The following is a 56,133-nucleotide window of genomic DNA, read 5'->3' on the forward strand; positions in this document are numbered from 1 at the left end:
TCATTCCGGAGGTCACTCCCGGCTTTGTTGGCAACAATCGTTGTTAGCAAGACCTTTGCCAAATATGGTGAAGGTCTTTTATTGTTTTCTTACCTTCACCAGGGCAGGTGAAGGTTTTTTTATTATATTTTCGGTTGCGCTAAAGCCGTTCCGTAGTATATAGCCCGAAAAAGCTCCCATAGGAAGATTTGAGTCACATAAAAAGGGAATATGTGCCCGGAAAAGTGCGAACGTGAGGATTTAGGTCACATAAAAAGGAAATATGTGCCCGAAAAAGCGCCGGTAGGAAGATTTGGGTCACATAAAAAGGGAATATGTTCCCGGAAAAGCGCCCACAGGAAGATTTGGGTCACATAAAAAGGGTATATGTGCCCGAAAAAGTGCCCACAGGAAGATTTGGGTCACATAAAAAGGGAATATGTGCCCAAAAAAGCGCCGGCAGGAAGATTTGGGTCACATAAAAAGGGAATATGTTCCCGGAAAAGTGCCCACAGGAAGATTTGGGTCACATAAAGAGAGAATATGTGTCTGAAAAAGTGCCCAGGAAGAATTAGGGGAAAAATATTTGATAATGGCACCTTTTTAGAAACGACACAGAAGCATTTGCGAACTGTTAACATAAATTGAAATATCGGAGTGTAACGCTATTGAAGTGAACATCTTATACAGATGAATGGTAATAAAAGTGAATTGACCATAATAGGGTCCACGCACGATGAATCTAAAAAAGTTAACGTTATGGAGGAACAGCATGTTATTAAGAAAGTATATGTCACTGCTAGGAGTAGGCTCCGCCCAGATCGACCTTATTTTAAAGAAGGATGTTCTGACCCCAGGAGATTCTGTGCATGGGAAGTTTTTGATCAAGGGCGGGACGGTTGCACAGGAACTGCAGCAAATTGAATGTATTCTTGTCATGGTTGATTTAAAGACAGAACAGGAAGAGACACTGGATAAGGTCTTAATCGATGTAGAGACAAGGATTCAGCCTGACGGGGATGATGTGGTTCCATTTACTTTCCAGCTTCCGACTGATGTTCCCCCCTCCAACAAGCATATTTCTTATCACTTTAAAACAAAGCTTGTATTCAAGCAGGGAATAGAAAGCTGGGATGAAGACATGATTAAGGTCGTGAAAAAATGAACTGAGACGCGGAGATTAAGTGGGATTAAGTATATTAAGTATATTAAGAAAGGGGCAGGGAGCATGAACCAATACGAACATCTGGCAAAAAGTGTTGTTTATTCAGTACGGGGATCAAAAATGGTTTTGGTTCATAAAGACCCAAGACTTAAGCTGATTGGAGAGGGCAGAAGTGCTTTCGCGTTCCTGATTAAAGGCACGGATTTGGTTTTGAAAGTTTTCTTTCCACAGTTTTGCAAGATTGCCGCAGAAGAGGCAGCAGTATATCAGCAGCTTGCAGGAAGCAGGTTTTTCCCTAAGCTTCATGAATCAGGAAGTAATTATCTGGTTATCGACTTTGTCCGTGGGTTGACGCTCTATCAATGTCTGGTAAATGGAATACCGATTTCTCCGGGTCATATTGAGGAAGTCGATCATGCCCTTAATCTGGCCAGGGGAAAAGGTCTCAACCCGTCCGACATCCATCTGAGGAACATCCTCATCACACCTGAAAATGACATCAAGCTTATTGACGTGGCAAGATTTCGGCAGACGAAGGAATGCTCTCAATGGAAGGACTTAAAGACGGCCTTTTATAAATTTTATCGCCATGAGCGATTTCCTAAAAAGTTGCCTGAACCAGCAATGGATTTAATTGCATTTTTCTATAAAAAAGGATTGCTTCCAACTATTAACTAATAATGGCAGCAATCCTTTTTATAAAACTACATAAAATAACTATAGTGAGAACAGCACCAGGTTCAAAAACTTGTCCTGTATTCCTATCCTGCGTTATGATGGTTTATAACAGTGTAATTTGGAATATTTGAATTTGGATATATAGATGATTATTGTCATAGAACACATGGAGGAATCGTTATGACCAAGGAACTGCAAGCCTTAGGAGAAGCCATTATTAGCAGGAAGAATCAAATCGCAAAGTCTGTACATGAAGACAGATATTCTGACAGGGTCTTAACTGAAGCACAGAAATATGACTTTGGTAAAATTGAACAGCAAATTCTTGAAGTCAGGGCAAATTTTGTTGGACTGTTCGGGGAAGCTTTAATTGAGCATGAAGAACCGAAGATCGTGTTCGAAAAACTTACAAACTGGGGAAAAGAAACCGGTGAATATATTTATAAGCTAGGTGCCTCTCTTGATGAAGCATTAAAAGATACCACCTATTATCGTGAACATATTTGGAAAGTAATTAGGGAAGAAGCAAAGGATATGCCTGCTTCTGTCTTCTTTGATGTATTGGATGTTATTGACCCATTGATGGATCATGCGATTTACAGCTTCAGCCTGACATTTGTTGAAGCACATCAACAGAGTCTTGAAAATGCCAAAACGGCTTTGCTTGAGCTTTCAGTACCAGTTGTTCCTTTAATGCCTGGAGTCGGTGTCCTGCCTCTTGTAGGTAATGTTGATACAGAAAGAGCTCAGCTATTGATGGAAGAGACACTGGATCAGGCAGTAAAATTAAAGCTGACCCACCTAATCTTTGATGTCTCCGGCGTCATGATTGTAGACACCATGGTTGCCGATCAGCTGTTTAAAGTCATCAGTGCCCTTTCACTTGTTGGCGTAAAAACCATCATGACCGGCATTCGTCCAGAGGTTGCCCATACAATGGTGACGCTTGGACTGAACCTGGAAGGAATCATGGTGAAGTCAAATCTTCATCAGGCTTTCAAGGAAATCCAGCACTTACAGAATGCATAATGAATGAAAAGCTGCCTCAGCAGCTTTTTTTGTTTGATCAGATAAGAAGGATTATCCTCATCAAAAAGAGAAAATGAAAGTAGCCTGGAGAAAAAGTGTGACTGGGGGAACAGAATATGGCAGAGATTATTTATCGTGATGTGGAAGAAAGAGATATACCAGAGTTATTCGACCTTATGACTCAATACATAGTTGATTTTTACAAGAAGCCGTCTCCCGATGAAAAAGAACTGAAAAACCTGATCCAACACCTTTTGGAGCATCCTGAAGCTGGTTTGCAGTTTGTGGCTGAAAAAGAAGGGCAGCTGCTGGGGTTTGCCACTTTGTATTTTACCTTCAGCACTTTGCAAGTTAAACGCGCAGCCATCCTGAATGACTTGTTTATCAAAGGATCTGCCAGAGGAGAGAAAGTGGGAGAGCAGCTTTTTAAAAAATGCCTGTCCTTTATAAGGGAAAATGACTTTGCCTATATGACATGGGAAACGGCTAAAGATAACGTTGCTGCCCAGGGGCTGTACAATAAAATGGGCGGGAAGCAGTCTGACTGGCTTGTTTATGAAATAGAATAAGAAATAGCTGTTGAGCAAGACATGCTTTTCCGAGTCGTATTTCGTGTATTTTACTAGATTAACACCTATACTATAGTGTGAAATAATCAACAGGAGGGATTCAGGTTGCAAATTGAAATGTGGACTGACTTTGCTTGACCATTCTGCTATATTGGCAAAAGGCGTCTGGATGACGCTATTAAACAGATTGACCACCCGATTGAAGTAACTTACCGCTGCTTCGAGCTTGATCCGAACATGGAGCGGGATATAGATTATAACATGTATGAGGCGCTCGCAAAAAAATATGGAATGAGCATTGCCCAGGCAAAAGCGAGCACGCAGAATATGGTGCAGATGGCCAAAGAATCACGCCTTGAATATAATATCGATACACTGATTTTGACCAATACATTCGATGCCCATCGTTTGACGATGTTCGCGAAAAAGCATGGATTAATGGCTGAGATGACGGAAAGGCTGTTGCGTGCCTACTTTACGGATTCTAAGCATATTGGTGACCATGAAACATTGGCGGACTTAGCAGTGGAGGTCGGACTGAATCGCGAAGCTGTAGAGAAAATGCTCGCAAGCAATGAAATGGCCGAAGAAGTACGTGCTGATGAAAGTACTGGCCAGCAGTATGGAATCACAGGTGTGCCATTCTTCCTGATCAACAAGAAATATGCAATCACTGGCGCTCAACCTACTGAGGTCATCGTCCAGTCATTGAAAAAAGTCATTGCTGAGAGTGAAATCACTGTCTTGAACAATGATGATGGAATGATTTGCGACGACGATGGTTGTGAAATTCCAAAGAAATAGTCAAAAAAGAACTAGTCTCAGATGGCTAGTTCTTTTTTGTTCCTAAATAAATTCGACAATTTCTTCGATTGGCAGTCTAGTCGTCTTATGTCCAGGTGCTGCTGCCTTGCCCAGGGCGATCAGCAGGGATGGCATATAACGATCTTCAATGTTGAACTTTTCGATGAATTGCTGCCTGTTGAAGCCACCCATTGGAACAGTATCATATCCACGGGCTTTTGCAATCAGCATAAGCTGCATTGATACAAGACCGGCATCAAAGGATGCGATGTTTTCTCTCATGTCAACAGGAACAGAAGGGTATAATTTGTTAGAGTTCTCAATCATTATGCCCATTGTTGCTTCGTCCATATAACCAGCTTCGAAAGAACTGCGGTACACTTGTTCACTATTACGATACATTTCCCTGTCACCAAGAACAGCAATGACTGCCGATGCAGTTTCCACCTGTTCCTGATTATTGGCGATTGCCCTTAATTCCTTTTTGACAGCCTCGTCCTGGATTACGAGGAACTTCCATGGCTGCAGATTACTTGAAGAAGGAGCCAGAGCAGCTTCTTTTAAAATGTCTAATAACTCTTCGCGGGAAATTTTAAAATTCGGATCATATTTTCTGACTGACCGGCGTTCACGGATTACCGTGGATAGGCTTGTCTCGGTTGAGTTCATATTGATTCCTCCAAAGATGTAGTAGGTTACTATTTGTAAGCAGTATATAGATTACTCCTGGAATGAGTAGACGTCAAATATACTGTTTCAATTTGAGTATCAAAAACTGATCTTTTGGGTGAATCGAGCAGCTGAACTGACCGGATAACGAATAACTTATTTCATTCTTTCTAATACCAGGTCGTGCCATTCTTTTGTTTGCCTCGGATCCTTGCTGTTGATGAATATCTTTTCTTCATCTGCTTCAATGTATAGATATGGCGGTGAATCTTTGTGGATAAATAACAGACTGCTGCCGTAATGTTTTACTTTGAATTGGCCCTTTGCTAAAGTCGCCAGTCCGAAGCCATTTTGTTTCCATGTCACTTCAGGCATTTGATCTAAAAGTTCAACTTTCTGTACTTCAGAGAAGTTCCACTTTCCGCCGTACATCCCTGTGATTTCAAAAGAGTCGGTATGCTCCGTCAGCTCGAAATCCTGATATCCAACATAAAACAGTCCTGTCAAAAGACCGAGTGTGGCAACTGTAATAGCAGAGCTGATGATATAGCTTCGTTTTCTTTTTTCCTGGATTTCATACCTGGATAGATAAATCAGACCGCCAAGCAGAAAGATAAGCATGAAACCGAACTGAACATCGATAGAGTAGTTGAAAGATGTAAAACTCAAAGGAAGCAACATCGTCATTCCAGCGGCAGTCATTAGCATAAGCTTGCCGACTCTTTGTGGATACCCATTGCTGATTAATTGCTGCTGCTCATCCTTCTGCTTGCCATTAAAGTTTGATATCAGCCAATACCACTCTTTTTTCACGATCGCCCAGCCGAAAAAAAGGAATAAAAGAATCAAAAAAAGCTGGATCCCTATTAAAAACAAACCAATCCCTCCCCATGAAGCTCTTTGACAATTTTACGGATTACATGAATAACAAGTTTCATATATATCATTAAAAAGGAAAAAGTATCAGTTTTGTTGAATTAAAAGTGGAAAAACAAAACATAAGCTTGTGGGGAGTGTATGAAATGAAGATATTAAAGGATTGGACAGCATTTGAAAAAAGCTGGCTGTTGATCTTTACAGCGGTCAACATCTATCTGTTTTTCGCCTGGAAGGATTCGCTTCTGGGGCTGATTTCTTCGATTACGGGGATGCTGTGCGTTGTGCTTGTGGCGAAAGGGAAGATAACAAACTATTATTTCGGTATTATCCAGACTTCTACATATGCTTATATTTCCTATACATATGGCCTATATGGAGAGGCAATGCTGAACGGCCTGTTCTATTTCCCGGTACAGTTTATTGGAATCTATATGTGGAAAAAGAATCAAATCAAAGACATTGAGAGCGTCAAAGGGGAGGATATCCCTGTCCAACGCCTTACAAAGGAGGGATGGATCAAGCTTATTGCCGTCATCGCAGTTTCAATAGTCGCTTATGGCTTCTTCCTGAAATACCTTGGAGGCAAGAGCGTCTGGATCGACTCGGCCACAAATATACTGTCGGTCTCCGCACAAATTTTGATGCTGAAGCGTTTTGCTGAGCAGTGGGCCCTGTGGATTTCCGTCAATGTCCTGTCCATCATCCTCTGGATTGGAGCATTAGTATCAACAGGGGGCAATGACATTTCAATGCTCGTCATGTGGTCCGCATTCCTGGTGAACTCTATCTATGGTTATATTAACTGGACGAAAATGTCTAAGGATCAGAATTTGAGGGCTGCAGCATGATGATTGGCAAAGTAGGGATGTATGGGGGCAAATTTATCCCAGTACATCTTGGGCACGTCTACGCAATGATTAAAGCAAGTACAATGGTTGATGAACTTCATGTCATTGTTTCCTATGATACTGAGTATGAGAAAAATGTCCTTTTCAAGGATGCCAGAATTCCTTATATTCCTTTTAGACAACGTATCAGATGGTGGAAGCAGTTGACGAAGGACCTGGCGCATGTCCATGTCCATGCCATTGAAGAAATACAGACAGGACAATTTTCTGATTGGGAAAAAGGGGCGGATGCAATCAAGCAAGCGATTGGAAAAGAAATTGATGTTGTGTTCAGTTCCGAACCTCGTTACAGCGAATACTTTGATGTTCTATATCCAAAAGCAGAGCATATTGTGATTGATGCCGCCCGCGAGAAGTATCCGGTTTCGGCGACAGCGATCAGACAGGATGGGGCCCTGAAGCACTGGGAGTTGCTTCCTCAGCCGGTCAGGACTTTCTTTGTAAAAAAGGTAGTCATTGTCGGAACAGAGAGCTGTGGAAAATCCACACTTGTCCGGAATCTTGCTGCCCTGTACAATACAGCGTTTGTTGAGGAAACAGGCCGTACGTACTACGAAAGACTTGGAGATTGCGAAACAATTACCCAGCCAGCAGATTTTCCCGAAATCGCCATTGAACATAAATACCATGAAAAGCAACAGCTGGAAAGTGCGAATAAAGTATTATTTATTGATACAGAAGCCGTGGTCACCCAATATTTTTCCCTGCTGTATGTAAACGAGCATCAGCCTGTATTGGACACGCTTGCCAGCATCCAAAACTATGATTTATGGCTGTTCCTCGAACCTGATGTTGAGTGGGTTGATGATGGAACCAGAAGCTTCGGTGAACAAGCTGTCAGGGAAGCCAATAACGAAGCTTTGAAAAAGATGCTGGATGAGCGTGGGGTAGCTTATGAGACAATCAGAGGGAGCTATGAAAAAAGATTGCGAAAAGCGATTAAGCTCGTGGATCAGCTTTTATCAAATTCGTGAAGGCATAATAGTTCATAAACAGGCATCAACCTCGCACGGTTGATGCCTGTTTTTTTATTGTGGTCATGACGGACAGAAATACGAGATTGGAAGTGGGAATTGTCCATCATCATCCCGATGATGGACAGAAAAGCGAGGTCAGAGGTGAAAATTGTCCGTCATAGGCTCGATGACGGACAGAAACACGGTTCTGAAAGAGAAAATTGTCCGTCATACCCTCGATGACGGACAGAAATGCGATTTTGAAAGAGAAAATTGTCCGTCATAACCCCGATGACGGACAGAAATGCGGTTTTGGAAGAGAAAATTGTCCATCATAACCCCGCTGATGGACAGAAATGCGGTTTTGGAAGAGAAAATTGTCCATCATAACCCCGCTGATGGACAGAAACACGGTTTTGGAAGAGAAAATTGTCCATCATAATAAAAATGACAAAACTTCCTAATATATTAAAAGAATCCTAAATGAAAAGGAAGCTGCCTGACTTCTGCAGGCAGCTTTGGATAAAAGTTGACTAGCTTATACTCTGTTCATGATCGGCGACGGCTCTTAAATTACGTGACCTTATGAAGAAGGCTGCCGTCATGGATATGGCTAATATGCCAAAAATCACGCTCATTTTTTGAAGCCCTACTGCGTCAAGCAGGAATCCTGTTAAGAGCAGGACAACCTGGAAGAAGACCCGGTCCATCATGTTCCGGAACGAGAAGAAGCGGCCATGGAAATCTTTCGGTACCCTTGTCTGGAAGATCGTTGCTGCAGTCGGGAAGAAGCAGCCAACGGAAAAACCAAACATCAGGAAGGCGACGATCGTCAGTACTGGCTGATCGGCAAAATACAGCATCAACTGGGATAAGCCGATCAGCATCGAGCTGGAAAACAGGATTTTATAAGGTGAGAACTTATGGCTGATCCGTTTGATCAGAAATGCTCCGGTCATGAAGGCGAGACCTTCTGCCGTATAGATCCAGCCTTTGATTGCCGAGCTCTCCTGAAGTTCACTAATATTGATGACGACCAGGTTGAAGCCTCCGAGAAATATGAGCGGAATCAAGGTAAGGATCAAGGTCATCATGACGATCGGCAATTTTAAGATAACAGGGAAGACATCCTTGAATCCCTGTTTATGGTTATCTGTAGCAGCAATGATTGTCTTCTTTTCTTCGAATTGTAAAAACCATGTGAGACCAAACAGGACAAGATAGGCAGCCATCGACAGGAGATAAACGGCATTCAATGGAATGGCCACCAGAAGGATTCCAGCCGCTGCAGTCCCGATGATGCGTGATAATGTGGAAACATTCATATGGACACCGTTCAACTGAAGTAAGTCCTTTTCATCGACAACAAGGGGAATCGCCGCCTGGAGTGCTGGAAAATAAAATGCAGCGGATACTTGAAGCAATACAAGGAAGACGAGCATCCACCATACTGATCCAGTTTGAATGGCTATCAGCATGAAAGCGACACTGATCACCCGAACGAACCCTGAAATCAGCATGACTGTCTTTTTGCTGTATTGATCCGTCAATCTTCCAGCAAGTGGTCCTACGGCAATGCCAGCAAGTAAACCGGCTGCCAGCAGCAGCGATTTTAAAAAGTCAGAAGGAATCTTCTCCTGCATAAACTCGAGGTTTCCAATAATACCAAGCCACAACCCTAATCCGGCAATAAACTCACCAGTCAATAAAATCCAAACATTCTTATTTCTCCACATATAGTTTGTGCCTCTCGGTTTCTCATGAATTTTTTATATACTCAATTATCGGGTATTTGCAAAACTTCGTAAAGCTAAATATTTTTATATATGCTTTTAAACGATTCACTGGACCAAAAAGATACGAAAATAAGAAATATATACCACTCCATTTAATGTTTTCCATTCTTTTGGACGAGTTTTCCATTCCGGAAATAGGGAACTTTCATAAGGAATAGAAAATGGGGAGGTGAGTGGGAAACTGCATCGGCAGGCATATTGCCTATAATAACAGAACGGGAGTGGAGAATTTGAAGAAGTACATAAAGAGCTTGGCAGCGGCAGCAGTCATTTTAGCGGTCCTGGGTTTCGGACAGCCTGAAACAAAGGCTTCTGGAATCAAAATGGGATCGGCAGGATCAGAGGTTACATATGTTCAATCCGTTTTAAAGAAGCTAGGATATTTTAATGACCAAACAACCGGTTATTTTGGTCCCATTACTACCGAAGCAGTCAAGGCGTTTCAGAGGGATTTTGGGCTGGAAGCAACCGGAGGGATGGGACCGCGGACAACCCAATTGATCAATGATATTGATATGATGGCTCATGTCGTGAACGGTGAGTCAAGAGGAGAGAGCTACCAGGGGCAGGTAGCAGTTGCAGCAGTCATTTTAAACAGGGTGGAATCGAAGGATTTTCCGAATACAGTTTATGACGTCATCTTCCAGAGGAATGCGTTTACCGCGGTGTATGATGGGCAGTATCAGCTTCAGCCGAATTACATAGCTTACCATGCCGTGAAGGATGCATTGCTTGGCTGGGACCCTTCCTATGGCTCTGTTTATTACTACAATCCTAGCTTGGCAACAGATCAATGGATTTTTACAAGAACAGTCACAAAACAGATTGGCAATCACAACTTCGCATACTGAACTGAAAGCACCGGTTTATAGAAAAACCGGTGCTTTTATGCATCTAGCGGTAAAAAAAGGCACAAACTAGCTTCTGAGAAACTATGTTAGGAAGGGACAGCAAATCGTGCTGTTCTAGTATCAAACTAGGAGGTACCGACATGACCAAAAAGGAAGTTCAGTTCAAACAAAGCTATGAATCAGACGGGAAAATGGAAAAAAAGAAAAATGAAGCAAAGAAAAATGACAAAAGTGCCAACTTCTTTAACGTAACACCGGCCAGCGAATAGAAGTCAAAAGGAGCAGTGAGATGGAAGAAGAACAGATCGAAACCGCTACAGAAGAAGATTTGCCTGTAATTGGCGAAATGTTTGCCGATTGCAAGGAATATCTTGAATCAAGAGGCATTTTGCAATGGGATGAGAAATACCCAAACCATGAGTATTTTGAGAATGCGATGGAGGGGGAAGAGCTGTTCGTTATGAAAAAAGAGGAGGCCACCATTGGAGTGATGGTGCTCGACGAGTGGCAGGCTCCTGAATGGGAGAACGCCGACTGGACAGATACAGATGGGAAGCCTCTTGTTCTACATTCGTTTTGTATCGACCCTGCCGCACAGGGCGGAGGATTTGGAAGCAGGATGCTCCAATTTGCCGAGGATTTTGCCAGAGACCATGGATATGCTGCACTCCGGCTTGATACGTACTCCGGTAACAAAGGGGCAGTCGGATTTTATGATAAAAGAAACTATAAGCAGACTGGTACCGTCAAGATGGAAGGCAAGCCGGAGGGGCATGAACTATATGTTTGTTTTGAAAAGCTGTTTTAATAATAATCGAAACCCTGCCTTCGGAAAAAAGAAGCCAGGGTTCCTTTCTTTTTTATAATTTTACCATGACCTCAGTGCCATCATGCAACCTTGCATCAACTAGCAAAGTTCCTTTATGCTTGCCCAGTTCGCGGATAAGTTCATTCATCAGCTGTCTGTTTAGTAAAGTAGTGAATAGTACGGCGGGAACTTGGTTATGTTGAAGATCCTGATTTGCCCATTTATGCATCTGGCTTTGGAATCTTTTAGATGCAAGAATCGAACTGGCAGCTTTTAAGATTGTGTACGGGACAGGGAGGGAAAATGCGATTTTATCTGTTTTGATTTTGATTTTCATCATATGTTTTACTCAATGACGACTTTAACTGTATCGCCATTTGCCGATTGGATGTCGACGATGTTCCCATCCAGTTCATTTTCAATGGCATCGATCAGCATATTGATGTCAAGGTCTTTCACGTATTGCTGGGATTGAGGGATTCCCGCAGCGATGCTGTACCCGGTTTTGAGAAGCGCCTTTACCAACTTGATCGGTACATTGACGTTCACATTGTCATTCTCCTTGGACACAATACGGATTTTTAGCGTTTTGTCTAAGTATTTACTTTGTTTCTGAGGTAAGACAGAAGTTTCCTTCTCCTTTAGTACGGCAATCAGCTGGGCACCTTTTTCTGAATCAATTTTTCCATCTTGGACCATCGTTAAAATTTTTGAAATTTCTTCACTCATCAAAAATTCCCCCTATTCACCTTTTAAAAGTTTGATTGCATCCTCAGGTGAAATTTCACCCTTCTCCAGCATTGCTACAATTTTCTTTTCATCCAGCTCATTTTTCTTTTGCGTGTCGTATCCAAGTGCAGTGATAATATCGTTCAGCTTTCCCCGGACAGTCGGATAAGAGATTCCAAGTTCTTTTTCTACTTCTTTAATATTTCCGCGGGATACAAGGAAGATCTCGATGAACTGTAGCTGTTCCTTTGTTAAAGAAGCAAGCTTCGAAAGTTCGAATTCATTTTCAATCGTCGTATCACAATGATTGCATTGCAGCTTGGTAATTTTAAGAGTTTGGCTGCAAACCGGACAATTTGTTAAGACAGGATATGCCATGATTGCCTCCTTCCATCGGTATTTAAGTATATTTTATGTATTGAAATTAAAAATGTAAATATTTATTTAAAAAATAATTAAATATTTTAAGTTAAAAATTAAAAATTTAAAGAAAAACAAAAAACCCATCCATGTAGGACAGGTTTTTTAGGTTAGTTTCGCGGATCTATATAATCTGGATAATCAGTAATAATGCCATCTACCTTCATATCAATCAGGAACTGTGCCGCTTCAGGGCTTCGTACCGTCCAGGATTGAATTTCCATCCCGAGACTATGCACCTTTTCGACAAGCTCTTTAGAAACCAGGCCATAGCTTGGATTGAAGAAATCAGCGTAAGTTGCGAATTCCTCAAGGGCAGCGTCAGTTGCATGAAGTTTTGAAGAGGTTAAGACACCAATCGGAACTTTTGGAAGCAGTGCGTCCATCTTTTTCATTGATTCAAAGTTGAAGGATTGGACAATGATTTTGTCATTCTGCGGCTTGTCCAAATTTCTTTCCTTCAATTCCTGTGCTACAGCCTCTTCGATTTCCGGATATAGCTCAGGTGACTTCAACTCTATCAAAATACCGATTTTCCCATGATAGCGGTCAAGCACTTCTTCAAAGGTAGGGATTTTTTCACCGGCGAATTGCTCGCCTTTGAAGCTTCCTGCATCAAGGCTGCGCAGCTCTTCTAAAGTCAGTTGACCAACTTTCCCAGAACCATCTGTTGTCCGATCAACAGTGGTGTCGTGGATCACGACCAATTCCCCATCCTTACTGCGCTGGACATCAAGTTCGATGTAATCTGCTTTCATTTCAAGCCCTTTGTCAAATGCAGCGATTGTATTCTCGGGGGCATAACCTGCAGCCCCGCGGTGGGCGACAGTATCAAACTGTCTGAGCTCTCCTGTGGTAGGTTCCGCAGCAAAGGCCTGTTGAAAAGGACTCAGCATGAGGGTTAAGGCAAATCCGGTTCCGATTAATGTTTTCTTCATTTCTCCATCTCCTCAGCATGTTTTATGTAACAATGTCAGATTAACGGAGAAGTATTAAGACGCTATTTCAAGACTGTTTAAAGAGAGTAATGGAATTATGAAAATTTTTAGGAACATTTTCTCAGGTTTGTTTACAATCGTTATTTGCAGAAGGATTAAACATATCTTTTATAGGAATAGGAGATGTGCAACAGCCAATATTCACTTTAAATGTGAATATTGGCTGTTCGCTTTAATTATATTTGCTTGATATTTCTATAAGCTTATCCTTATATTTTGTGATGTCAGAAACTTTATCAATATTAACAGTAGTTCTTTCATCATCATTGAATTGAATATATTTGTTAGCAGAATTAAATCCCAACCTACATACCCATTTTCTTATACTGTTATCCAGTAAAATATTAAAATAGCTCAGATTATCTCTATATGATATCCTTTCTTCAGCTATTGTATCTTTAATTAGTATCTTTACAATAGCAAAACCTTCAATTTCTTCTTCAGTAGTGGCTACTTGGGGCTCATCCTTAATTTTTATCGTTTCAGAGGTCGCTGATGCTTCCTTTTGAGCATCCACTTCTGAATTAGTCGTTTTTAATGCTGCATTCAGCTTGTCGTTAACAAGTTCATTTATAAATTGTTTAAATGCCTTTTTAATGATTGGTTCAAATTTCTCAAGAGTATTTTTGGTTTTAACCCCCTCATAAATTTGACTGATCATAAATTTAACAAATTCTTCAGTTGGAGTTTCTACTTGGTCGTTTAAGTAACCTTTAAGTTTATTGAGATATTTTAATTCAGAAGCTGTTGTAAAAATATTTTCTAGGTCAAAGCTGTTTTTCTTAAATTTAGCTAATTCTATAAGTGCACTATCTTTTAAATCCAAAATATTGAATTCGAAAAATGGGGAAGTGTCCATTTTATTCTGTTCTTCTAAATCTGTATAGAATCTATAAATAATTCCATTTGTTAAAATAGCAAATTTTGCAGAAGTAGTACCGAAATACCTAAATAATTGAGAATCGTGTTTTTGGAGTTTTTCATTTATCGACTTGGCTTCTATTAAAATTACAGGCTTGCCTTCATTCATGATGGCATAATCCACTTTTTCCCCTTTTTTTATTCCTACGTCCGCAACGAACTCAGGCGTAAATTCTTCTGGATTAAAGATATCGTACCCTAATATTTGAAAAAAGGGCATGATAATTGAAGTTTTAGTAGCTTCTTCAGTTACTACAGTGGTTTGTAATTTTGTTACCCGATTAGATAGAGTCTTAATTTGTTCAATGAAATTATCCATACATTATCCTCCTTAATATAATAAAGAAAGCGCTTACTTAATATTTTAATGTTATCATATATTTTTGTAAAATACTGTGAATTTATTGTAGCCTACACTTATATAAATATTTAAGATTCCGTTAAAGTCTTAATATTCTGGTAGAATAATATAAAAGTGTTTGTTAAAATCGAAAATTCCTAAAGAAGGTAGTGACCATTCATGAAAATTTTAATCTCGGGCTTTGAGCCTTTTGGAAAGATGAATATCAATCCTACTGAAAAATTACTTTCGGAAGCTGAGAAGTTTTCGATAGGGAATGTGGAAATCGAAACGATTTTGCTGCCGGTCAATTATGACGAGTGTGCGGAAGAACTGATCAATAAAATTGAAGAAATCCAGCCGGATGTAGTAATTTCCTGCGGACTGGCTGCAGGCAGGACGGCAATAACTCCTGAGCGGATTGGAATCAATATTAAGGATACCGGTTCAGGAGATCCTTATCCGGATAATAGAGGCAATATTCCAACGGACGAGGCGATTGATGAGCAAGGGCCGGATGGCTTATTCTCTACATTGCCTAACCGTTTAATCGAAAAGAACCTGAAGGAGCTGCATATCCCGGCGTCAATTTCAAACAGTGCGGGTACATTCATCTGCAATAACACATTGTATGCGGTTTTGAACCATATCCGTAAAAATAACCTGGCTATCAAGGCAGGTTTTATCCATTTTCCTGCATCGACAGAAATGTCTGCCCGCAATCCTTCTTTGCCCTCCTTGCCCCAGGAAGTGATGACTCAGGCATTGAAGGTGATTATCGATACATGTGCTTCATCATAACAAATCATGAATTTTAAGGAGGAAAAGATGCGTTTTGAGATCTCGCCGCTGGGTGACTCGGCGGTCCGTATTTCTTTTGGAGATACAATAGATGAAAAGATAAACAAAGAGATAACTGTTTTTTTAAACAAGCTGGAACAGGCGAGGGTCAAGGGCATTATTGAATGCGTTCCTGCCTACACGACATTAACGATTTATTATGAACCCGATGTCATTCCCTACGAGACTCTAATCAATCAACTTAAAACCCTCAATCATATTCCGGGAACATCCCGGCAAAACAAGCAGCTGGTCTATGAAATACCGGTCTTTTACGGGGGAGAATATGGTGAGGATTTAGGATATGTCGCAGAGTATCATGGTTTAGGGGAGCAGGAAGTCATCGATCTTCATGCTAATAGAGAATATCTCATCTATATGATGGGGTTCATGCCTGGGTTCCCTTATCTTGGAGGGCTTCCGGAAAACCTGGCTGTCCCGAGACTGGAAAAGCCGAGGCAAAGTGTGAAACCGGGAGCTGTCGGAATTGGCGGGAACCAGACGGGGATTTACCCTGCAAACGTTCCTTCCGGTTGGAGGATTATCGGCACAACACCTGTTAATTTATTTTCGCCGAAAAAGAAAGAGCCGTTCTTGTTGAGTTCAGGACATTACATAAAATTTGTGCCAATTAATGTGGAGCAATTTATAAGTATAAAAAGAATGGGTGACGGCTACCGGGTCAAGACGTATGAAAAGAGGTGAGGAAAGTGGTATCGGTTGACCTTAATTGTGACTTAGGGGAAAGCTACGGTGTATTTAAAATTGGCAATGACAGCGAAGTGCTGAAGCATATCACTTCGGCGAACATCGCTTGCGGCTACCATGCAGGAGACCATAATGTCATGATGGATACGGTAAAAATGGCAAAAGCACACGGAGTGAAAATCGGTGCCCATCCTGGCTTTCCGGACCTGCATGGGTTCGGCCGAAGAGAAATCAAGATGAGCGCCAGGGAAATATACAATCTGACCATCTATCAAATTGGCGCGCTCACAGCCGCTGCAAAGGCTTGCGATACAAGCATCGTCCATGTGAAACCGCATGGAGCCCTTTACAATCTGGCTGCAAAGGATCTTGCAGCTGCCGAAGCGATTGCCCGTGCTGTGGCAGATGTTGATTCCAATTTGGTATTATTCGGTCTTGCCGGGAGCTTCCTTGTTAAGGCGGGCAAGGAGACAGGACTGCAGGTGGCTCAAGAGGTGTTTGCGGACCGTACATATCAGCCTGATGGGAAGTTGACACCGCGTTCGCAGGCTAATGCCATGATTGATGACGCTAGGCTGGTGATGGAAAGGGTCATTCGAATGGTGAAGGAAGGTAAAGTCGCGGCAGTTGATGGTTCAGACATTGACATCCAGGCCGACACCATCTGCATCCATGGAGACGAGCCGCAGGCCCTTGACTTTGCAGTGAAATTGAGAGAAACATTGTTATCCGAAGGCATCGAAGTCGGCAGGAGCTGGGATGCAAAATGACAGTACCTCTTTTTAAAATAATCAAACCAGGTTTGCAGACAACAGTCCAGGACCTGGGAAGGACAGGTTATCAACAATATGGCATCAGTCCATCAGGAGCGATGGACACTTACTCTTTAAGAATGGCCAATTTGCTTGTCGGGAACCCGCCAGGTGAGGCAGGGCTGGAGGCAACGATGCTCGGTCCCGGTCTTGAAGCTCTGGGTGATGTGTCGATCGCCATTTGTGGCGGTGACTTGCAGCCTAAGGTGGAAAACAAAGAAGTACCGATGTGGAAAAATTTCGTTCTTAAAAAAGGAGAAACGTTGACATTTGGAAATGTGAAGAGCGGTGCGAGGGCATATATTGGTGTAGCTGGAGGAATAGATGTACCGCTCGTGCTGGGCAGCAAGTCAACTTTTATCAATGGCCGGCTCGGCGGATTTCAAGGCCGCGCCCTGGAAGCAGGAGATCTATTATATGGAACTCCATTTGTCAGGCGAAATCGGTTTTTACATAAAGATTTAATTCCTTCATATCGAAAACAACTGGAAATACGAGTGATTCTTGGGCCCCATCTTGATAAATTCCCTCAAAAAACCCTGAATCAATTTTTAGACAGCGAGTATACAATTTCAAGCCAATCCAATAGGATGGGATACCGGCTTGAGGGGGCGAGGCTGGAGACAATGGCCGGCTCCGATATTATTTCCGATGCCATCCCGCTCGGAGGCATACAGGTGCCGTCTAACGGACAGCCAATTATCCTTCTATCAGAACGGCAGACGACCGGGGGCTATGCCCGGATTGCCACTGTTATTTCTGTTGATATTCCGCTTCTCGCCCAGTCATTGCCGAGGACAAAAATCCGCTTCAAAGAAATCACGATTGAAGAAGCGCAAAAAGAATACCAGAAGCAGAAAAGACTGTTTAAGTTTTTATTTACTAATTGAATATCCAATCGCATGACCTTGCTCCTTTTGGACGCAGGTCTTTTTTAGTATAAAAAAATTCTCCACCGGAAATAACTGATAAAATCAGGATTCACGGGGAGAGAAGCAATATGTATCTATTATTGGTCATAGCAGTCTGGATTTTTTTCGCTTATAAATTTATTGATTGGTCCCAATGGAAGAAGCAGTATTCGACCATTCTTTTTTTCATGATGATCAATCTGCTCTACAATACACTTTATTATAATCACACTTTATGGGCTTTCCGCGGAATCACCGCTGAGTGGCTGAACCATTCGATTATCAATATGGCTTTCACGTTTTTCATCTGTCCGGTCGGATTGATGATCTATCTTCAGAGATTTCCGTCAACAAGAAGAAACCAGTTCATCTATTTGGGAACCTGGGTGGTCTTTTACTCCATTATAGAAGCATTATTCGCCCATAAAGGGATGTTCGTGTACGACAATGGCTGGAACAGCTGGCATAATATTTGGCTCAACCTGATTTTATTTGTTTTCATATGGGTTCATTACCGAAAACCAGTAATCGCATGGATTCTTTCCATACCAATTGCCGTGATCTTCTACTTATTATTTCCGTTCCCGCTGGACAGCCTAAAGTAAAAGAGGTGGATGAGTTTGTTGATCCAGAATGTATTGTCTGTACCGGTATTTCTCCTTTTACTCTTTTTGACCTATATCTCCATGTGGATTTATATCCGCAGGCATGAGGTCAGGAATGGGGATAGGGAATAAACAGCATGAATAAAGTGATTGCCCAAAGCCCGCAAAAAGGAAATCAGGTAGACAAAAACACGGTGGAAAGGATCCACCGTGTTTTTAGATTCCAATTTCTTCTGTCGTTTCAACAAATTGTTCCTTAGGTTTCTTTTTCTTAACGAAAATCAAGGTATAGGCAAGCATGAGCCCAACGAGAAAGATAACCGAGAATCCGTATATGAAGTGGTAGCTCGTGTAGGAAGCAAGCAGGCCAAGCCCGGCCGACCCGAGAGCCATTCCCAGATCCATCGAGGAAAAGTACATCGCATTTGCGGTGCCCTGTTTCTCCTTTGTTACTGCGCTTACCGCAATTGCCTGAAGTGTAGGTGCTACCGTCCCGTATGCAGTACCGTAAAAAACGGCCGCGACTAAAAGGGTAAAAGTATTTTGAGTGACCGCTAAAAGTGTCAATCCGATGATCCCTGAAGCGACTGCAGGGTAGATGATGAATTTATGCCCGTATTTATCGTACATTCTTCCTGATACCGGCCTGATGATAACCATCACAATCGTCAGGACAAGGAAGAACAGGGAGATGGTTGCCCCGAGGTTAGCCTCTTTTCCTAATTCCCGCAGGAAGCTTACGACTCCGCCAAGCGTAATCGAGAAGAAAGCTGTCAGGATCGCCGGCGTAAAGGCGTCTTTGTCAAAGGCATGCTCACGGAAATTGATCTTCTGTGGCTTAGCTGGTACAGGTTTTCGAGGGCTTTTTACAAAGATATTCAAGACAATGATCAGCAGTGTCAATCCGACTGAAATCGCAATCAGCATATTAAAAGAAAATACCTGGAGAAGGGCAAGTGCCAACATTGGCCCAAGGCTAGTCCCGACACTTGTTGCCATCCCATAATAGCCGATTCCTTCACCGAGACGGTGGGCAGGGATGATATTGGTTGCCATAGTCGAAAAGATTGTCGTAATGATCCCAAAACCAACTCCATGGAAAACTCTTAAAAGAAGCAATAATGCGACTGAATCCTGGCCGAAGCTCAAGGCAACAGTAACGGCTATCAGCCCGAGAGAAATAAGGCTCAACTTCTTGTAATCCATCTTCTGCATCAAGGAAGCGACAAAAAAACGGGTGACGATGGCGGCGACCATGAATACCGTTGTCATCAAACCGCCCTGCGCCGGATTGTTTTTAATGTCGGTAATAAAAGCAGGGAAGCCCGCAGTCAAAAGCTGCAGGCATATAAAAAATAAAAAAGCCATCAAAAGAATGGCCATAAACTGTGCTGTCCACAACTTGGATGTAGTGTTCATCATATTCCTTCTTTCTGATTGTTTTCCTCCAGAAGTCCAGCAATATTGTCTTCCAGTTCGGATAAAACTTCCTTGAAAATATCAAGATTGGCTGCATCAATACCATGGGTGATTTTCACGTAGATTTCCTCAATATAAGGAGTCACTTCCTCCACAAGCTTTGTGCCCTTTGGAGTGATTTCCACCAGAAACGAACGCCGGTCCTGGGGATTAGGGACCCTTTCAACATTTTCCTGTTTTACAAGGAGATCAAGGATTTTCGTCAGGGTTGCCTGGTCCTTGTCTGACCTGATCGATAATTCTTTTTGTGAAATCTTATCAGACTCATTCAGTGTGCGCAGGACACTCCACTGTTCAGTCGTAATATGGTAAGCCTTCAGATGATGATTGATGATTCGTGTCAGCTTCTTGCTTAACCGAACCGAAGCTGAGCCGATTGCTTTATCCAAAGTCATGTTCATGAGCGTGACCTCCTCAATTACCTTATATCATTTTAGCACGATAAATATTTTGTGTAAATATAATTTGTATACAAACTATATTTGTGTAAAAAAAACCTGGCAATTAAGCCAGGTGCCTTGATTCAATCAATAACTCTTGCCACATCATTGCCGCAGTTTTTGCATTTTCCTTCGAGTATAACTGTATTGTTGAAATCCTTGATCACATATTTCTCGATTTGAACAGGACCCCGGCAATTTCCGCAAAAAACATTCCTGACAAGCATCTGCCGGCTTTCCTGAGGGATAGCCAGCCATTTTTTATTGGCTGAAAAAGAGAGTGTCCCGTTTGTTGGCTGTGGACTGCTGGCATCTCCTTTAACCAGTCCCTGGATCACCTCCTGGATTCTTTCAGGTACCGGTTTATAGGTCTCCAGCTCCAGCCATTCAATCAGAATTTCGATCAATTCCTTGTCCTTTCTCTCCAAAATGAGATCGAGTAGGTCCATCTTCAGTTCTGGATCCTGATTGAGGATGACCTGAACATACTCATATTTTCCGTACTCAGCAGCGAGGGCAAGATCCGTATAAAGAACTTCCGTAAGTTCATCCTTAATAAGGCCCCAGCCTTTGTCTGTGTAAATAAGAAGGGAGAGCTTTTCATCAGCTGAAAGGTAGCCGTTTGACATCACCCATTCTACCTTTTCCATGATCTGCTTTTGTTTTATGTCTGCAAAGGCTCCGTAAAAAGTCGAGAGATGGAGGTCTGCTGTATAGATCCTTCTATCTTTTGATCCTGCGAGGATCTTGCCCAGCAGGCCTTTCCCTCCGTACATAATAATTTCGTTTGCAGCGAGCAAAATAATCTTCAGTTCGTCCTGGCTTACCGGGTTTGTCGTATTCATGACTATAAATAGCTCCTAACTTATAAAACGTTGATATAAGTTATTACAACACACATAAGGAATCCACGCCAGTACGCATCATTCTAATTATTTATTGCATTCTAAAATTTTAGAACGTAAAATAAAGTTAGAACATATGAATATTATGGAAGGTGAATCGAATGGATTATATTAAGAAAACGATGGATGTGAATTTAGAACAGCAAAAATTAATCTCGAGTCCGTTACGAGTTAAAATCATTTATTTGCTTGCGACGAAGGCAATGACGGCAAAGCAGGTTGCCGATGAACTTGGTAAAACTGCAGGCAGTATACATTACCATATCCAGCAGCTATACAATGGCGGCATTTTAGAACTGGAAGAGACGAAAGAAAACAGAGGGATCATAGAGAAATACTACCGGTCAAAAGCAACCCATTTCAACCTGAACGACGATCAAGGCCAGCCGGAAACTGAAAAGGTTGTAAGACAAGGGACATATATCTCTTTAACGGAGGAAGACATGAAGGAGCTTCAGGCTGATATCGATCAATTATTTTTAAAATACGTGAAAAAATCAGCAAAGAAAAGTGAGCAGAATAAAATTTCGTATGAAATCAATATCTCTTTAAAAAGGACGCTTGAGGAGGAGAATTAATTGGAAGGTGCAATCAAGAAAAATCTTGTGCTATTTCTGATCGGGAAGGTGACCTCTGTGCTTGGATCATCAATCTATGCTTTTGCCATTGGATTGTATATCCTTGCTGAAACAGGTTCCAGCCTCAATTTTGCTGTCACGCTCGTGCTCAGCATGCTGCCGCGAATCCTGCTCGCCCCGGTTGCGGGTACATTAAGCGACCGCATGGACCGAAAGAAAATCATCATTTTCTCGAACTTTGCGAGTTCTTTCTGGCTTGCCATCATATTGATGTCCTTCCTGTTTTTCAGTCAGGAAATTTGGATTTTATATGTGGCAACCACTGGATTGAGCATCATCAGCACCTTTTATTCCATAGCCGTTACTTCTTCGATCTACAACATGGTGGGACCTGACCACCTGCAGAAAGCAATGTCTCTGAACCAGGCAGCCATTTCCCTTTCTGCTATTTTGGGACCGGTCCTTGGCGGAGTATTCTTTGGCATCATCCAAATTCACCTCTTCATGGCATTGAATATACTTACCTATCTCATCGCAGCTTTCGCTAGCATCCTCATAGAATACAATCTATTTTCAAAGAAAACACAGGATAAAAAAACAACCCGCATGGCAGAAGACCTGAAACAGGGGATTTCTTATATTAAAGCCCAGCCGTTTCTGCTCCACCTGGTGATCCTGAGTGTTTGGCTGAATTTTTGGTTCGCCATCTTTCCGGTGGCCATGCCGTATTTGGTTTTAACAGTCAGAGGAATGTCATCGGTCCAACTTGGCTTCATTGAAGGTGCATTTTCAGTCGGGATGATGATCATGGCGCTCATCCTGTCGGGACGAAAAGAAATCAGAAAAAAGGAATTCTCCATCATAGGAGGCATGCTTATTTTATCAGCTGTATTGATACTGATTGGTCTTCCGGCAGTTCCGGGCTTCGTGGGACTGTCAAATCCATTGATCTTCGGATATCTTGTAAGCATGGTCCTTGTCCTGTCCGCGTCGATTATGTTCATCAATACGCCAGTAAGCGTCCTTCTGCAAAAGAACACACCAGACGAGTACCGCGGGAGGGTCATGGCCCTTCTGGAAACTGGTTCAAGCGCGATGACTCCTGCAGGATTTATCCTGTTTGGGTTCCTGCTAGAAAAATTGCCCGTATGGCTGCTGCTGGCCGTGTGTGGATTCAGCCTGTTTGCAGTGGTCTTTTACCTTTACCGTGAAAAAATGTTCCTCAAGCTTCTGAGGGAAGAAGACAAGGCAGGTACAGCATCTATTTAATAACAGCCGATAAAAAAAGGATGAGCGATATGAGCTCATCCTTTTACCATTGCTTTGGTTCGTAATTCAAATCGCTGAAAAGCTGCTGTTTCTCCTTTTTGGTCAAGTCGCGCCATTGCCCGATCTGCAGGCTGCCGAGATGGATATTCATGATCCGGATGCGCTGGAGTCTGAGGACTTCGTAGCCAAGAGTTTCACACATGCGGCGAATCTGCCTGTTCAATCCTTGTGTAAGGATGATATTGAATTCGTATTTCGAAAGCTGGACGACCTTTGCAGGCAATGTTTTCGTCCCAAGAATCCTGACGCCTTCAGACATCGCCTTGATAAATTCGGGAGTGATTGGCTTGTCCACGGATACGATATACTCTTTCTCATGCTTGTTCTCAGCCCTGAGAATTTCATTGACGATATCTCCGTCGTTCGTGAGCAGGATCAGGCCTTCTGAATCCTTATCAAGCCGCCCGATGTTAAAAATCCTTAGCGGATGATTGACAAGATCGATGATATTCCCCTTTACTTGTTTTTCCGTCGTACTTGTGATGCCGACTGGTTTATTCAAGGCAATATAAACATAGTTCTGCGACATCCTGATTTCTTCGCCATTGAGCTTGATGACATCGCCAGGCTCAACCTGGCTGCCGATTTTTGCAACCTTGCCGTTGATTGTCACGCGTCCTTCCTCAATGAGGCGGTCAGCGCCGCGTCTTGACGTTTTTCCTGATTCGCTGATGAATTTATTGATACGCAGGTTAATCCCACCCTTAAATATTTGAAGTATACAATTAAGAATATGCCACTGTGTGTTTAATTTCAAGCCTTGTCTAGCCCTGGCATTTTAAATATGTTACTACCTAACTGTAAAGGTAATTGATTAAACACGACTTAATTGGTCTAAATAAGTAAGGAAGAAGTCGGCAGCTAAGGAGTTGGAGAGTTTGTTGAGAAAAATGGCTTTAAGGATAAGGGAAAGTATGTGGCTGAGACCAGTCATTTATAGTGTGCTCGCATTTCTGCTCGCATTGATTGTGATCTATGTTGACCACAACGGACTGTCTCAGGAAGTTGTTCCATCATTCATGCTTACTAGTGTCGACCTTGCCCAAACGATTTTGGGTACGCTTTCCGGGGCACTTTTAACGATGACGACGATTACGTTTTCAACAATCATGGTTGTATTGACTACATACTCATCACAATTTTCTCCGCGAACGCTGAATAATTTCGTTGAGGATCCGTTGACAATGCGGGTACTTGGAATCTTCATGGGAGGATTTGTGTACTCGGTCCTATCTTTGCTCTTCATGAGTGAAAACTGGTATGAAAGTGAAGTAATTTCCGCATCGATTGGAGTGGTAATCGCATTTATCTGCCTTGGTGTTTTCGCCTATTTCATTCATAATGTGGCTACGTCCATCCAGGTAAGTACACTGATCCGTGAAATCACCGAGGGAAGTATGAAGGTCATCAAAAGGCAGGAAGAGATTTTAGAAAGCAAGTTTACGAACGTGATTGATGACAGGAAAGATGCGAATTTCACCTATGAATGCGTCAGGGATGTAAAGTGCAGGGGATATGGCTATGTACAGCTGACAGACTATAACGGGCTTTTGAAATATGCATCCCAGCATAAGATCGGGGTTGAGGCAAATTTTTTGAATGGGGATTTTCTTACCGATGACAGTATTGCGTTCCGGGTCCATCATAGTGGTGAACTGGATGAGGATATAAATGGAGTGCTGAATCAGTACTTGAAGCTTGGGAAGGAACGTTCATCGATTCAGGACCCGGAATTCGCCCTGCAGAAAATTGTCGAGGTGGCATTAAGGGCTATATCACCTGCGGTCAATGACCCTAATACAGCAAGAGTCTGTATCTCGTATCTGGGAATGGCGTTGTCCCATCTATGCCGGATTCGTTCGAATGGCCGTTATATCGCCTATTATGACGAAGAGATGCAGCCAAGAATCATTGGGAAACAAAAAAGGACGATGGACATCTTATATTTATCCTTTTATCAAATCATCCATTATGGCAGCGAGGATTTTTCAATTCTAATAGCTCTGATCGAAGCTTATCTGTTAATCGGAAGATCAGCTGATGATTCATTGAAGAAAAGCATCTGGGAGCTTTATATTTACAATATGGAAAAATTCAATAAAGACGAACTCAAGGGATTGGACCAACTTTATTTGAATGAGAAGAAACAAGAACTTTCAACTGTATTGGGTATAGCGCTTTAGGATGGAAGCAGGCTTTTTCAAATGGAACAGCAAGAATTTCTGTTGCGGCAGTGTGTCTTTTTATAAAAGGCCAGGAATAACGAAGCTTTAAACAGGGATGCTAATGAAAAAAGGAGTGCCTGAAGTGAATAGAATGACGATGGCAGCCGTGTTGGTTTTTTCATTATTTTTACCCGCTGCAGCACAAGCCCAGGGAAGTGCAGAATGTGAAAAGCTGAAAAAAGTTTTCAATACAGACGTTGAAACAGTAGATGGCGTTTGCAAGGTGGAAATCATCCGTAAAAATATTAAAAAAGCGACGTTTATGGATAAAAAATTGTCTATGGAAATGATGGAACTTGCCTTCCATTTCAGTTTTGAAAATGTTGATGGGCAAACAGCCGTGATGGGAGAACTTGCTTTGCTCCAGGATGAAGTAAACCCGGTTCTCGATGAATTGACAAATGGCAAGCTTGAAATCTCAGCTTTGCACAACCATATGCTCTTTGAGAAACCGAGAATCATGTATCTTCATTTTCAGGGAATGGGCGATATGGACCAGCAGGCGGCGGCCATCAAGGCAGCAATCGAAAAAACAAGCAGGTAATAGATGACAGCGGAAAAGTAATTTTCCGCTGTTTTTTTTCGGGAAGATACAAATAATAACTAGGATGTTTAGCAATTAGCATATTAGGTAAAATCTTTCGTATATCGAAAAAGGAGGTACATAATACATGGATGAAAATTATAAACCGTTATTCGATTCGTTTTTATTTCCAAATGGAGTCAGCTTGAAGAATAGACTTGTCATGGCGCCGATGACAAATTTCTCATCCAATGATGATGGAACCGTGACAGACGCAGAGGTAAAGTATTATGCCCGCCGCTCAAAGGGAGTCAGCATGGTAGTGACGGCATGTACATACGTGACCAGGGATGGGAAAGGCTTCAAAGGTGAGTTTGGCGCAGATACAGATGAGATGATTCCAAGTCTGCGCAAGCTGGCTTCAGCCATAAAGGCGGAAGGCGCAAAAGCGGTTCTGCAAATATTCCATGGAGGCCGCGAATGTCCGCCAGAACTTGTTCCGGATGGAGACATCGTCAGCGCAAGTGCCGTTCAAACAGAGCGGAACAGTGCGAAAGCACCGCGTGAATTGACAGGAAATGAAATTGAGAAGATCATATCTGCTTTTGGTGAGACAACTCGCCGCGCCATTCAGGCAGGCTTTGATGGAGTCGAAATCCATGGAGCCAATGGCTATCTGATCCAGCAATTCTTTTCCCCTCATTCAAACAGGCGCGAAGATCAATGGGGTGGCTCACTGGAAAAAAGGATGGCCTTTCCGCTGGCGGTTATTGATGAGGTGATAAAAGTAACAGCTGAGCATGCCAGGGAACCGTTCATCGTCGGATACAGATTCTCGCCGGAAGAGCCGGAGGAGCCTGGTATCACAATGGCAGACACCCTTGAGTTGATCGATGCACTCGCAGCAAAAAATCTCGATTACCTGCACGTATCATTGAATGATTTCTGGTCCAAACCGAGGAGAGGTGTGGATGATGACCGTTCACGGATGGAAATCATTCACGAACGAGTCAGTAATAAAGTACCTGTCATTGGTGTGGGATCACTATACAGTGCTGAGGATGTGATTAAGGCATTCGAAACAGGAGTACCGCTGCTCGCGCTTGGCCGTGAACTGATCATTGATCCGGATTGGGTAGAAAAGGTCGAAACCGGCCGTGAAAATGAAATTGAAATGAAGCTTGATACAGGTGCGCAGTCACGCCTCGTCGTACCGGATCCATTATGGCAGGCAATCGTCAATACACCAGGCTGGTTTCCAGGTGTACAATAATAAATTGCTCAAAAAAGAACCAAAGCTGCTGTGCTTTGGTTCTTTTTTGAGTGAATTTTGTTTGATTGGCGGAGTTCACAATTTTATTGGCGATGTTCACAACTTTATTGGCGAACTGGAAGTTCCCAATGATTTTTTCCAGTTGCTTTGCCATAAAAGTGTAAGATATATCACCGTTGGCGGCAGCGAAACTCTTTATAATGTATCAGTGTAAGGGCTTACATATTAATGATCTGGATACATTCAGCATATAGGCACAGCTTTGCCAGGTCCGATTACGGGAGGGGATGTTTGTGTTGCTAACGGAAGAACAGAAAATGGTGCTCGATCTTTTTGAAGAAATGAAGGAACACGGCCATGAACAGGTGATTTTCAATTATGACAAAGCCACCGGTCTGAAATCGATTGTGGCGATCCACGATACAACTCTTGGTCCTGCACTGGGCGGCTGCCGGATGTGGGATTATGAGTCGACCGATGAAGCACTGCGGGATGTATTGCGCCTTTCCAAAGGGATGACCTATAAATGCGGAGTTTCAGGAGTGACATACGGGGGCGGAAAGGCTGTCATCATCGGCGATCCCAAGTCTGAAAAATCGGATGAACTTTTCCAGGCTTTTGGCTCTTTTATCGAAACATTGAAAGGGCGCTTTTACACAGGGACAGATGTAGGAACTGTCGGCATAGATTTCGTGTCCGCAGCAAAGCAAACCTCCTATCTGGTCGGGCTGCCGGAAGAATATGGAGGCAGCGGCAACTCTGCAATCATCACGGCCTATGGAGTGTGGAAGGCTATTAAAGCGACAGCAAAAGAGATATTCGGTACGGATTCACTGACGGGACGCAAAATTGCTGTCCAGGGGCTTGGCAAAGTTGGTCGCTTCCTGGTGGGACATCTTCATGATGAAGGAGCAAACCTGGTCGTCACAGATATTTTTGAAGAAAATGTTAATGAAGTTCTAGAACAATATCCGGATATTGAGACAGTTGAACCTTTGGACATATACACCGTAGAATGCGATATTTTTTCACCGAATGCTCTTGGCGCTGTAATCAATGACATAACGGTTCCAAAACTGAAATGCCTGGCGGTGGCCGGTGCTGCCAACAATGTTCTGGCAGAAGAACGCCACGGCGACATGCTGCATCAGAAAGGAATCCTTTACGCACCTGACTATGTCGCCAATGCAGGCGGGCTGATCCAGGTAGCGGATGAATTGCATGAGTACAGCAAGGAACGGGCATTCAAGAATGCAAACATGATCTATGACATCCTCGGAAAAATCTACAAAATCGCCAAAAATCACGATATACCAACGTATAAAGCTGCAAATATATTAGTAGAAGATAAGATTGAAAAAATCAGCAGGATCCAGAGCAAGTACAGAGGATAAGCAACAAGGGGTGAGAAGATGCGCTATCGAAACTTTATGGAGGTCATCACAGAAGCACAAACAAGGCCGCCGATAAAAATGAGCATCGCGGCTGCCCATGACCTTGATGTGCTCGTCGCTGTAAAGGCGGCTTTCGAGCTGGGAATCATTGAACCATATCTCGTCGGGGATCCGCAAAGAATCTTTGAGCTGGCAAATGAACTGGGTTTTTCAATAGAGGAATTTCCGGTCTATCCTGCCTATACAGAGAAGGAGAATGCCCACATCGCTGCCAAGCTGGCAAGTGATGGACATGTTCAGGCAATCATGAAAGGATTTGTTAACAGCACGCCATTTTTAAAAGGGGTGCTGGATAAGGACCTTTATTTAAAAACAGGCCGCGTGATCAGCCATCTTTCCGTATTCGATATCCCGGGAAGTGAACAGCTTATTTGCATGACAGATGGCGGCATCAATATAGCACCGGATTTTCAGGGGAAAAAGCAGATCATCCTGAATGCAGTCGAGTTTCTCATTGGGATTGGAGTGGACCAGCCGCGGGTTGCGATTCTGGCAGCAAATGAACGTGTCAGCGAGAAAATGCCTGTAACTGTCGAAGCAGACGAACTGGCTATCCAGATAAAAAAGGAATCCGGCCAGCCGCTGTTGATCGAAGGTCCGCTTCCATTAGACCTGGCGATCAGCAGGGAATCGCTTTTACACAAAGGGCTTGACAGCGAACTTGGCGGGATGGCAGACTTGCTGATTGTCCCAACCATTGAGGCGGGCAATTTCCTTGGCAAAGCCATAACGTATTTCGCCAGAGGAACGATGGCAGGAATCGTACTTGGAGCCAGGGTGCCATTGATTTTGAACTCACGGTCAGATTCAGCTGAGGCAAAATTAGCCTCCATTGCCCTTGCTGTCGTTTCTGCTTCAAACTCAACGGTCAGCGTATGAAGGATAGGTGAAGATCAATGAATATTTTAGCAATTAACCCCGGATCGACCTCTACGAAACTGGCTGTTTATGAACATGACAACTTGCTGTTTGAAGAGAATATTCGGCATGATGATGCTGAACTCATGAAGCTGGCGGATCTGACGGCACAGCTTCCGTATCGGCTTGATGCGATTATGAGAGTACTGGGAAAACGTGATTTCAAACTTTCCTCACTGGATGCTGTCGTTGGCCGGGGAGGAATGCTGAAGCCGATGAGCAGCGGGACCTATTTAATAGATGTTAACCTGCTGGAAGATGCGCGTTCCGGTATATATGGCAATCATGCATCCAACCTCGGGTCCATCATCGCTGCTGAAATAGCAGAACAATATCAGCTGCCCGCTTTTATTGTCGATCCTGTCGGAGTAGATGAATTGATCGATGAAGCGAGGATTTCCGGTTTAGCGGATATTGAGAGGAAGAGCCATGCCCATGCGCTCAACATCAAGGCGGTGTCCCGTAAGATTGCAGCTGAGACTGGGAAGAAATTAGCTGAAACAAGTTTTGTTGTCGCGCATCTCGGCGGAGGCATTTCGGTTGCGGCGTTAAAGGGCGGCAGGATGATCGATGTGAACAATGCCGATAACGAGGGTCCATTCTCTCCAGAGAGGGCAGGCGGACTGCCGGCAAAGCAGCTTGTCCAGCTTTGTTTTTCAGGGAAATACAGTGAAAAGGAATTGCTCCAGAGGATGACAAAGAAGGGCGGGATTTATTCCTATCTGGGTACAAAAAGTGTCATTGAAGTTGAGCAACGTGTTCAGTCTGGGGACCCTGAAGCATCTCTTATATTGAAGGCAATGGTTCATCAGATAGGCAAAGAAATCGGGGCAATGGCAACCGTTCTGGATGGAAAGGTAGACGGCATCATTCTTACGGGGGGTATCTCCCAATCAGAAATGATCACAGATTGGATCCGCGAGAAAGTGAGTTTCATAGGAGAAGTATTTGTCATCCCTGGTGAAGCAGAAATGGAAGCTCTGGCATTGGGTGCCTTAAGAGTGCTGACAGGGCATGAAAAAGCAAAAATATATTAGCAAAAAAGCCTGAATCTATGAAGTTAACCTCATAGATTCAGGCTTTTTTTCAAGAGGAGAGCAAACTATCGTAAATATCAACATTCGCATAAACAGCAGACAGAGTAGGTGCGTCTATCCTAAGCTCGGCTGCCTTCTTCAGCAAATAGCCAAATAGGTGGTCTCCTTCTGTCGGGAGTGATTTTTCCATATCACGCTGGAGGGAGGACTTCATGCCATGGCCAATTTCGTTCAGCCTGTTCCATGTCGCATCCTTAGCCCCTTCGGAAAGCGGGGCACCGATCGCCGTCATGATCTCGACCGTCTCATGCAGCAGGCGTTTAATCGTTTCCGCTCCCTGCGTTTGATCCCGAATGGGACCGATAGGGGACCTGAAAAGTGAGGTGATGCCGCTTAGCGATGTGATGAATAAATATTTTTGCCACATTTCCTGTTCAATTTTTTCAGAAAGACGGAAGTTAGCCTTCGTGCCGTCAAAAGCAGCTTGCAGTTTTAGGATTCTTTCTGAACGCTTACCGTTCAGTTCTCCAAAAACCAAATCCTGAATCGGACTGGTTTGAATCACCTTTCCGCTTTCATCAAGGGTCGTTTCGATAAAACATAGCCCGCCAATCACCTTTTCCGGCCCGAAAGCTTCGGTTAAAGCATCAAGATGGGCTATCCCGTTCAACAAGGGAAGAATAATCGTCCTGTCGCCCACGTAAGGACGAATGCTTTCAATCGCGCCATCCAAATGATAGGACTTGGTGGAAACGAGAATGACATCATACAGCTCAGCTTGCGACTCCGCTCCAATTGTCTGCGGGTCAGGAAAATGCAGATCGCCGTGAATGCTGGAAACAACCAGTCCGTTTTCCTTGAGCTGCTTATGCCGTTTCTCACGCACAAGAAATGTTACATCCGCTCCTTTTTCCAAAAGCCTTCCGCCGAAATAACCGCCAATCGCACCGGCACCAACGATTAATATTTTCATATTTTTAACCTCCTAAATATGTAAAAGTGCACGCTTGAATTAAGCGTGCACTTTTCTTACTTAATTTGCAAGGATGGCTGCCAGCAGACCTCCTGCAGTAATAAGGACAATAATGATTTTGGCAATAAAGGGAAGCTGCTCTTTCCCTTTTTTGTTGACTTGTTCTTCCTTCTCATTGACTGTCTTGCGGTATCCAGGACTGCAGCATCCGCTCATCGTTACGCCACCTTGTTGTAGTTGGAGATGTCTTCATCAAGCGGGATGTTTTTAGCACGTGCCTTTTTAGCAGCGTTGAAGAACATGACCGTGATGACAGCTGTAACGATTAGCGCTCCAATATTGGAAACTGTCAGAGACATACCGAAACCGATTTGTGCATTAAGGATATAAGATGTGACGGCAGCTGTCATGAACATGCCAGGAATCATTGCGATCCAGTAGTTCTTCTTGGCGATGAACAGGTACATGGCACCAACCCACAGCGCGATGACCGCAGTTGACTGGTTTGCCCAGGAGAAATATCTCCATAAAATTGTGAAATCTACTTTTGTCAGTGCGAAAGAGATAACGAATAACGGAACAGCGATCCAAAGACGGCTAGTGAATTTCTTTTGAGAAAAATTAAAGTAGTCAGCAATGATCATACGTGCGCTTCGGAATGCAGTATCACCAGAAGTGATTGGCAGTACGATGACACCTAGTACAGCAAGTGTTCCGCCGATTGCACCAAGCATCAAAGTTGAAGCTTCGCTTACGATTGCAGCTGGTCCGCCGTTTGCCAGCATATCGTTCAGGCCATTGTAGCCATCGAACAAGCTCATTGCAGCAGCAGCCCAGATCATCGCGATCACACCTTCAGCGATCATCATGCCGTAGAAAATCTTGCGTCCTTGTTTTTCATTTTGTGTAGTTCGTGAAATGATTGGTGTTTGTGTTGCATGGAAACCTGACAGCGCTCCGCAAGAGATTGTTAAGAACAACAGCGGGAAAATCGCTGCATTATCAGGATGGAAATTCGTTAATGATAATTCAGGAATCGGTGCACCTGTAATCACCAGCATTGCGCCTACTCCAACCGCACTGATCAAAAGCAATGCACCGAAGATTGGATACAAGCGGCCAATGATTTTATCTACAGGAAGCAAAGTCGCTAAAATATAGTAAACAAAAATTGCTGCAACGATGATACCCATTGTTACTTTTCCGTCCATCAAAGTATGAAGCAGACCAGCCGGAGCAGTGACGAACACGGTACCAACCAAAAGCAAAAGAAGGACCGCGAAAGCGTTGACAACGTGTTTCATGACCTTACCAAGGAATTTCCCTGCAAGTTCAGGAAGGTGGGCACCTCGGTTGCGGATGGAAATCATCCCTGTGAGGTAGTCATGGACAGCACCGGCGAAAATAGCGCCAAGAACGATCCATAGGAAAGCGACCGGTCCATATAAAGCACCCATGATCGGTCCGAAAATCGGTCCGACACCAGCGATGTTGAGCAGCTGGATCAGTGAGTTCTTTGATGTCGACATTGGCACATAGTCAACGTCATCCTTATGTGTATAAGCCGGAGTGGAACGACCCTCGTTCACGCCGAAAACCTTTTCTACAAACTTTCCATAAGTAAAATAACCAACGATTAAAAGTGCAATACCAGCTAGAAAGGTATACATAGGAAACCTCCTTGAGTTTTAATGTATGCGTTTGCAATCATTATAAAAGAAAACGATTACATGTGGCGGTTTTGTGAACAAGATGCAGGAATGTGGGCTTGAAGTGCAGAATTTGTCGATTTAGATGCATTAGGATTCTATTGAAATGCAAAAAAGCACCTGATCAGATGCTTTTAGGACAGTGTGTGATTATAGTTCAAGCTGGGTCCTTAATGCCTTTACATAATTGCGGCTCACTGACAGCATTTCATCCCGGCCCTTGATTTCAAGCTGATAAGCACCGTTGAACCATGGAGTGAGCCGGGTGACATATTCCAGGTTCACAAGATAGCTTTTATGGATCCGGAAAAAGGAATAAGGAAGGAGCCGGCTTTCAAGTTCTTTTAATGGAGTTTTTGTTTCATACTCTTTTGCTTCAGTTACGATTTTTGAAAATTTCTCTTCCCGGGAAATATAAAGGATATCTTTTGGCTCGAGATAAAAGATATCGCCATCTCCTTCAACGGCAAGCTTGCCAGATGGTTTTCCTGCCTCTTGCGCGGACGGCTGGAGGAAATGCTTTTCAATTCTGAGGATGGTTTCGCTCAGCTGATTTCCGTCATATGGCTTCAGCAAGTAATCAACCGCTTCATACCGAAATGCCTCAGCCGCAAATTGCGGATAGGCGGTGGCGAAAACGATCAATGGGGCTTTTTTTAAAGCCATCAGTGATTTGGCAGCTTCCATACCGTTCATCTTTGGCATTTCGACATCGAGGAAAACCACATCTGGATGGAGCTGCAGGGCTTTGAAGATTGTGGCCTCACCGGTCTCTGCTTCGCCGACGACCTGGATGGAAGAGAAAGCTTTCAATAAATGCTTCAGTTCATCCCGGCTGTACATTTCATCATCTGCTATCAATACCCGAATACTATTGTCCATCTATCGTTCCTCCGATTGTGGAATCATAAAAGAAATCCTTGTACCTTTTCCCGGTTCGCTGTCGATCTTCAGACACGATTCTTCGCCGAAGTTCATCGCAAGCCTCCTATTGACGTTGAAAAGGGCAATCCCGCTTCCCGTTTCAGATTCAATCATTTGCTTTCCAAGTTGATTAATCCGTTCCTTGCTCATTCCCTGTCCATTATCTTCAACTGAAACGATTGTGCCATTTTGCTCTTTTTGGATGGAAATATGGATATGGCAATCCTGGTCCATATTCTTGATGCCGTGCTTCACTGCGTTTTCGACGATCGGCTGCAGTGTCAGCGGCGGGATTTTTACAAGCAGGGCGTCATCCTCAATATCATAGGTAACCTTCAGTTTTTCCACAAAACGAGCCTCTTCAATCGATAGATAGGCTTTTACATGACGCAATTCCTGTTCAAGTGTGGTAGTCGTCACTGTCGTGGCATTCAGGTTTTGCCGCAGGAAATGGGAAAGCGAAACCAGAAGCGTCCTCGCTTTATTTGGGTCAATCCTGATCAGCGAGGTTATGACATTCATTGAGTTGAACAGGAAGTGGGGGCTGATTTGGGCTTGAAGGGCCTTTACCTCGGCTTCCTTGGCAAGCTGATAAGCTTTTTCGGCTTCGGCAGATTCGAGCTGGTTGCTGAGCAAGTTGCTCAGGCCGGAGATCAATTCAATGACGACATTGGTGATTTCTTTTTCCGATTTAAAATAGAACTTAAGAGTGCCAATTGTTTCATCACGGTGCTTTAACGGGGCAATCACCGCGGCGCCGAGCGGGCAGCTCTTGTCCCGGCAATGAATTGTCTCATCATTGGCGACGACCAGTTTGCCCGTTTTCAGCACATCCCTGGTAATCTGTGTCTGGATCGGGCTGGTTGAACGGTGATGGTCATCAGCCAAGCCGATATGGGCCAGAATTTCCTTCTTATTCGTCATCGCAACCGCGCTTGTCTGGACTTCATTATGTAAGATCTGACAGACTGCCCTAGCTGAATCCGGGTTGATGCCTTTGCGCAAGTATGCAAGTGTCTGATCGGCAATCCGCAGCGTTTTCTGGGCAAGCAGCGCTCCTGTCTTTTCTTCTTCGGAAACAACATTTTTTATGACCATCAAAAATAGTGCAGAGCCAAGGCCGTTCGCGAGAATCATGGGGATACCGATGATTTCAACGAGAGTTTGCGCCTGATGATAAGGCTTCGCGATTAAAAGGATGATAATCATTTGCACCGTCTCGGCAATTGCCCCGACAAGAAAGGCTGTTCTCAGGTTGATATTGTTTTTCTTTTTTTGAAAACGTCCGGAAATGACGCCGGCAACGATTGCAGCAAGTCCGCAGGCAAAAGCAGTAAAGCCGCCGAGCGTAAAACGATGCAGTCCTGCAATAAGCCCTGCGCCAATCCCAACCTTGTATCCTCCAAGCAGTCCGGCGATGACAATGCCGATGACACGCGAATTGGCAATCGCCTCATCTGAAGCAAGATCAGAAGCCCATGGGTTGAACTGCAGGTTATCAGTAGAAAAGCTCATCCCGGAATATGTACCAATGATCCCGAAAAACCCAAAGAAGATAATCGCAAAATATTGCTGTCGGCGGTTCAGCGAATCATGGTAAATCAACCCGCGGAAAAAGCGGAACCTCGTCAAAATGAAGGCAATTGTCACAATGATGCCCAGACGCTCGAGCATTGTGATGAGTAATTCAAACATATCCGCTCTCCTTGAAAAGTTTATATGATATCTGAACTCATTTTAATAGAAAGAGAAGTAAAGTAAAAGGGGATGAGCTTACGCAGAACATAGGAATAGTAAAATAAAAAACCTCCCATCACGTGATGGGATGGTTATTTAGAGCGTTGTTCTGCAACTACTGTTCCATCACTCTCGAGCTCAGCATAAAATACTTCCTCAAGCCGATTGAACCCTTTCTTTTTTAATTCATTTGCCAGCCAGTCTTCACTCAAGCTTAACTCCTTTAGATTCTTTTTAACGATACGGCCATCAACAACCAGTTCAGAAGGCAGGTATTTTCTTGGTGTAAGGGGGATGCCAGAATCTTTATTTATGACATTTTCATATTCCACTTTCTTTAAAACACTGATTTGTCCATTTGGTTCAAGGATTGCATAATCAACTTCTTTTATTGAAAATACATTTTTAATTCTTAGCAGCATAGTGAGGTCATCCATATTTAGCTTATTGGACTTCATTGCTTTTTCATTTATTTTTCCCTGTTTGATAATGATGGTCGGTTCCCCGTCCAGCAGAATTCTTGCCTTAGGGGATTTTAGGGCGATGTATTCGATAGTAAGCGTTAATAAAGCCCAGAGCGCTAAACCGGTAACACCATCAATTAGTTTAATGTCTCTATGTACAACCATATCACCAGCTATATTTCCCAGAGCAATTCCGGTGATATAAGTAAAAAAGGTCATTTGGCTGAGCTGCTTTTTGCCAAGTACACGAGTAAGAAAGAATAATACACCAAAGCCTAAAAGGGTTCTCAATATGGTAGTTAAAATGGTTTCCATGATACTCCTTGAAAAATAGGTAGTTTTGATTATATTGCCCCTTTTATTGCAAAAAATGTTCCATATGGGAGTTTTGTAAATAGTTAGGTGAAAACTTGATAAGTGAAGGGGGGAGGAACCAATATCAATCTGGATATTATCAGAGCAGGTAATTTTTATTGGCGAAAAAGCTATTTTATTGGCGGTGTTCACAATTTTATTGGCGAAAATATATTTTTATTGGCGATATCACCTGAATTATTGGCTAAAATGAAAATTTATTGGCGAACTGGTAATTTTGAACGTTTTTTTCCAGTTCGCCAAAATGGTTACTTTATTTTGAGATTCCCGCTTGAAACATCGGCGTTGATTTGGTATTTCCCGTTTCCGTATTTCCCGTAAATTCGGTTTTTGGACGCCTCTTTATTTTTTAGCGGAAAATCGCTTGATAGGTTGCCGCTGCTTATTTTTCCATTCAGAGTAAAATCTGCTTCATGAGGCAAATCCAATTCGATATAACCAGAACTGACGTTCAAGTCAACATCATCGATTAACTTGTTCATCTGGATTTCCAACTCTCCCGATGAGACATTCCCGTCAAGCTTGCCGGTGAAATTTTTAACCTGGACGCTTCCGGAACTGACATCAAATGAACTGTTACTGGCATCAATCGAATTCATGTTAACCTCACCTGATGAACTCTGATGCTCCAAATTTTCAACATCGAAATTTTCCAGATTCATGCTGCCTGAACCAATATTGATTGCCAGGTTTCTCAGTTTCACAGGCTGGTCGGCTGATTTACCTATGAAATCGATTTTTCCGGAGCCGAGCTCAATGTCCATATCCTTGTCAAAATGATCCGGGATATAGACGGTGAGTGATGTCCTGTCCATCTCAAACCAGTTGAACCAGAAGAATCCTCTTCGCTTAACACTTACCTGTATTTCATCCCCATGGCGCTTGACTTTTACCGAGCCTTTGCCTTCAAGTTCAGCGTGCACATCATCACGGTCCTCTGGAACAATCTTCGTCGCGACACTGGAAACATCGATCGAGATCTTTTCCGTACCTTTGCTCACTTTCACTGAGTCTTTTGCTCTGGCAAAGTTCAATCCATCCCCGTCAAACAAATAATTCCACCCGATATAAGCCCCGGTAATCACCAGGAAAATAACTAAAATCCGCTTCATTTATAAAATCTCCCTTCCAACTCTTTCTATATTCAGAATAAGGTAAATCATTCCTCTTCCCAATGCACCACGGATTTAAATCCAGATGGGACCTGAGACTGATTTCGGTGTAGGTAGTTCATAAAAAAAGCCAGATTCCTTTTGATTTGGGAATCTGGCTTCATGATGTTAGTGATTAAGCTTTTGCTTCAAAAAGCTTTACAATTTCTACGATGGTTTCAACAGATTTAAGCATGTTATCCACAGAGACATATTCGAATCTTCCGTGGAAATTCTCTCCGCCGGTAAAAATATTCGGTGTCGGCAATCCCATATAGCTAAGCTGAGAGCCGTCAGTGCCGCCGCGGATTGGTTTGACGATTGGCTTGATGCCGAGGTTTTCCATTGCTTCATAGGCGATGTCGACGATTTCTTTTACTGGCTCGATTTTATCCTTCATGTTGTAGTACTGGTCGTTCATTTCAAGTTCAACCCGGGTTTCGCCATATGTAAGCCTTAGTTCATTGGAGATTTTCTGCATCAATTCCTTGCGTGCCTGGAAGCTGTCACGGTCAAAATCACGGATGATGTAGCTCAGCGTCGTCTCCTCCACATCCCCATTAATCGAGCTCAGGTGGAAGAATCCTTCATATCCTTCTGTATGCTCAGGCGCTTCTTCTGCAGGAAGCTTGCTGTTAAATTCCATCGCGATTTTGGCGGAGTTCACCATTTTGCCCTTTGCCGTGCCGGGGTGGACGTTCTTTCCTTTAAAAGTCACCTTGGCGCTTGCTGCGTTAAAGCTTTCATACTCCAGCTCGCCAAGCGGACCGCCGTCAACGGTGTAAGCGAATTTTGCATCGAATGCTTTTACATCAAACTTATGAGGGCCTCTGCCAATTTCTTCATCCGGAGTGAAAGCAACACGGATTTTACCATGCCTGATTTCAGGGTGCTTGATCAAATAAGCCATCGCCGTCATGATTTCGGCAATCCCTGCTTTGTTGTCAGCGCCTAGAAGAGTCGTTCCATCGGTCGTAATTAATGTATGGCCTTTATATTGAGGCAGTTCAGGGAAATCCGCTGGCGACAGGATGATATTCTGCTCCTTATTCAGGATGATCTGATTGCCATCGAAGTCTTCGACAACCTGCGGATTGACATTTTTGCCTGTAAAATCAGTTGCCGTATCGACGTGGGCAAGGAACCCGATGGTTGGGACATCCTTATCGGTATTTGCAGGAAGTGTTGCCATCACATAACCGTTTTCATCAATCGTGACTTCCTCCATGCCAATCGATTTTAGTTCCTCGACAAGCATATTGGCAAGGGTGAGCTGGCCTTCGGTCGATGGAGTGGTCTCACTGTTTTCATTGGACTGTGTGTCGATTTTGACATAAGAGGTGAATCTTTCGATTATCTCGTTTTTCATTGCTTTCATCTCCCATTCATATGTATATTTTCATATTAGCACAGATGATCAAGAAGACCATTTTAAAAAGAATGAAAATTCCATTTTTTGTATCATGTTTATTGTATAATGAAAGTAAAGGAGGCTGGACAGTATGGGGTATTTTTTCACGTTCATAGTGCTGTTTGTCGTGTTTTATCTGATTTTCAAGATAATCCGCTCAGGTAATTTGCCAAGCAATCATTACACTCCATTTGACGATTTAACCGAAGGGAAAAAGAAAGATGATTGATCTTGGCCTCATCATTGTGTTGCTGCTGTCACTCTGGTCGATAACGATTACACTGCAAAAATTAACTGCAAGTATCATCCAAAAGCAGGACCATCAGCTTAGACTACTGGAAGAAATCAATGAAGAACTAAAAAATAGCAGAATATGAACTTCTTACTTTACATATATAGGAGATAAGGCTAGGATAAAGACAACTGAATATTCGATTTACTACTAGGGGTGCCCTTCTGCTGGCTGAGAGGAAGACGCTAAGTCTTTTAACCCTTCGGACCTGATCTGGGTAATACCAGCGTAGGAAAGTAGTGTGAGAGAAGTTTTCTTACTTTGCTTTTAAGCCAGGTCCATTATATATGGATCTGGCTTTTTATATTTTAAGGAGGTTGAAACAAATGGAGTTAAAAGATCAAGTAGTTTTAATAACTGGAGGAAGCCGTGGCCTTGGTGCAGAAACGGTCAAAGCTTTTGCAAGGGAAGGTGCAAAAGTTGTCATCAACTATTTTCAGAATGAAGAAAAGGCAAAGGCTCTGACAGAGACCATTGGCGAAAATGCCCTTGCTCTAAGGGCGGATGTGCGTGATCCTGCACAGGTCAAAAGCATGTTCAGGTTGGCAAAAGAACATTTTGGGGCACCGATTACGACCATCGTCAATAATGCTTTGGTCAATTTTAAGTTTGATCCTGTGGCGAATAAGGATGCTTTTGCAGTGAACTGGGAGGATTACCAACAGCAGCTTGAGGGAGCTGTCCGCGGTTCATTGAATACCATCCAGGCGGGATTGCCAAATATGAAAGAAAAGAAGTTTGGCAGAATCATTAATATTGGCACGAACCTCTTCCAGAATCCAGTTGTCGCCTACCATGACTACACAACAAGCAAGGCTGCGCTGCTGGGGTTCACAAGAAATATGGCGAATGATCTTGGAAAGTATGGCATTACCGTCAATATGGTTTCGGGAGGACTGCTAAAAATGACCGACGCAAGCTCAGCTACTTCTGAGGAAGTATTCCAGCTAATCGAATCTTCAACACCTCTTAGAAAAGTCACCGATCCCACAGAAGTTGCAGACTCAATTTTGTTCTTCGCCTCACCATGGGCGCGTGCAGTTACCGGACAAAATCTGGTCGTAGACGGCGGGCTGGTGATGGATTAAGGAGATGGAATTCAGGTCGCAGAGGCGGTCTGAGGATGGATGAAGGAGGAATTGGAATGGAAAAACGAGAGATTGCTGGTTTGCTGGAGAAGGTCCGCAGAGAGAATCCACTTGTACATAACATCACGAATGTTGTGGTCACGAATTTTACCGCCAATGGGCTGCTGGCTCTTGGTGCATCTCCAGTGATGGCCTATGCACAAGAGGAAGTTGCCGAAATGGCAAGCATAGCGGGCAGCCTTGTGCTGAATATTGGGACGTTGACGCCTCAAGTCGTCGAATCTATGTTGATTGCCGGCAAAGCGGCAAATGAGCATGGAGTTCCAGTCATCCTTGATCCGGTTGGTTCCGGGGCGACTGCTTATCGGACGGAAACTGCAAGAAGGCTGATGGAGGAACTGGAGATTTCGGTCATAAGAGGAAATGCCGCGGAAATTGCCAATGTAGCAGGGGAAGCCTGGAACATACGCGGTGTTGACGCAGGTGATTCAGATGGGGATGTGATCGAGCTGGCAGAATCCGCTGCTCAAAAATTGAATACGATTGTTGCGCTGACAGGTAAGGAAGACGTTATTACAGATGGGGAATCTACGTTAGTCGTCAGAAATGGACATCCAATCCTTACGAAGGTAACCGGTGCCGGATGCCTGCTGACCTCAGTAATCGGGGCATTCACAGCAGTGGAAAAGGATTTTTTGAAAGCAGCAACTGCTGCATTGAGCATTTACGGAGTGGCAGCCGAAGTTGCCGCTGACAAAAGTGCCTTGCAGGGACCAGGGAGTTTTCAAGTGGAGTTCCTGAACCAGCTCTACCGTTTGGATGCTGAGGAAATCTACAGTAAAAGTTCTTTTGAAAGAGGAGGTAAATGAATATGAAAAAAGCACTTACAATCGCAGGATCTGACAGCGGCGGGGGAGCCGGAATCCAGGCTGACCTGAAGACATTCCAGGAACTGAAGGTATTTGGCACATCTGCCCTGACTGCTGTTACCGCGCAAAATACGCTTGGTGTCCAGGGAGTTTTTCCGATGAGCGCAGAGGCGGTAGCAGAGCAGATCCAATCAGTCGGTGAGGACATTGGAGCGGATGCCCTGAAAACAGGAATGCTTTTTAACGCGGAAATCATACAAGCGGTCTCGGAAAAAATAAAGCAGTTCGGCTGGGAAAAGGTCGTTATCGATCCTGTCATGATTGCGAAGGGAGGAGCCTCATTGCTCCAGCAGGAGGCTGTATCGGCCCTGAAAAAACATTTGCTTCCGCTCTGTCTCATCATCACCCCGAATATCCCCGAAGCCGAAGTGCTGACAGGCATGTCGATTCGCGGTACGGATGAAAAAAAGGAAGCGGCTAAACGAATTCATGCCTTTGGAGCGAAAAATGTAGTGATAAAAGGCGGGCATGATGAGGAAACAAACGAATCTGTTGATGTCCTCTTTGACGGAAAGGAATTTGCTTACTTCTCCACTCCAAGGATTGAGACGAATAACACCCATGGCACAGGCTGTACTTTTTCTGCAGCTATCACAGCACAGCTTGCAAAAGGTTCTTCGGTCCATCAAGCGGTTTCGGTTGCTAAGGAGTTCATCCAGGCAGCCATTGCCAACCCGCTGATGATCGGAAATGGACATGGGCCGACTAATCACTGGGCCTACAATATGAAAAGAGAAAGCGGGGTCTCCTCATGTCAAGAATCTGTCCTGAAAAGATGAGAAGCTTGCTGAAGATATATTTTATCGCCGGCAGCACGAATTGCTTACAGGATCCCGTTACTGTGCTTGAAGCAGCGATTCGCGGAGGGATCACGATTTTTCAATACCGTGAAAAAGGAGAAGGAAGTCTTTGTGATTTGGAAAAGCAGAAGCTTGGCAAAAGGCTGCGAAAGATTTGCAAGGAGAACGACATCCCGTTCATTGTGAATGATGATATTGAATTGGCGTTGGAGCTTGATGCAGATGGTGTCCATATCGGCCAGGAAGATGAGGATGCCGCACAGGTCCGCAGAAAAATTGGCGATAGGATTCTTGGAGTTTCTGTACACAACCTGGAAGAAGCTGAAAAAGCAAAGCAAGCTGGGGCTGATTATTTCGGTGTCGGTCCGGTTTTTCCAACGGCGACAAAGACGGATACAAGAGCTGTCCAGGGAACAGCCATGATTGAAGAATTAAAAGATTTTGGCGTACCGATTGTTGGAATCGGCGGGATCAATGCGGATAATGCAAAGCTTGTCATGACTGCCGGGGCTGACGGTGTATCTGTGATCACAGCGATCAGCCAGGCAGAAGACGTCAAGGAAGCTGCAGCAAGGTTAAGAGATAAGATTCAAGGAGGTAAAATATGAGATACACACAAAAACTTACCCTCACCGCTATGATGATGGCGATTGGTACATTGACGAGCCAAATGCTGTTTATCCCGCTTGGAATCGTGAAAGCATTTCCGGTGCAGCATTTCATCAATGTTTTGTCAGCTGTGCTGCTGGGACCCTATTACGCCGTTGCTCAGGCATTTGGCATTTCTTTGCTCAGGAATTTAATGGGCACCGGATCGGTCTTTGCGTTTCCTGGCAGCATGATCGGAGCACTTCTGGCTGCATATCTGTATAAAAAGACGAAGAGAATGGAATTTGCTTTTGCAGGTGAAGTTGTAGGCACAGGAATCATTGGTGCGGTTGCCAGTTATCCAATTGCCACATTGTTCCTTGGAAAAGAAGCCGCGTTGTTTGGTATGGTTCCGGCATTTTTCGCGAGTTCACTTGCAGGTGCAGCTATCGGTTTCGCGATTCTGAAAATTTTCATGAAGAATGCTGCGGGAAGTCTGGAGATGAGCAATAAAACCTAGTCTGGAAATGATTTCAACCTGCTGCCTTTAGCTGGAAATGGAGGAAGTTCTGCTATATGATGTTAAATAGAATCATATACTCCAGCTGAAAAGGGTGACATTTTTGAACAAAGAGAACAAGCTTGGATTGGTAGTGGACGTAGAGACAACCGGACTGGGCCCGGATTCGGATGAAATCATAGAATTGGCTTTGAAGCTTTTTTCCTTTGATGAGGAATCAGGAGAAATAATCGATATTCTTGATGAAGATTCTTATTTAAGGGAACCCCTGTCGACAACCGCACAAAGAAATTATGACAGGGCCTATCGGATTCATGGAATTCATTATGATATGGTACGCGGCAAAACATTTTACGATGAAAAAATCATGGAATACTTCAATCGCACTGATGCAATTTTTGCCCATAATGCTTCCTTTGACAGAAGCTTCCTTTTCAGGATGTATCCTGAAGTCAATGAGATGCAGTGGTATTGCACGATGAAGAATGTGCAATGGAAAAACCACGGATTTCCGAACAGCAAACTGCTGACGCTGCTGCAGGCGCATAACATCTCGAAATTCCAGACCCACAGGGCGATGGATGATATTACATATTTGACTGAACTTTTGAAGCAGCAAAATCCAAACGGCGACTATTATTTAAAAGAAGTGCTGGATTACGGCCCGATGCGGAAGTACCAGCCTGCAGCCAAACAAAGACGCCGGATGTTTTATTAGGTTGTTTTTGAAAATAAGATAATGATCATCTGCCTTTTTGACCATGTGCTGGTTGAAAAGGCATTTTTCATTTTAAGAAAATTTACATATTTTTATAGAGGCCTTTTCATGGTAAAATGGCACAAGGAAATTTTTTAAGAATAGTAATTTTCAAATAAAAGAGGTTTGAGTTTCTTTTTATTTGTTAATAACAAGTAGGTTAAGATGCCGATTTCAACTACCGAAGGGGTTGGCGGCAACGGAGGAAATTATTATACAAAATATTACAATCGAGATTTAGAAACGAGGGAAGACACCATGAAAAAAACACAAGAGAATGAACTGCAGCGGGGGTTGGAGCAGAGGCACATAACACTGATGTCTTTAGGGGCAGCAATCGGGGTCGGACTGTTCCTGGGATCTGCATCTGCAATAAAGCTGGCAGGTCCGGGAATCCTGCTGGGTTATGCTTTCAGCGGAATGATCATGTTCTTCATTATGAGAGCTCTGGGGGAAATGGCAATCCAAAAGCCGGTTGCGGGATCATTCAGTAAATATGCCAGGGATTACCTTGGTCCGCTGGCAGGGTATATTACTGGCTGGAACTATTGGTTTTTATGGATTGTAACTGGCATGGCGGAAATCACTGCCGTCGGGATTTACATGGAATTCTGGTTTCCGGAAACTCCACGCTGGATATGGGCGCTAGCTGCCCTGGTGATTATGGCATCAGTCAATTTCCTGGCTGTAAAAGCGTATGGGGAACTTGAATTCTGGTTTGCGTTAATTAAAATTGTCACGATTTTAGCGATGATTGTCTCAGGGGCCGGCATGATCATATGGGGAATCGGCAATGGAGGCATTCCAACAGGGATCCAAAATCTATGGGAGAATGGCGGCTTATTTCCTAACGGGATTAAAGGCGTCCTGTTATCGCTGCAAATGGTCATGTTTGCCTACCTTGGAATCGAGATGATCGGTATTACTGCTGGTGAAGTCAAGAATCCTGAGAAATCACTTTCCAGAGCGATTGATTCAGTATTCTGGCGCATCCTGATTTTCTATGTCGGGGCATTGTTTGTTATTATGTCTATCTTCCCATGGAATGAGATTGGGGAAAAGGGAAGTCCGTTTGTTATCACTTTCGAACAATTAGGAATTCCTGCTGCAGCGGGCATCATCAATTTCGTAGTATTGACTGCTGCACTATCATCCTGCAATAGCGGAATCTTCAGCACAGGACGAATGCTGTTCAATCTTGCCAACCATGGAGAAGCGCCACAGAAATTCAGCAAATTGACCAAGAACGGGGTTCCGGGATTTGCCATTCTCGCCTCGGCTGGCGCATTGCTGATTGGGGTCGCCTTGAATTACATTGTCCCGGCAAAAGTATTTGCCTGGGTTACAAGTATTGCGACGTTTGGGGCAATCTGGACCTGGGCGATCATTCTCCTGTCACAGATTCGTTACCGCAAAAGCCTGCGCAAAAATGAAGTGGACAAGCTAAAATATAAGCTGCCATTGTTTCCGTTCACTTCCTATTTATCATTGGCGTTCCTGGCTTTTGTAGTCGTACTGATGGCCTTCAGCCCTGACACAAGAATCGCCCTTTTCATAGGGCCGCTGTGGCTGGCGCTTCTAACAGGCTTTTACTTTGCTAAAGGTTTTCATAAAAAAGATCATCAAACGAACATTTCAAATGCAGGTTAAATTAAATGCGCCTGTTCTTCCTTGTTGAAGAGCAGGCGCATTTTTAATTGTAGGCTCTGTTAAAGTCCAATGTTGTTTTTGCTCCTGTTGATTGTAGTGGAAGGCGCGTAGACTCCTCCGAAAATGCTAACGCATTTCCATCGTGCGTGGGCAGGTTCGAAGAAGCTTCTCAATGTCCTGCGGGCGCAGCTGGTCAGGTGAGACCCCGCAGGAGCAAAGCGCCTGGAACGAAAATCAACGATCTTATAGAAAAGAGCCTAATTATAAGACGTAAAAATAAACACTGAAAAAATGGGCAAGGCTTCCGAGCAGGATGAAAATATGAAATATTTCATGGAAACCGAGATACTTTGAGCGGAGGAAATCAGGTTTTAACGCGTAAATGACGCCTCCGATTGTGTAAAGGATACCACCGGAAACAAGCCAGAAGATCCCTCCAGGATTCAATATGGAGGATAGGGGAGAAACCACGAAAATCACCATCCAGCCCATAATGATATAGATGGAAGTCGACAGCCATCTTGGACTCCTGAACCAAATCATTTTAAACAGAATTCCGCACACAGCTGCAAAAGTGATGATTCCAAAAAGCGTCCAGCCTGTTGCGCCATTGAGACTGATCAGGCAAAAAGGAGCATAAGTTCCAGCGATCAGTACAAATATCATCGAATGGTCAATTTTTCGAAGGAAGGCGATGATACTGTCCCTGCTGATGACCATATGGTAAGTGGCCGATGCCGTGTAAAGCAAGATCATGCTGAGTCCAAAAATGGTCACGGATGTGATCACAATTGGTGAACCGGTTGTGATTGAAGCCTTGATGACGAGCGCGAGTAGCCCTGCAAAGGATAATAAAGCACCAGCCAGATGAGTAAGGCCATTAATGGGTTCGCGGATGTAGCTATTCATGATATAACCTCCATGTCTTTGTATGTGGTTTTAATAACTACTTATAATAATATTACTATTACATCAGGTAGTCAATGTTTACGGCTTGCTTTTTTTACCTTATAATGAAAATAAAAAACATGAGGGATTCATATTGAAAAATTTAGCGAGCTTGCTTGCCGAGCTTAACCTTGAAAATAATATTGCACTTGAGGACATTCCTGAAATCGACTTATATATGGATCAGGTAATCCAGTTGTTTGAAAAAAATTTCGGCAGCTCGACAAGGAATGAAGATGAAAAAGTCCTGACGAAAACCATGATCAACAATTATGCAAAGGGAAAGTTATTCTTTCCTGTCAAAAATAAAAAGTATTCAAAGGAGCAGCTGATCCTGATCAGCTTGATTTACCAGCTGAAAGGCGGCTTGTCGATCCAGGATATCAAGCAGACTCTGGAAGGCATCAACGAGAGGACAGAGTCTGGTCAATTTCAATTGAATAAGTTTTATCAGAGCTATTTAAAACTCCACGAGAAGAATATTGAGATTTTTAATGAGGACGTCCTTAAAACGGAACAGGATGTCAAACTGGAAGTGAAGACGCTTGAGGCAGATGAGCCTGAAGAACTGGAAACAGTGTTATTGATTGCATCGTTGATCAATATCAGCAATTTTTACAGAAAGACAGCCGAGAAGCTTGTCGACCAGCTTGCGGCCAAAAAAGAAAAAAAGGACTGAACTATTTTGTATATGACAATAAAAGAAGCAGCAGAATATCTGTCAATCCCAGCGGCACAGGTCGAGAACCTAGTCCTTCAGCGGAAAATCAGGGCCATTCATGATGGTGAGCAATATTTGATTTATAAAGACCAATTCAATACGCATCTGAAACAGGTTGAGAAGTACAAAAAGCTGGTAGAAGAAATCATGAATGAACCAGTGCCTGAGGACATCGACATTAAAGATGAAGATTGAAAAAACGCGAGAGGACAAGTCCTTTCGCGTTTTTACTTGGTTGATTTCTCAAGGTTTTTCATTTTTTCTTCATGTTTGATTGGCAATTGGACAATGACCTCTGTCCCTATTTCAGGCTCGCTGTAGAACTTGATGGTGCCGTTATGGGATTGGACTATTTTGAAGCTGACGGTCATTCCAAGTCCGGTTCCTTTTTCCTTGGAAGAATAAAAAGGTTCCCCGATTCTTTCCAGTAATTCTTTTGAGATCCCGATGCCCTCGTCCTTGACTCTGATTGAGGCATTATTATCAAAACTCTCCAGAGTGATGAAGACGGAATCCCCACCAGAAGAAGCCTCAATCGCATTTTTGACAATGTTGATGAACAGCTGCTTGAGCTGGTTCGGTTCACATTCAATCATGACCGGATGATCTTTGACCTCGAACTCAATTTGAATATTATGGAGGCTCGCTTCTGTCTTTAACAGGGAAATCACATCATGCAGGATCATCTGCAAATCTGCTTCCGTGTATTTGATCTGCTGCGGCTTGGCCAACAAGAGCAGCTCGCTGACAATATGATTGATCCGGTTCAGTTCATCGATCATGATCTGATAGTAAAGCTGGTGCTTCTCATCCTCCATTTGAAGCAATTGGACGAGTCCTTTTAAGGATGTGAGCGGGTTCCGGATTTCATGCGCGACGCTTGCGGATAATTCGCCGACGACAGACAGCTTATCCGTTCGGCGCAAGCGCTCCTCTGTCTCGCGGAGCTCTGTCACATCACGGGAATTACAGATGATGCCCGCAATTTTTTCGTTCACGATAATCGGTAAAGTGGTGCTTTGGAAAATGAGCGGTTTCCCGTTCTTATGCATTAACTGCAGCTCGAACATTTGCGGGCTGCAGTTTTCCACGACACTCGCTACCTTTTCCAAAACTTTCGGCCTATAGGATTCGGGAATCAAGTCAGCAAGATTTTTTCCGATATATTCATCACGCCTAAATCCAGTTATTTTTTCGAATTGTGGATTCAGGTTGGTGATTGTCCCATTCAAGTCAAGCATTGAAACAATATCCAGACTGTATTCAAACAGGGACCGGTATTGTTGGCGGCTTTCTTCAAGAAGGTTTTCGACATTTTTTCTTTCCGATATATCCCGGCCAATGATCACAAGACCCTGGCGGCTGCCATCATCATTGAAAAGGGGGACTTTGATTGTATCAAATGTCTTGACAGATCCATCAGGCTGGGGCAAAACTTCCTCGACACGAATGATCCCGCCTGCTTTCCAGGCTTCTTCATCGGAAATCTCGCAATAATTCAGCGCATCGCTGAAATAGTTGCTATACTCTGCCAGTTCGGTATCTTTTTTTCCTCTATAGTCAACGTTCTCAATGTCGAATAGTTTCAAACCAAAGTCATTGGCCTGTATCCACCGGCCTTCTCCATCCTTGAAGTTGACGAAATCCACCATCGAATTGATCAGTGTGGAGAGTCGCTTTTCTTCTTCTTTTGCAGCACTCAGTTCTTCCATTTTAGAGATGAAATAATAGAAGAACCCTCCTGCCAGCAAAACATAAAGGACTTCCTTCGAGTGTTCGATCACCGCAACAAAGTTTGAAGGTGCGTATAAACTCAGCACATAGTTTGTCCCAAAAATCCAGACAATGCTCAGAATGAAAAAGATAAGGACATATTGCTTTTTTTTCATATCTAACTCCTAAAGTAAGCGGAAAAGCTTACGTGATTTCAAAATGGGTTACTCATCTATAGTAGCACAATTTTGTCTATTTTAATGAGTATTATTTCCATATCAGTATTTCTATTAAATGGAAAAGGGTTGCAAAGGACTGATATGGATTCAGTTTCTTTGCACCCTTTATTATTGAGGCGCTATTGAACAAGCTGTTGTTTGACGTTCCAGGCGCTTCTCTTTCCGCGGGAAAAATATGTTATTAAAACTCACCATCCGTAGCCTGGAATGGGATATTTAGTCGGTTCTCAACCGCACGGAGCCTTTGGTTCAACCGGTTTAGACGGCGGGTATGGCGCTCGTCATTTTGATTCAAGCGGGCAATTTCATTGTTAATACGGCTGATTTCCTTATTGATTCTGGCAATCTCCCTGTTTTGGCGGGCAATTTCTTTATTTTGTCTGTCAAGCTCTGTCTTCTGAACCTGGAACTGCCGTTCAAGCTGGTTCACTCGGCGTTCAAGGGCAGGCTGTCGGTCAAAGTCGTGAAAATTCTGTTGCTGTGCGTGATAACCAAAATCATAGTGTGTATATGGGTCGTAATACTTTGAGTTGTAATACTGATAAGGGTTCATACGGGCACACTCCTTATTTTTATTCATAATAAATTCTCTATAAAGTATGTAGGTGAATGCCGTGGGTGCAAGGTTTTATCAGAAGAAGGAAAAATTGGAGCGGTGGCGAATGGATATTCAGGTGGTGATATAAATGGGAATGTCAGAGTATTATCAAGAGATTAGATGGAAAGTGGGAAGCGAACTTATCTTCATGCCAAGCGTGGCGGGAATCATCAGGAACGGAGCAGGCGAGATTCTGTTCCAGAATAAAGGCAATGGAGAGAAATGGAGCCTTCCGGCAGGAGCAATTGAACCAGGCGAAGCACCTGCGGAGGCCGTAGTCCGAGAAGTGTGGGAAGAAACAGGTCTCCATGTTGTCCCTGAAATAATATTGGGTGTCTTTGGCGGCAAAGACTTTCGCTACCAATACCCTAACGGCCACAAAGTCGAGTATGTGGTGTTTGTGTTTGAATGCAAGGTAAGAGGCGGTGAACACAATCCCATCGACAGTGAGACGGCCGAACTTCGTTACTTCAGCGCGGAAAATAGGCCGGAATTGGCCCTGCCTTATCCAGAGAGTATTTTTACTGAAACGGGTAGTGAGAAGACGGAGTTTCAGTGGAATGAAGGATGGAGGAAGGTATAGAGAAGGAGAATCTGAAAAAAAAAGAGAGCGCGGCAATCGCGCTCTCAGCCTTTCCGCAGTTGCTCCAATACGACCTGTGCATCATACCCTGCAGCAAAATCAATGATCGTCGCATCATCACCTTTTACAGCTTTTACAAGCTGATCAATCAATGAATCTGTCAGGGAATCATCAGCTTGCAAAGCCAGAATCTCTTCGCCAAGCTTGCCGCCCTCCAGCTGCCCCCAGTTCAGCAATGAGAGAGTTCCTTCATTTCCGAAAGCAGTAAAGGCAATTTCCTCCTTGCCGGCGATTTGACTCATGCCATCAATAAGCACTGGAGTTCCGTCAGCTAATTCCAGGATAGCTAAAATACCAATCTCACTAGCCTTTGGGTCTTCAGGAAATTGTAATTGGACATTCTTTACTGTGACAGCGCCAAAAATCTTCTGCACTTGCTGGATGAAATGGACGCCCACCTCAAGTACATAGCCGCCCTGCTCCTTACTTGCAACCCAGGCATTCTGCTGCCACGGGCGCGGCCATTCAGGAAAGTGCATCTTCAGTTGAACTCTTCTCAGTTTTCCCACGTAGTTTTCCTTGATTAGCTTTTCAAAATTCCTGCTGCCGGCACTGTAATTCAGCGGAAAATTCATTGCATGGACGATACCCGCACCCTGTGCCTGTTTTAATAGACTCTCAGCTTCCTCTGCCGAATTGGCCAGCGGTTTCTCACACAAAATATGTATCCCTTTTTGAATTACATCTGACGCAACGGCATGGTGAAATTTCGGAGGCACCGCAACATACACCAGGTCCAAATCAGTCTTTACAAGCATTTCTTTATGGTTCGTGAATGCCGGTACATCGCCCAACTCCGCCGCAACCTCATTTGCCCTTTCTTCCAACGTGTCGCACACCGCCGCAATTTCAGTTTCAGCGTGCTCCTGAACCCCTTTTATCAAACGCTGGCCAATTGCACCAAGGCCAATGATTCCAACTTTTATCATAGGGAGACCGCCAAGAATAATAGTTCTTTTTCTTCATTATACAAATTATTTTAAAAATTAAATAGTTTCGTAAGTCTAAAATTTATAATGTCGAATTATAGGACTATTATATGAGGATTTTAGTAGTTATATGGAAAGTTTGCGCGAAAAAAGTTGAATGATTTGATAATTTAAAATATTGTAAATTGAAAGTTTACTTGCTAAAATAGTATTGCACTAAATATTCTGAAATCCATTTAAGGAGAGGGGTAGGAATTTGAAGAAAAATTTAGGTCTAAAGGTCCTATCAAGCATTACGATGACTGCAATGCTTGCAAGCACTCTGTCATTCGCGTCTGCTGGACCAGCTACAGTCAAAGCGGTTGAAAAACCAGGCTACCAGGCCAACGGAGGAGCACCAATCGATTTAGGCATCGCAAACGATGAGAGATTGATAGAAATGTTGAAGAAAGAAGGAAAGATTGCGAAGGATGCAACTCCTGCTGAGGCGGAAAAGGGATTGCAGAAGTATTTGAAAGAAAAGGCAGCTAACGCTGGTAAAACCAAGGATAAATTGCCTGAATCTCTTGGACAGCTTAAAAAAGGTACGGAAAAACCAAATAGCGATAGCCTGACTAAAGGCAAAGGAAATAAACTCGGACAGGCTAAGAAGAATACTGTGGATAGTGTTGAAAAAGAGGGTTACAACGGTGAAGTTCGATCAGATAAGGTTCTTATCCTTAAAATCGACTTTCCTGACTATAAACATAATTCTATAACACCAGAAGAAACAGGTTTTTACTACAAAGATTATTCTGATGATCATTTCCAAAGTATGGTGTTTGGTAAAGATGGATACGAAGGTCCAAATGGTGAGAAATTCGTCTCTATGAAACAGTATTATGAACAACAATCAGGTGGCAGCTATACAGTTGATGGTGAAGTGGCTGGGTGGTACACAGCTGATCATCCGGCAGCATATTATGGCGGTAATTACCCGGCTCCAGATGGCAGTGATGCCCGTCCACGTACGTTAGTTTATGAAGCACTTAAAAAAGCTGGCCAAGATCCTAATGTTGACTTGAGTGAATATGACGTATGGGATCGCGACGACTATGATGGAGACGGTGTTTACAACGAACCAGATGGTATCATTGACCACTTAATGGTCATTCATTCAGGTGTCGGTGAAGAAGCAGGTGGCGGCTCACTTGGTGGGGATGCAATCTGGTCACATCGTTGGAATCTTGGTGGATTAGTTGGTGTTCCAGGCGGATCTTCCAATAGTGATCGTTTTGGGGGTGCATTAGGCGCGTATGATTACACCATCGAACCGGAAGATGGAGCAGCTGGCGTCTTCATTCACGAATTCGGCCATGATTTAGGACTGCCGGATGAATATGATACTCAGTACACTGGTGCCGGTGAGGCTGTTGCTTACTGGTCAGTTATGGCAAGCGGCAGCTGGGCAGGCAAGATTGGTGGAACAGAGCCTCCAGGATTCAGCCCATATGCAAAGGAAAAACTTCAGGAATGGCATGGTGGTAATTGGTTAAGTGGGACAACATTGAACTCTGAAGATATTACAAGTGCAGGCACAAATATTTTACTTGACGAAGGTGTTACTAAGGGAACTAATAACGATGCAGTAAGAGTAAACCTTCCTGATAAAGTGAACGTATTGAACAAACCTGCAGAAGGATCATTTGAATACTATGGTGGCAAAGGTGATGAAGTTGATCACAAGATGTTCGCTACGATTGATTTAACTGGTGCCAATGCTGCAACTCTTGATTTTGATGCTTGGTACAATATAGAGAAAGATTGGGATTATGCCATGGTTCAAGTATCGACTGATGGTGGGGAAACATGGGAGTCTTTATCGAGCGGTCGAACTACATCTACATTGGATCCAAATGGATATCCAGCAATTAAAGAAAATCTTCCTGGCTATACTGGATCAAGTGATGGCTGGGTACACGAAACAATTGATTTAAGTAAGTTTGCGGGCCAGGAAATCCAGCTTCAACTACGTTACATGACAGACTGGGGATCTAATTTAGATGGATTCTTTGCTGATAACATCAAGGTAACGGCAGATGGAAATGAAGTTTTCTCTGATGGTGCTGAAGGAGAAGCTAAATTTTCATTAAATGGGTTTGAAAAGCATGATGGAAAGTATACCACTGATCATTATTATCTTCTTGAGTGGAGATCACATAATGGCGTCGATGAAGGCTTGAAAAATATTCGTCGTGGAGCTTCAATTATGTCTTACGATCCAGGTTTAGTCGTATGGTATGTTGATGAATCTTATGACAACAACTGGACAGGTGTACACCCTGGAGACGGTTATCTGGGAGTTGTGGATGCAGACCAGCATACTAATTATTGGAGTGATGGAGCTGTAGCTTCTACTCGATATCAAGTACACGATGCTGCATTTGGACTTGAAAAATCCGAAAAGATGTTCTTGAACTATCCAGGTCAGTTTACAATGAAGGACAACTATACGAAGCGTAATCCACTATTTGATGATAGCGCAGATTACAGCAATCCTGGAATGGTTGACGCTGGCCGCAACGTGTCTACTTACGGCTTGAAATTCCGTGTAGTAGGTCAAAGCGATGACGGCACAGTGGGTAAAGTGTTAATCTTTAAGTAAAAATGAAGAAACGCTGCCGGATTTTCGGCAGCGTTTTTGTTTTTTCTAATCAATATCTGGCTGGAACCCAATAAGCTTGGCTTTTTTGTCAGCCTTGGGATCGGAATCAGGAAAGGTAATTATGGATGCAATGTACTCCCAGCGAAGGAACATATGCGTGGTGCAGGTTTCTTCGACCTGATCTTCGGTAGGAATCACCGTGCCATCTTCCTTCTGGACTGGCGTCCGTTTATAGCAAGGGTTTTCAACCCAAATCCCCATACTCTCGGCATGGACCAGTTTTACCAGGTACCATTCATCTGGCTGAAAGATTCCGGTAATTTCGCCAATCATATTTTCGGGGAAATTTTTCAGTTTAACCTGAACCTTCTGGTTAACATAAGCATCTAAAAACATGAGCATTCTCCTTTCAGTAAAAACCTCATCCTTTACCTACTTCCTTTTTTAGCGAAAAATAAACATGAAAAAAAGGCCAAGATTGGCCTTCTATAAAAATAACACCATTAAATCTTCATCATAATATGTCCCATCAATCCGCAGGGCGTTCTTTTCGACTCCATATGCTTTGAAACCAAGGAAAGCATAAAGTTTTTTTGCCGGTTCATTGCTTGAGGTAACTGTCAAATGGATCTGTTCAACACTGTTTAACTCTTGCGCCTGTTGAATGGCTGTTTTTACAAGTGCCTTGCCAATACCTCTGCCTCTCTGTGAGGAGGTCACATACATGGCAAAAATATTGGCCCGGTGCTTCAGCTTAACTTTTCCCTCTGGAACGAGGGTAACGACCCCAACCAGCTGACCTTCCTCAAAAGCGCCAAATGTATAAGTTAATTTATTATCAAGCCTTTGCCTGTAATGTGAAGCTTCGTTACCTTTTTCATCTTCATAACTAGAACCGAACGCCTCGGGATTCTTTAGCAAGGCCTCATGACGAAGGGCTCGATAACCCTCTGCATCCCCGCCATTTAATCGTCGAATTTCCATAATACCCACCTCTGAAAAATTGGTTGCTTAATTATATTCTAGATTAAAAGCAGATTTCCTTTAAAAAGAGAAAGGATGTCTCGATCAACTCTGAAGGGTGAAGCAGGAACCTGGTATTAATTGTCCGTTATTTTGACAGGTTTGAAGTGTAATAGGAGAAAGCTGTCAAGAATCCGTTGTTATCTTGACAGGTTTGAAGTGTAACATATGAAAGCTGTCAAGAATCAGTCGTTATTTTGACAGGTTAGAAGAGAAGCAGGAGAAAGCTGTCAAGAATCAGTCGTTATTTTGACAGGTCTGAGGTGAAGTAGAGAAAAGCTGTTAAGAATCGGTCGTTATTTTGACAGGTCTGAGGTGAAGTAGAGAAAAGCTGTCAAGAACCCGCCGTTATTTTGACAGGTTTGAGGGGAAGTACGGTAAAGCTGTCAAGAAACAGCCGTAATTTTGACAGGTTTGAGGGGAAGTACGGTAAAGCTGTCAAGAAACAGCCGTAATTTTGACAGGTTTGAGGTGAAGTAGAGAAAAGCTGTCAAGAATCGGTCGTTATTTTGACAGGTTCGAGGTGAAGTAGAGAAAAGCTGTCAAGAACCCGTCGTTATCTTGACAGGTTTGAGGGGGAGCAGGAGAAAGCTGTCAAGAATCCGCCGTTATTTTGACAGGTTTGAAGAGAAACAGGTGAAAGTTGTCAAGAACCCTACGTTATTTTGACAGGTTCGAGGTGAAGTAGAGTAAAGCTGTCAAGAATCCATCGTTATCTTGACAGGTTTGAGGGGAAGTACGATAAAGCTGTCAATAATCCGGAGTTTTATT

64 protein-coding genes and 1 riboswitch (1 of these 65 cut by a window edge) are annotated in these 56,133 nt (G+C 43.3%); of the genes, 37 read left to right on the forward strand and 27 right to left on the reverse strand.

The window, feature by feature from the left end; translation table 11 throughout:
- The first annotated feature begins 751 nt into the window (after window positions 1-751).
- The 5 genes from M3593_RS15920 to M3593_RS15940 all read left to right on the forward strand — a co-directional run bounded on the left by M3593_RS15920 (window position 752) and on the right by M3593_RS15940 (window position 4,224).
- Window positions 752-1,144: a sporulation protein gene (locus tag M3593_RS15920; RefSeq protein WP_144475148.1), complete on the forward strand. Its 393-nt coding sequence runs from the start codon at window positions 752-754 to the stop codon at window positions 1,142-1,144.
- 63 nt (window positions 1,145-1,207) lie between these two features.
- Window positions 1,208-1,822 carry a protein kinase family protein gene (locus M3593_RS15925; protein ID WP_144475147.1) on the forward strand — a complete coding sequence of 205 codons (615 nt, stop codon included), beginning with the start codon at window positions 1,208-1,210 and terminating at the stop codon, window positions 1,820-1,822.
- Between the two features lie 180 nt (window positions 1,823-2,002).
- Window positions 2,003-2,851: an STAS domain-containing protein gene (locus M3593_RS15930; RefSeq protein WP_144475146.1), complete on the forward strand. Its 849-nt coding sequence runs from the start codon at window positions 2,003-2,005 to the stop codon at window positions 2,849-2,851.
- 116 nt (window positions 2,852-2,967) lie between these two features.
- Window positions 2,968-3,420: a GNAT family N-acetyltransferase gene (locus M3593_RS15935; protein ID WP_144475145.1), complete on the forward strand. Its 453-nt coding sequence runs from the start codon at window positions 2,968-2,970 to the stop codon at window positions 3,418-3,420.
- A 150-nt stretch (window positions 3,421-3,570) separates the two neighbouring features.
- Window positions 3,571-4,224, forward strand: coding sequence for a DsbA family oxidoreductase (locus tag M3593_RS15940; protein ID WP_353056105.1), 654 nt, complete (start codon window positions 3,571-3,573; stop codon window positions 4,222-4,224).
- Window positions 4,225-4,266: 42 nt separating this feature from the next.
- Here the strand turns inward: M3593_RS15940 and M3593_RS15945 are convergent, their stop codons facing one another.
- Both M3593_RS15945 and M3593_RS15950 read right to left on the reverse strand, forming a co-directional pair.
- On the reverse strand, window positions 4,267-4,893 hold the full coding sequence (locus tag M3593_RS15945; protein ID WP_144475144.1) for a nitroreductase family protein: 627 nt from the start codon (window positions 4,891-4,893) through the stop codon (window positions 4,267-4,269).
- Window positions 4,894-5,049: 156 nt separating this feature from the next.
- The gene (locus tag M3593_RS15950) at window positions 5,050-5,769 is read right to left on the reverse strand and encodes a DUF3784 domain-containing protein (protein WP_144475143.1); all 720 of its coding nucleotides are present in this window, start codon (window positions 5,767-5,769) and stop codon (window positions 5,050-5,052) included.
- Between the two features lie 146 nt (window positions 5,770-5,915).
- On the opposite strand from M3593_RS15950, the gene pnuC reads away from it, so the two are divergent.
- On the forward strand, window positions 5,916-6,620 hold the full coding sequence (gene pnuC, locus M3593_RS15955; protein WP_144475142.1) for a nicotinamide riboside transporter PnuC: 705 nt from the start codon (window positions 5,916-5,918) through the stop codon (window positions 6,618-6,620).
- Window positions 6,617-7,654, forward strand: coding sequence for a multifunctional transcriptional regulator/nicotinamide-nucleotide adenylyltransferase/ribosylnicotinamide kinase NadR (nadR, locus tag M3593_RS15960; protein ID WP_285848077.1), 1,038 nt, complete (start codon window positions 6,617-6,619; stop codon window positions 7,652-7,654). The genes pnuC and nadR overlap by 4 nt, the downstream gene beginning before the upstream one ends.
- Before the next feature lie 515 nt (window positions 7,655-8,169).
- On the opposite strand, the gene M3593_RS15965 is transcribed toward nadR, so the two are convergent.
- Window positions 8,170-9,372 carry an MFS transporter gene (locus M3593_RS15965; protein WP_251543924.1) on the reverse strand — a complete coding sequence of 401 codons (1,203 nt, stop codon included), beginning with the start codon at window positions 9,370-9,372 and terminating at the stop codon, window positions 8,170-8,172.
- Window positions 9,373-9,653: 281 nt separating this feature from the next.
- On the opposite strand from M3593_RS15965, the gene M3593_RS15970 reads away from it, so the two are divergent.
- The 3 genes from M3593_RS15970 (at window position 9,654) to M3593_RS15975 (ending at window position 11,091) form a co-directional block, all read left to right on the forward strand.
- Complete coding sequence (locus tag M3593_RS15970; RefSeq protein ID WP_483308930.1) at window positions 9,654-10,283, forward strand: cell wall hydrolase; 630 nt, start codon at window positions 9,654-9,656, stop codon at window positions 10,281-10,283.
- Between the two features lie 140 nt (window positions 10,284-10,423).
- Window positions 10,424-10,552, forward strand: coding sequence for a hypothetical protein (locus M3593_RS24075; RefSeq protein ID WP_285848076.1), 129 nt, complete (start codon window positions 10,424-10,426; stop codon window positions 10,550-10,552).
- Between the two features lie 20 nt (window positions 10,553-10,572).
- A complete protein-coding gene (locus tag M3593_RS15975) occupies window positions 10,573-11,091 on the forward strand; it encodes a GNAT family N-acetyltransferase (protein WP_251543920.1) in 519 nt (172 codons plus the stop codon).
- 52 nt (window positions 11,092-11,143) lie between these two features.
- Here the strand turns inward: M3593_RS15975 and M3593_RS15980 are convergent, their stop codons facing one another.
- The 5 genes from M3593_RS15980 to M3593_RS16000 form a co-directional block, all read right to left on the reverse strand.
- A complete protein-coding gene (locus M3593_RS15980; protein ID WP_144475139.1) occupies window positions 11,144-11,431 on the reverse strand; it encodes a hypothetical protein in 288 nt (95 codons plus the stop codon).
- A 5-nt stretch (window positions 11,432-11,436) separates the two neighbouring features.
- On the reverse strand, window positions 11,437-11,820 hold the full coding sequence (locus M3593_RS15985; protein ID WP_144475138.1) for an SHOCT-like domain-containing protein: 384 nt from the start codon (window positions 11,818-11,820) through the stop codon (window positions 11,437-11,439).
- Window positions 11,821-11,832: 12 nt separating this feature from the next.
- Window positions 11,833-12,198, reverse strand: a complete 366-nt coding sequence (locus M3593_RS15990; protein ID WP_251543918.1) for a DUF2089 domain-containing protein — start codon at window positions 12,196-12,198, stop codon at window positions 11,833-11,835.
- Window positions 12,199-12,350: 152 nt separating this feature from the next.
- Window positions 12,351-13,178, reverse strand: coding sequence for a glycerophosphodiester phosphodiesterase (locus M3593_RS15995; RefSeq protein ID WP_144475136.1), 828 nt, complete (start codon window positions 13,176-13,178; stop codon window positions 12,351-12,353).
- Between the two features lie 232 nt (window positions 13,179-13,410).
- Entirely contained in the window at window positions 13,411-14,478 is a 1,068-nt protein-coding gene (locus tag M3593_RS16000) for a type I restriction endonuclease (RefSeq protein WP_144475135.1), read from the reverse strand.
- A 201-nt stretch (window positions 14,479-14,679) separates the two neighbouring features.
- Here M3593_RS16000 and M3593_RS16005 point away from each other — a divergent pair, with 201 nt between their 5' ends.
- The 5 genes from M3593_RS16005 (at window position 14,680) to M3593_RS16025 (ending at window position 18,375) form a co-directional block, all read left to right on the forward strand.
- The gene (locus M3593_RS16005) at window positions 14,680-15,300 is read left to right on the forward strand and encodes a pyroglutamyl-peptidase I (RefSeq protein WP_144475134.1); all 621 of its coding nucleotides are present in this window, start codon (window positions 14,680-14,682) and stop codon (window positions 15,298-15,300) included.
- Between the two features lie 27 nt (window positions 15,301-15,327).
- Window positions 15,328-16,044, forward strand: a complete 717-nt coding sequence (gene pxpB, locus M3593_RS16010) for a 5-oxoprolinase subunit PxpB (RefSeq protein WP_144475133.1) — start codon at window positions 15,328-15,330, stop codon at window positions 16,042-16,044.
- A gap of 5 nt (window positions 16,045-16,049) precedes the next feature.
- A complete protein-coding gene (locus M3593_RS16015) occupies window positions 16,050-16,817 on the forward strand; it encodes a LamB/YcsF family protein (RefSeq protein WP_144475132.1) in 768 nt (255 codons plus the stop codon).
- The gene (locus M3593_RS16020) at window positions 16,814-17,749 is read left to right on the forward strand and encodes a 5-oxoprolinase subunit C family protein (RefSeq protein ID WP_144475131.1); all 936 of its coding nucleotides are present in this window, start codon (window positions 16,814-16,816) and stop codon (window positions 17,747-17,749) included. Before M3593_RS16015 ends, M3593_RS16020 begins: the two co-directional genes overlap by 4 nt.
- A gap of 110 nt (window positions 17,750-17,859) precedes the next feature.
- Window positions 17,860-18,375: a CBO0543 family protein gene (locus M3593_RS16025; protein WP_144475130.1), complete on the forward strand. Its 516-nt coding sequence runs from the start codon at window positions 17,860-17,862 to the stop codon at window positions 18,373-18,375.
- A gap of 216 nt (window positions 18,376-18,591) precedes the next feature.
- Here the strand turns inward: M3593_RS16025 and M3593_RS16030 are convergent, their stop codons facing one another.
- The 3 genes from M3593_RS16030 to M3593_RS16040 all read right to left on the reverse strand — a co-directional run bounded on the left by M3593_RS16030 (window position 18,592) and on the right by M3593_RS16040 (window position 21,139).
- Window positions 18,592-19,797, reverse strand: a complete 1,206-nt coding sequence (locus M3593_RS16030; RefSeq protein WP_251543917.1) for an MFS transporter — start codon at window positions 19,795-19,797, stop codon at window positions 18,592-18,594.
- Complete coding sequence (locus M3593_RS16035; RefSeq protein ID WP_251543916.1) at window positions 19,794-20,255, reverse strand: MarR family winged helix-turn-helix transcriptional regulator; 462 nt, start codon at window positions 20,253-20,255, stop codon at window positions 19,794-19,796. Before M3593_RS16035 ends, M3593_RS16030 begins: the two co-directional genes overlap by 4 nt.
- 122 nt (window positions 20,256-20,377) lie before the next feature.
- Entirely contained in the window at window positions 20,378-21,139 is a 762-nt protein-coding gene (locus M3593_RS16040) for an RQC-minor-1 family DNA-binding protein (RefSeq protein ID WP_144475129.1), read from the reverse strand.
- A gap of 161 nt (window positions 21,140-21,300) precedes the next feature.
- On the opposite strand from M3593_RS16040, the gene M3593_RS16045 reads away from it, so the two are divergent.
- Both M3593_RS16045 and M3593_RS16050 read left to right on the forward strand, forming a co-directional pair.
- A complete protein-coding gene (locus M3593_RS16045) occupies window positions 21,301-21,777 on the forward strand; it encodes an ArsR/SmtB family transcription factor (RefSeq protein WP_251543914.1) in 477 nt (158 codons plus the stop codon).
- Window positions 21,778-23,046: an MFS transporter gene (locus M3593_RS16050; RefSeq protein WP_144475128.1), complete on the forward strand. Its 1,269-nt coding sequence runs from the start codon at window positions 21,778-21,780 to the stop codon at window positions 23,044-23,046. It begins immediately after the preceding gene.
- Window positions 23,047-23,089: 43 nt separating this feature from the next.
- On the opposite strand, the gene rluF is transcribed toward M3593_RS16050, so the two are convergent.
- Window positions 23,090-23,803, reverse strand: coding sequence for a 23S rRNA pseudouridine(2604) synthase RluF (gene rluF, locus M3593_RS16055; protein ID WP_251544012.1), 714 nt, complete (start codon window positions 23,801-23,803; stop codon window positions 23,090-23,092).
- A gap of 181 nt (window positions 23,804-23,984) precedes the next feature.
- Between rluF and M3593_RS16060 the strand changes: the two genes are divergently transcribed.
- The 7 genes from M3593_RS16060 to buk all read left to right on the forward strand — a co-directional run bounded on the left by M3593_RS16060 (window position 23,985) and on the right by buk (window position 30,536).
- The gene (locus M3593_RS16060; RefSeq protein ID WP_144475127.1) at window positions 23,985-25,289 is read left to right on the forward strand and encodes a DUF2254 domain-containing protein; all 1,305 of its coding nucleotides are present in this window, start codon (window positions 23,985-23,987) and stop codon (window positions 25,287-25,289) included.
- Between the two features lie 133 nt (window positions 25,290-25,422).
- Entirely contained in the window at window positions 25,423-25,875 is a 453-nt protein-coding gene (locus M3593_RS16065; RefSeq protein WP_251544009.1) for a DUF1259 domain-containing protein, read from the forward strand.
- 127 nt (window positions 25,876-26,002) lie between these two features.
- Entirely contained in the window at window positions 26,003-27,127 is a 1,125-nt protein-coding gene (locus tag M3593_RS16070) for an NADH-dependent flavin oxidoreductase (protein ID WP_251543912.1), read from the forward strand.
- Window positions 27,117-27,341 (forward strand): hypothetical protein, encoded by a 225-nt coding sequence (locus tag M3593_RS16075; RefSeq protein ID WP_251543910.1) that lies wholly within the window; start codon window positions 27,117-27,119, stop codon window positions 27,339-27,341. The genes M3593_RS16070 and M3593_RS16075 overlap by 11 nt, the downstream gene beginning before the upstream one ends.
- A 103-nt stretch (window positions 27,342-27,444) precedes the next feature.
- A complete protein-coding gene (locus M3593_RS16080; protein ID WP_251544007.1) occupies window positions 27,445-28,521 on the forward strand; it encodes a Glu/Leu/Phe/Val family dehydrogenase in 1,077 nt (358 codons plus the stop codon).
- Window positions 28,522-28,539: 18 nt separating this feature from the next.
- Window positions 28,540-29,460, forward strand: a complete 921-nt coding sequence (locus M3593_RS16085; protein WP_251543908.1) for a phosphate acyltransferase — start codon at window positions 28,540-28,542, stop codon at window positions 29,458-29,460.
- Between the two features lie 17 nt (window positions 29,461-29,477).
- Entirely contained in the window at window positions 29,478-30,536 is a 1,059-nt protein-coding gene (gene buk / locus M3593_RS16090) for a butyrate kinase (RefSeq protein ID WP_251543905.1), read from the forward strand.
- A 49-nt stretch (window positions 30,537-30,585) separates the two neighbouring features.
- On the opposite strand, the gene M3593_RS16095 is transcribed toward buk, so the two are convergent.
- From M3593_RS16095 to pepT, 8 genes are all read right to left on the reverse strand, one after another.
- Entirely contained in the window at window positions 30,586-31,509 is a 924-nt protein-coding gene (locus M3593_RS16095; RefSeq protein ID WP_251543904.1) for a ketopantoate reductase family protein, read from the reverse strand.
- Window positions 31,510-31,569: 60 nt separating this feature from the next.
- Window positions 31,570-31,725 (reverse strand): hypothetical protein, encoded by a 156-nt coding sequence (locus tag M3593_RS16100; protein ID WP_186326652.1) that lies wholly within the window; start codon window positions 31,723-31,725, stop codon window positions 31,570-31,572.
- A 2-nt stretch (window positions 31,726-31,727) separates the two neighbouring features.
- Complete coding sequence (locus tag M3593_RS16105) at window positions 31,728-33,179, reverse strand: carbon starvation CstA family protein (RefSeq protein WP_144475121.1); 1,452 nt, start codon at window positions 33,177-33,179, stop codon at window positions 31,728-31,730.
- A 189-nt stretch (window positions 33,180-33,368) separates the two neighbouring features.
- Window positions 33,369-34,100: a LytR/AlgR family response regulator transcription factor gene (locus M3593_RS16110; RefSeq protein WP_251543902.1), complete on the reverse strand. Its 732-nt coding sequence runs from the start codon at window positions 34,098-34,100 to the stop codon at window positions 33,369-33,371.
- Complete coding sequence (locus tag M3593_RS16115) at window positions 34,101-35,837, reverse strand: sensor histidine kinase (RefSeq protein WP_251543899.1); 1,737 nt, start codon at window positions 35,835-35,837, stop codon at window positions 34,101-34,103. It abuts the gene before it with no gap.
- A 134-nt stretch (window positions 35,838-35,971) separates the two neighbouring features.
- The gene (locus tag M3593_RS16120; protein WP_251543898.1) at window positions 35,972-36,658 is read right to left on the reverse strand and encodes a YetF domain-containing protein; all 687 of its coding nucleotides are present in this window, start codon (window positions 36,656-36,658) and stop codon (window positions 35,972-35,974) included.
- A 308-nt stretch (window positions 36,659-36,966) separates the two neighbouring features.
- Window positions 36,967-37,830: a LiaG family protein gene (gene liaG, locus M3593_RS16125; protein ID WP_251543896.1), complete on the reverse strand. Its 864-nt coding sequence runs from the start codon at window positions 37,828-37,830 to the stop codon at window positions 36,967-36,969.
- Window positions 37,831-38,005: 175 nt separating this feature from the next.
- Window positions 38,006-39,238, reverse strand: a complete 1,233-nt coding sequence (gene pepT, locus M3593_RS16130) for a peptidase T (protein WP_251543894.1) — start codon at window positions 39,236-39,238, stop codon at window positions 38,006-38,008.
- Window positions 39,239-39,371: 133 nt separating this feature from the next.
- Here pepT and M3593_RS16135 point away from each other — a divergent pair, with 133 nt between their 5' ends.
- The 9 genes from M3593_RS16135 (at window position 39,372) to alaP (ending at window position 45,904) form a co-directional block, all read left to right on the forward strand.
- Window positions 39,372-39,509, forward strand: coding sequence for a hypothetical protein (locus M3593_RS16135; protein ID WP_186326651.1), 138 nt, complete (start codon window positions 39,372-39,374; stop codon window positions 39,507-39,509).
- Window positions 39,502-39,657, forward strand: coding sequence for a hypothetical protein (locus M3593_RS16140; protein WP_251543892.1), 156 nt, complete (start codon window positions 39,502-39,504; stop codon window positions 39,655-39,657). Before M3593_RS16135 ends, M3593_RS16140 begins: the two co-directional genes overlap by 8 nt.
- A 57-nt stretch (window positions 39,658-39,714) precedes the next feature.
- A riboswitch (TPP riboswitch) is annotated at window positions 39,715-39,824 on the forward strand.
- Between the two features lie 74 nt (window positions 39,825-39,898).
- Window positions 39,899-40,660: a 3-oxoacyl-ACP reductase gene (locus M3593_RS16145; RefSeq protein WP_251543889.1), complete on the forward strand. Its 762-nt coding sequence runs from the start codon at window positions 39,899-39,901 to the stop codon at window positions 40,658-40,660.
- Between the two features lie 56 nt (window positions 40,661-40,716).
- Window positions 40,717-41,529 carry a hydroxyethylthiazole kinase gene (gene thiM / locus M3593_RS16150; RefSeq protein ID WP_251543887.1) on the forward strand — a complete coding sequence of 271 codons (813 nt, stop codon included), beginning with the start codon at window positions 40,717-40,719 and terminating at the stop codon, window positions 41,527-41,529.
- Window positions 41,526-42,368 carry a bifunctional hydroxymethylpyrimidine kinase/phosphomethylpyrimidine kinase gene (gene thiD / locus M3593_RS16155; RefSeq protein WP_251543885.1) on the forward strand — a complete coding sequence of 281 codons (843 nt, stop codon included), beginning with the start codon at window positions 41,526-41,528 and terminating at the stop codon, window positions 42,366-42,368. Before thiM ends, thiD begins: the two co-directional genes overlap by 4 nt.
- Complete coding sequence (gene thiE / locus M3593_RS16160; RefSeq protein ID WP_251543883.1) at window positions 42,341-42,997, forward strand: thiamine phosphate synthase; 657 nt, start codon at window positions 42,341-42,343, stop codon at window positions 42,995-42,997. Before thiD ends, thiE begins: the two co-directional genes overlap by 28 nt.
- Complete coding sequence (gene thiW / locus M3593_RS16165; protein ID WP_144475110.1) at window positions 42,994-43,497, forward strand: energy coupling factor transporter S component ThiW; 504 nt, start codon at window positions 42,994-42,996, stop codon at window positions 43,495-43,497. The genes thiE and thiW overlap by 4 nt, the downstream gene beginning before the upstream one ends.
- A 103-nt stretch (window positions 43,498-43,600) precedes the next feature.
- A complete protein-coding gene (locus M3593_RS16170) occupies window positions 43,601-44,215 on the forward strand; it encodes an exonuclease domain-containing protein (RefSeq protein WP_144475109.1) in 615 nt (204 codons plus the stop codon).
- A gap of 297 nt (window positions 44,216-44,512) precedes the next feature.
- On the forward strand, window positions 44,513-45,904 hold the full coding sequence (gene alaP, locus M3593_RS16175; RefSeq protein WP_144475108.1) for an alanine permease AlaP: 1,392 nt from the start codon (window positions 44,513-44,515) through the stop codon (window positions 45,902-45,904).
- Between the two features lie 261 nt (window positions 45,905-46,165).
- Here the strand turns inward: alaP and trhA are convergent, their stop codons facing one another.
- Entirely contained in the window at window positions 46,166-46,813 is a 648-nt protein-coding gene (trhA, locus tag M3593_RS16180; protein ID WP_251543881.1) for a PAQR family membrane homeostasis protein TrhA, read from the reverse strand.
- Between the two features lie 133 nt (window positions 46,814-46,946).
- Between trhA and M3593_RS16185 the strand changes: the two genes are divergently transcribed.
- Window positions 46,947-47,531, forward strand: coding sequence for a DUF1836 domain-containing protein (locus M3593_RS16185; protein WP_144475106.1), 585 nt, complete (start codon window positions 46,947-46,949; stop codon window positions 47,529-47,531).
- A gap of 6 nt (window positions 47,532-47,537) precedes the next feature.
- Window positions 47,538-47,768 carry an excisionase family DNA-binding protein gene (locus tag M3593_RS16190; RefSeq protein ID WP_144475105.1) on the forward strand — a complete coding sequence of 77 codons (231 nt, stop codon included), beginning with the start codon at window positions 47,538-47,540 and terminating at the stop codon, window positions 47,766-47,768.
- A 32-nt stretch (window positions 47,769-47,800) separates the two neighbouring features.
- On the opposite strand, the gene M3593_RS16195 is transcribed toward M3593_RS16190, so the two are convergent.
- Together M3593_RS16195 and M3593_RS16200 are read right to left on the reverse strand one after the other, a co-directional pair.
- Window positions 47,801-49,462, reverse strand: coding sequence for a PAS domain S-box protein (locus tag M3593_RS16195; RefSeq protein WP_144475104.1), 1,662 nt, complete (start codon window positions 49,460-49,462; stop codon window positions 47,801-47,803).
- Window positions 49,463-49,706: 244 nt separating this feature from the next.
- Window positions 49,707-50,078 carry a hypothetical protein gene (locus M3593_RS16200; RefSeq protein WP_251543879.1) on the reverse strand — a complete coding sequence of 124 codons (372 nt, stop codon included), beginning with the start codon at window positions 50,076-50,078 and terminating at the stop codon, window positions 49,707-49,709.
- Between the two features lie 133 nt (window positions 50,079-50,211).
- On the opposite strand from M3593_RS16200, the gene M3593_RS16205 reads away from it, so the two are divergent.
- The gene (locus tag M3593_RS16205) at window positions 50,212-50,706 is read left to right on the forward strand and encodes an NUDIX domain-containing protein (protein ID WP_251543877.1); all 495 of its coding nucleotides are present in this window, start codon (window positions 50,212-50,214) and stop codon (window positions 50,704-50,706) included.
- Between the two features lie 44 nt (window positions 50,707-50,750).
- On the opposite strand, the gene M3593_RS16210 is transcribed toward M3593_RS16205, so the two are convergent.
- Window positions 50,751-51,695 carry a Gfo/Idh/MocA family protein gene (locus tag M3593_RS16210; RefSeq protein WP_251543875.1) on the reverse strand — a complete coding sequence of 315 codons (945 nt, stop codon included), beginning with the start codon at window positions 51,693-51,695 and terminating at the stop codon, window positions 50,751-50,753.
- Window positions 51,696-51,993: 298 nt separating this feature from the next.
- Between M3593_RS16210 and M3593_RS16215 the strand changes: the two genes are divergently transcribed.
- The gene (locus tag M3593_RS16215) at window positions 51,994-54,339 is read left to right on the forward strand and encodes an immune inhibitor A domain-containing protein (RefSeq protein ID WP_251544005.1); all 2,346 of its coding nucleotides are present in this window, start codon (window positions 51,994-51,996) and stop codon (window positions 54,337-54,339) included.
- Between the two features lie 45 nt (window positions 54,340-54,384).
- On the opposite strand, the gene M3593_RS16220 is transcribed toward M3593_RS16215, so the two are convergent.
- From M3593_RS16220 to M3593_RS16230, 3 genes are all read right to left on the reverse strand, one after another.
- Entirely contained in the window at window positions 54,385-54,735 is a 351-nt protein-coding gene (locus tag M3593_RS16220) for a hypothetical protein (protein WP_144475100.1), read from the reverse strand.
- 90 nt (window positions 54,736-54,825) lie between these two features.
- Window positions 54,826-55,323 carry a GNAT family N-acetyltransferase gene (locus tag M3593_RS16225; protein ID WP_251543873.1) on the reverse strand — a complete coding sequence of 166 codons (498 nt, stop codon included), beginning with the start codon at window positions 55,321-55,323 and terminating at the stop codon, window positions 54,826-54,828.
- Between the two features lie 789 nt (window positions 55,324-56,112).
- Window positions 56,113-56,133: the end of a hypothetical protein gene (locus tag M3593_RS16230; RefSeq protein ID WP_251543872.1), read on the reverse strand. It continues 117 nt past the right edge of the window; 21 of the gene's 138 nt are visible here — the last part of the coding sequence; its start codon lies off the right edge, out of view; its stop codon occupies window positions 56,113-56,115.

Source organism: Mesobacillus sp. MER 48 (assembly GCF_023714225.1).
Classification (GTDB): Bacteria; Bacillota; Bacilli; order Bacillales; family Cytobacillaceae; genus Mesobacillus; species Mesobacillus oceanisediminis_A.

What these genes read in the sequence shown, in the direction of transcription:
- M3593_RS16120 (WP_251543898.1), bottom strand. Translation starts at nt 36,658, where the DNA reads ATGGAAACCATTTTAACTACCATATTGAGAACCCTTTTAGGCTTTGGT.
- M3593_RS16045 (WP_251543914.1), top strand. Translation starts at nt 21,301, where the DNA reads ATGGATTATATTAAGAAAACGATGGATGTGAATTTAGAACAGCAAAAA.
- M3593_RS16040 (WP_144475129.1), bottom strand. Translation starts at nt 21,139, where the DNA reads ATGAATACGACAAACCCGGTAAGCCAGGACGAACTGAAGATTATTTTG.
- M3593_RS16100 (WP_186326652.1), bottom strand. Translation starts at nt 31,725, where the DNA reads ATGAGCGGATGCTGCAGTCCTGGATACCGCAAGACAGTCAATGAGAAG.
- M3593_RS16145 (WP_251543889.1), top strand. Translation starts at nt 39,899, where the DNA reads ATGGAGTTAAAAGATCAAGTAGTTTTAATAACTGGAGGAAGCCGTGGC.
- M3593_RS16025 (WP_144475130.1), top strand. Translation starts at nt 17,860, where the DNA reads ATGTATCTATTATTGGTCATAGCAGTCTGGATTTTTTTCGCTTATAAA.
- M3593_RS16105 (WP_144475121.1), bottom strand. Translation starts at nt 33,179, where the DNA reads ATGTATACCTTTCTAGCTGGTATTGCACTTTTAATCGTTGGTTATTTT.
- nadR (WP_285848077.1), top strand. Translation starts at nt 6,617, where the DNA reads ATGATGATTGGCAAAGTAGGGATGTATGGGGGCAAATTTATCCCAGTA.
- M3593_RS16005 (WP_144475134.1), top strand. Translation starts at nt 14,680, where the DNA reads ATGAAAATTTTAATCTCGGGCTTTGAGCCTTTTGGAAAGATGAATATC.
- M3593_RS15980 (WP_144475139.1), bottom strand. Translation starts at nt 11,431, where the DNA reads ATGATGAAAATCAAAATCAAAACAGATAAAATCGCATTTTCCCTCCCT.
- M3593_RS16110 (WP_251543902.1), bottom strand. Translation starts at nt 34,100, where the DNA reads ATGGACAATAGTATTCGGGTATTGATAGCAGATGATGAAATGTACAGC.
- M3593_RS15995 (WP_144475136.1), bottom strand. Translation starts at nt 13,178, where the DNA reads ATGAAGAAAACATTAATCGGAACCGGATTTGCCTTAACCCTCATGCTG.
- M3593_RS16095 (WP_251543904.1), bottom strand. Translation starts at nt 31,509, where the DNA reads ATGAAAATATTAATCGTTGGTGCCGGTGCGATTGGCGGTTATTTCGGC.
- M3593_RS16225 (WP_251543873.1), bottom strand. Translation starts at nt 55,323, where the DNA reads ATGGAAATTCGACGATTAAATGGCGGGGATGCAGAGGGTTATCGAGCC.
- M3593_RS16220 (WP_144475100.1), bottom strand. Translation starts at nt 54,735, where the DNA reads ATGTTTTTAGATGCTTATGTTAACCAGAAGGTTCAGGTTAAACTGAAA.
- M3593_RS16140 (WP_251543892.1), top strand. Translation starts at nt 39,502, where the DNA reads ATGATTGATCTTGGCCTCATCATTGTGTTGCTGCTGTCACTCTGGTCG.
- thiE (WP_251543883.1), top strand. Translation starts at nt 42,341, where the DNA reads ATGTCAAGAATCTGTCCTGAAAAGATGAGAAGCTTGCTGAAGATATAT.
- M3593_RS15920 (WP_144475148.1), top strand. Translation starts at nt 752, where the DNA reads ATGTTATTAAGAAAGTATATGTCACTGCTAGGAGTAGGCTCCGCCCAG.
- M3593_RS15945 (WP_144475144.1), bottom strand. Translation starts at nt 4,893, where the DNA reads ATGAACTCAACCGAGACAAGCCTATCCACGGTAATCCGTGAACGCCGG.
- M3593_RS16205 (WP_251543877.1), top strand. Translation starts at nt 50,212, where the DNA reads ATGGGAATGTCAGAGTATTATCAAGAGATTAGATGGAAAGTGGGAAGC.
- M3593_RS16070 (WP_251543912.1), top strand. Translation starts at nt 26,003, where the DNA reads ATGGATGAAAATTATAAACCGTTATTCGATTCGTTTTTATTTCCAAAT.
- M3593_RS16210 (WP_251543875.1), bottom strand. Translation starts at nt 51,695, where the DNA reads ATGATAAAAGTTGGAATCATTGGCCTTGGTGCAATTGGCCAGCGTTTG.
- M3593_RS15975 (WP_251543920.1), top strand. Translation starts at nt 10,573, where the DNA reads ATGGAAGAAGAACAGATCGAAACCGCTACAGAAGAAGATTTGCCTGTA.
- M3593_RS16195 (WP_144475104.1), bottom strand. Translation starts at nt 49,462, where the DNA reads ATGAAAAAAAAGCAATATGTCCTTATCTTTTTCATTCTGAGCATTGTC.
- M3593_RS15930 (WP_144475146.1), top strand. Translation starts at nt 2,003, where the DNA reads ATGACCAAGGAACTGCAAGCCTTAGGAGAAGCCATTATTAGCAGGAAG.
- M3593_RS15965 (WP_251543924.1), bottom strand. Translation starts at nt 9,372, where the DNA reads ATGTGGAGAAATAAGAATGTTTGGATTTTATTGACTGGTGAGTTTATT.
- M3593_RS16200 (WP_251543879.1), bottom strand. Translation starts at nt 50,078, where the DNA reads ATGAACCCTTATCAGTATTACAACTCAAAGTATTACGACCCATATACA.
- M3593_RS16000 (WP_144475135.1), bottom strand. Translation starts at nt 14,478, where the DNA reads ATGGATAATTTCATTGAACAAATTAAGACTCTATCTAATCGGGTAACA.
- M3593_RS16020 (WP_144475131.1), top strand. Translation starts at nt 16,814, where the DNA reads ATGACAGTACCTCTTTTTAAAATAATCAAACCAGGTTTGCAGACAACA.
- thiM (WP_251543887.1), top strand. Translation starts at nt 40,717, where the DNA reads ATGGAAAAACGAGAGATTGCTGGTTTGCTGGAGAAGGTCCGCAGAGAG.
- M3593_RS15990 (WP_251543918.1), bottom strand. Translation starts at nt 12,198, where the DNA reads ATGGCATATCCTGTCTTAACAAATTGTCCGGTTTGCAGCCAAACTCTT.
- M3593_RS16115 (WP_251543899.1), bottom strand. Translation starts at nt 35,837, where the DNA reads ATGTTTGAATTACTCATCACAATGCTCGAGCGTCTGGGCATCATTGTG.
- M3593_RS16065 (WP_251544009.1), top strand. Translation starts at nt 25,423, where the DNA reads ATGACGATGGCAGCCGTGTTGGTTTTTTCATTATTTTTACCCGCTGCA.
- pepT (WP_251543894.1), bottom strand. Translation starts at nt 39,238, where the DNA reads ATGAAAAACGAGATAATCGAAAGATTCACCTCTTATGTCAAAATCGAC.
- thiW (WP_144475110.1), top strand. Translation starts at nt 42,994, where the DNA reads ATGAGATACACACAAAAACTTACCCTCACCGCTATGATGATGGCGATT.
- M3593_RS16035 (WP_251543916.1), bottom strand. Translation starts at nt 20,255, where the DNA reads ATGAACATGACTTTGGATAAAGCAATCGGCTCAGCTTCGGTTCGGTTA.
- M3593_RS15935 (WP_144475145.1), top strand. Translation starts at nt 2,968, where the DNA reads ATGGCAGAGATTATTTATCGTGATGTGGAAGAAAGAGATATACCAGAG.
- M3593_RS15925 (WP_144475147.1), top strand. Translation starts at nt 1,208, where the DNA reads ATGAACCAATACGAACATCTGGCAAAAAGTGTTGTTTATTCAGTACGG.
- M3593_RS16080 (WP_251544007.1), top strand. Translation starts at nt 27,445, where the DNA reads ATGGTGCTCGATCTTTTTGAAGAAATGAAGGAACACGGCCATGAACAG.
- M3593_RS24075 (WP_285848076.1), top strand. Translation starts at nt 10,424, where the DNA reads ATGACCAAAAAGGAAGTTCAGTTCAAACAAAGCTATGAATCAGACGGG.
- M3593_RS16030 (WP_251543917.1), bottom strand. Translation starts at nt 19,797, where the DNA reads ATGATGAACACTACATCCAAGTTGTGGACAGCACAGTTTATGGCCATT.
- thiD (WP_251543885.1), top strand. Translation starts at nt 41,526, where the DNA reads ATGAATATGAAAAAAGCACTTACAATCGCAGGATCTGACAGCGGCGGG.
- liaG (WP_251543896.1), bottom strand. Translation starts at nt 37,830, where the DNA reads ATGAAGCGGATTTTAGTTATTTTCCTGGTGATTACCGGGGCTTATATC.
- pnuC (WP_144475142.1), top strand. Translation starts at nt 5,916, where the DNA reads ATGAAGATATTAAAGGATTGGACAGCATTTGAAAAAAGCTGGCTGTTG.
- M3593_RS16215 (WP_251544005.1), top strand. Translation starts at nt 51,994, where the DNA reads ATGACTGCAATGCTTGCAAGCACTCTGTCATTCGCGTCTGCTGGACCA.
- buk (WP_251543905.1), top strand. Translation starts at nt 29,478, where the DNA reads ATGAATATTTTAGCAATTAACCCCGGATCGACCTCTACGAAACTGGCT.
- M3593_RS16085 (WP_251543908.1), top strand. Translation starts at nt 28,540, where the DNA reads ATGCGCTATCGAAACTTTATGGAGGTCATCACAGAAGCACAAACAAGG.
- alaP (WP_144475108.1), top strand. Translation starts at nt 44,513, where the DNA reads ATGAAAAAAACACAAGAGAATGAACTGCAGCGGGGGTTGGAGCAGAGG.
- trhA (WP_251543881.1), bottom strand. Translation starts at nt 46,813, where the DNA reads ATGAATAGCTACATCCGCGAACCCATTAATGGCCTTACTCATCTGGCT.
- M3593_RS16135 (WP_186326651.1), top strand. Translation starts at nt 39,372, where the DNA reads ATGGGGTATTTTTTCACGTTCATAGTGCTGTTTGTCGTGTTTTATCTG.
- pxpB (WP_144475133.1), top strand. Translation starts at nt 15,328, where the DNA reads ATGCGTTTTGAGATCTCGCCGCTGGGTGACTCGGCGGTCCGTATTTCT.
- M3593_RS15985 (WP_144475138.1), bottom strand. Translation starts at nt 11,820, where the DNA reads ATGAGTGAAGAAATTTCAAAAATTTTAACGATGGTCCAAGATGGAAAA.